The sequence below is a fragment of the Methylorubrum rhodesianum genome, from assembly GCF_014199985.1.
In the GTDB taxonomy this organism is placed as follows: Bacteria; Pseudomonadota; Alphaproteobacteria; order Rhizobiales; family Beijerinckiaceae; genus Methylobacterium; species Methylobacterium rhodesianum.
In genome coordinates this window covers 170,019-226,588 of record NZ_JACHOS010000004.1, presented here as the reverse complement: position 1 = coordinate 226,588, position 56,570 = coordinate 170,019, and the positions used below count along the sequence as shown (strand labels likewise).

Here is a 56,570-nt window from a genome sequence, read left to right as displayed (position 1 = left end):
AGCGCGTCGAGCAGCAGGTGATCTTCTGCCATACCGGCGCCAAGCAGGCCCTGCTCAACCACGTCCTGCGTGATCCGAAGATCGAGCGCGTGCTCGTCTTCACCCGCACCAAGCACGGTGCGGACCGGGTCGTGCGCGGCCTCGACAAGGTCGGCATCGTCGGTGCGGCGATCCACGGCAACAAGAGCCAGCCGCAGCGCGAGCGGGCGCTCGCCGCCTTCCGCGACGGCTCGTGCCGCGTCCTGGTGGCGACCGACATCGCCGCTCGCGGCATCGACGTCGAGGGAGTCACCCACGTCGTCAATTACGACCTGCCGAATGTGCCGGAGAGCTACGTCCACCGCATCGGCCGCACGGCCCGCGCCGGTGCGGAGGGTCAGGCGATCTCGTTCTGCAACGACGAGGAGCGCGCCTATCTCCGCGACATCGAGCGGACCACGCGCCAGAAGGTGCCGGTCGCCGGCTTCCCCGAGGGCTTCGTCCCGCCGAGCCGGCAGGAGGCGCAGGACACCGCCGCCGAGGAGGCACGTCGCCCGCCGCGCCAGCCGCAGGGTCGCCCCGGTCATCGCCAGGGACGTCCGGGCGGCGGTCGCGGCCAGGGTGGCGAGGGCCGTGGCGAGCCGCGCGCTCACGAGGCGCGCGGCGGCCGTCCGGGCGGACAGCCGGGACACCGTCAGGACCAGCGCTCGGGTGCTCCGCGTCCTGAAGGTCAGCGGCAGGACCAGCGCCGCCCCGAGCGGGCCGGTGAGGGTCGTCCTCAGGGCGCTCGCCCGCAGGGTGCGCGTCCCCAGGGCGGCCGCCCGAACGACGGCCGCCGCGACGGACGCCCCGCGCGCTCCGGCGGCGGCGAAGGCGGGCGGGCCATCGGCTGGCTCGATCGCGCGCCGCGTTCCTGATCGCCTGAGCGGCTGAAGCGATCCTTTCGGCGCGGGATGCGTTCTATCCCGCGCCGTGCTCGTTCGAAGCGCGGCCCGAGAGGAGACAGGCGGGATGCGCTACGAACTCTATCGTGACGCGGGCGGGCAGTGGCGCTGGCGGCTGCGCGTTCAGAACGGCAACGTGATCGCCGATTCCGGCGAGGGCTACGTACGCCGCGAGGATTGCGAGCGTGGCATCGCGCTTGTGAAGAAGAGCGGCGAAGCCTCTATCGTGGACATGACGACGAAGATCGCCTGATACGCTTCGACCGTTCCGGCGGCGTGAAGTGATCGACCCGCGCGGCGTGCATTTCCCACGCAACCGATCCCGACCTTCGCGCGTTCACGCTCCCGCGGCGCGCCGGCTCCGGCGCGACCGATCGCGTTTGCCGCAGAGGGAATGCACACTTGCTCAAGAAACTTCTCATCGCCGCGCTGATGGTCCTGGGCCTCGCCGCGGTCGCGCCGCAGGGTGCCTCGGCCGCTCCGGTCGGTCCGTCGGCCGCGCTGGTGACCGAAACCGCTCCCGCCACCGTCGAGAAGGCGCAGTATTACTATCGCCGCGGTTGGGGGCCGCGCCCCTATTACGGTCGCCGCTTCTACGGCCCGCGCCCGTTCTACCGTCGCCCCTACTATCGTCGTCCGTACTACGGTCCGCGCCGCTTCTACGGTCCGCGCCGCTTCTACTACTGAGGTCCTCGAACCGTTCGGGGACGCCATCCGGCATCCCCACGGCGGACCGTTCGACGAGAAGCCCGGAGCGTCGCCGCTTCGGGCTTTTTCGTGTTCCGCGCCTGGCGAGCTGGGCGCCGTCGGACGCCTTCCGAAAGGTCCTTCACGAATGTAGGATGGCATTCAAGTGAGTGGGTCCGCTTGAGACGGGCCGCTCCGGAGGACGTCCCATGATCGATCTCGTGACGCGGCAGCGGCGCGCGATTGCGGCCGCTCGCACTCTGTCCTGGCAGGATATTCCCCTGGAGCTGTTCGTCTGCGCCGCGGCGATCTTCCTCGCCGCCGGACTTGAGCTTCTCGGCCTGATGCCCTGACGGGCCAGTTTCCCGCCTCTGGCGCAGGGCCTGTAGCCGTGCTTGGCTGTTGGCTGATCCATCGTCGAATCGATGGCAGGGGGGATCGATGACGCAGGCGATCGATGTGGGCGACGTTCATCCGATCGGCGACCTGACGGTGCGTACCATCGCCATGCCCGCCGACACCAATGCCAATGGCGATATCTTCGGTGGCTGGGTGCTGTCGCAGATGGATCAGGCCGGCGGCATTGCCGGGGTCGAGCGGGCGCAGGGGCGAGTTGTGACCGTGGCCGTCGATGCGATGACCTTCATCCGGCCCGTGAGGGTCGGAGACGTATTGTGCGTCTACACCCGGATCGGGCATGTCGGGCGCACCTCGATGAAGATCCATCTTGAGGCTTGGGCCCGGCGCTTCCAGACGCAGTTGCGCGAGAAGGTGACCGAGGCGACCTTCACCTTCGTCGCCATCGACGAGGTGGGCCGACCGCGCCCGATTCCGGCCGAGGGCTGAAGGCGCGGCGCATTGGCGCTTCCCGGCCCGACGGTCTAGAACCGCACACGACTGTCTCAACCTGCCGAGTCCGCATGCCCGCCACGCCCCGCGCCGCGATCATCCCGGTCACCCCGTTCCAGCAGAATTGTACCCTGATTTGGGACGACGCCACCAAGGTCGGCGCTGTGGTCGATCCCGGAGGTGATCTGGATCGGATCGAGGCCGCGATCCACTCGCAGGGCGTCAAGGTCGAGAAGATCCTGCTGACGCATGGCCATATCGACCATGCCGGCGGCGCCGCCGAGCTGAAGGAGCGGCTCGGCGTTCCTGTCGAGGGGCCGCACGAGGCGGACAGGTTCCTGCTCGACTCCCTGCCCGAGACCGGCGCGAGTTACGGCCTCGACGGTGCCCGAGCGATCACGCCGGATCGCTGGCTCGCCGAGGGCGATACCGTCACCATCGGCGGCCTCACCTTCGATATCTGGCACGCCCCCGGACACTCTCCCGGCAGCGTCGTGTTTATGAGCCGCGACGCCCGCTTCGCCCTGGTCGGCGATGTGGTGTTCCAAGGCTCGATCGGCCGCACCGACCTGCCCGGCGGCAACCACGAGCAACTGCTTCGGATGATCCGGGAGAAGGTGCTTCCGCTCGGAGACGACGTCGCCTTCATCCCCGGTCACGGGCCGACGGGAACGCTTGGACAGGAGCGGATGACCAACCCCTTCCTGCAAGGGTAACCGCGGCGGGTTCTCTCGCGTGGTCTGCTCCACGGCCGTGGCCGAGGTCTCGCAGGTCGTTACCCGATCGCGATGATGCGGGGAGGCGACGGGATGCCCTCTGGTTCAAGTGAGCATGAGTGACACTTCCAACCGGTTCTTTGTTTCGCGCGCCCGAACTTCGGCCGGGCGTCGATTGTGCCGGCATCGATGATGGGACCGACATTGCGCAATCGGTCTTCGACGGAGCGAAACGCGAAGTCCGCCTGGGCCCGATCGCTTGCCGGCCGGGCCGACACACCCGATTCGACGATGCGTGGGAACGCCGGAAGGAGGGCGGTTCGATCACCGGCTATGGGCGCCGCAAACAGCCCTTACGCGGCGTTAACGCGACGGGGCCACAATGCGCGAGAGTGGCGCTTTCCCGACGCAGAAAACGATGCAAAATCAGGGGGGAACGCCTATATGAGATTAAGACGGAGATAGCAGGCACGCCCGGTCCGTCCGGGCTCGAAAAAGGGCTTCCGAGCCGCCTGCCCGAGGAATTTCATGGCTGACTCCCCGAACACCGAACACGCCGACAGCTACGGCGCGGAATCGATCCGCGTGCTGAAGGGCCTGGATGCCGTCCGCAAGCGGCCGGGCATGTATATCGGCGATACCGACGACGGCTCCGGCCTCCACCACATGATCTACGAGGTGGTGGACAACGCCATCGACGAGGCGCTCGCCGGCCACGCCGACCTCGTGACCGTGACGCTGAATCCCGACGGCTCCTGCACGGTCTCGGACAACGGCCGTGGAATCCCCACCGACATCCATAAGGAAGAGGGGGTTTCGGCGGCCGAGGTCATCATGACCCAGCTCCACGCCGGCGGTAAGTTCGACCAGAACTCCTACAAGGTCTCGGGCGGCCTTCACGGCGTCGGCGTGTCGGTCGTCAACGCGCTCTCCACAAGCCTGAAGCTCCGGATCTGGCGCGGCGGCAAGGAGCACCGCATGGAGTTCCGCCACGGCGACGCCGTGGCGCCTCTGGAGGTGGTCGGTCCCGCGGGCGACCGGCGCGGCACCGAAGTGACGTTCCTGCCGAGCCCCGAAACCTTCACGATGACCGAGTTCGATTTCGCGACGCTGGAGAAGCGCCTGCGCGAACTCGCCTTCCTGAACTCGGGCGTGCGCATCGTGCTCACCGACGCACGGCACGCCGAGCACAAGCGTGAAGAACTCTGCTACGAGGGCGGCGTCGAGGCGTTCGTGCGCTATCTCGACCGCTCGCGCAAACCCGTCGAAGGCATGACGAAGCCCGTGACGGTGCTCGGTGAGCGCGACGGCATCCGCGTCGAGGTGGCGTTCTGGTGGAACGACTCGTTCAACGAGACGGTCCTGCCCTTCACCAACAACATCCCGCAGCGCGACGGCGGCACGCACATGGCGGGCTTCCGCGCTGCCCTGACGCGCCAGATGACGGGCTATGCCGAATCCTCGGGCATCGCCAAGAAGGAGAAGGTCTCGCTCACCGGCGATGATTGCCGCGAGGGCCTGACCGCCGTCATTTCCGTCCAGGTCCCGGACCCGAAATTCTCCTCGCAGACGAAGGACAAACTCGTTTCCTCCGAGGTCCGTCCAGCGGTCGAGAACATTCTCAACGAAGGGCTTTCGCGCTGGCTGGAGGAGAACCCCGCTCAGGCCAAATCCGTGATGGCCAAGGTGGTGCTCGCGGCGGCGGCCCGCGAGGCGGCGCGCAAGGCCCGTGAGACCATCACCCGCAAGGGCGCGCTCGACATCGCCTCGCTCCCGGGAAAGCTCGCCGATTGCCAGGAGCGCGATCCCACGAAGTGCGAGTTGCTGCTTGTGGAGGGCGATTCCGCCGGCGGTTCGGCCAAGCAGGGCCGTGACCGCACCTTTCAGGCCGTGTTGCCCTTGCGTGGGAAGATCCTCAACGTCGAGCGCGTGCGTGCCGACCGGATGCTGTCCTCGGCCGAGATCGGTACGCTGATCACCGCGCTCGGTGCCGGCATCGGCCGTTCCTCGACCGATCGCGAGGGGTTCAACCCGGACAAGCTGCGCTACCACCGCATCATCATCATGACCGATGCGGATGTCGACGGCTCGCATATCCGTACGCTGCTGCTGACATTCTTCTTCCGACAGATGCCGGAGATCATCGAGCGCGGTCACCTCTACATCGCCCAGCCGCCGCTCTACAAAGCCGAGCGCGGCCGGCGTGCCCTCTACCTCAAGGACGAGCGCGCGCTGGAGGATTACCTGATCGATCAGGGCGTCGAGGGAGCCGTGCTTCGGCTGGCCTCGGGCACGGAGTTCGGCGGCGCCCAGCTGAAGACGCTGGTCGAGGAGGCGAGGGCCTTCCGCGGCATCCTGCACGGGTTGCACACCCGCTACGACCGTGGGGTGGTCGAGCAGGCGGTTCTTGCCGGCGCCTTCGCCAAGGATGTCGCCGAAAATACCGGCGAAGCGGAGGTTCTGGCCGACCGCACCGCCAAGCGCCTCGATCGCATCGCCGACGAGATCGAGAAGGGCTGGACCGGCGCGGCCTCGGAAGGCGGTTACGCTTTCAGCCGGACGCTCCGCAGCGTGAAGCAGGTCGCGACCCTCGACGCGTCGCTGCTCGCCTCTCAGGAGGCGCGCCGGCTCGCCGAACGGGCCGAGGCTCTGCGCGAAATCTACGAGGAGCCGGTGACGCTCGCCCGAAAAGGGGATGAGACCGAACTCTACGGTCCCGTCGGCCTGTTCGAGGCGGTGATGGCGTTCGGCCGCAAGGGTCTGCAGCTGCAGCGCTACAAGGGGCTGGGCGAAATGACCGCGCAGCAGCTCTGGGAGACGACGCTCGATCGCGACGTTCGCTCGCTGCTGCAGGTGAAGGTCAAGGACTCCACCGATGCCGACGATCTGTTCGTCAAGCTGATGGGCGACGTGGTCGAGCCGCGCCGCGAGTTCATCCAAGAGAACGCGTTGAGCGTGGCCAATCTCGACGTCTGATCGTCACGACGTGTAATTTCTCAGTAAAGTTTGACCCTATGGAAGGGTAACTTGACCGGATTTACTGAGAAGTTCGACCCTCGCGGCTCTGGGGGAAAGTGATTAGGCTGCCTTTCAAAGCGAATAGGCTGACCTATGAAAGCGATTAAGTGTTCTTCCCGGGCATCCTGGTGCGTTCAACAGGCAGCTGGCGTTCGAGACCGAGGGCGAAAAGAGCGCGCGCCATCCGTGGCGCTCGTTATAGCACGGGACAGGCGCAAGTGCCTACTTCCGACGTGAAAGCCAACGCCAGCTTGAGATCTCACCTGGTTCGGGAGATCCACGGACAGTCGGCTGTCTTTGCTTAAAGGTAATCTGGTGCTTACGCGCAGGGAAAATAGCAAAGCTTGGTGAATAACGGCGCGGCCGCGGCATCCCCCCGGATGCACCGCGCCCCGCCAACTACGCCCACCGGGAGGCACGTCGGCCGGAAATCGGCCTCTCGGCTTCACCCGTCGCCGAGCATTTCTCAACGAGCCAGGCTCGCTCTTGAACGGCGGGTCGCGCCCGTCCGTCGGATCGTTGATGATCCCGAAGTCCTCGCCAGGTTCATAGAACACTCGACCGCAATCGAGGTCAGGTGCGAATGGCCCGCCTTCGGTCAGGAAGTACGCATCACCGTCGTGTCTGACGTAGAGGGGGACTCATCCCTCCGCTCCGTCACCATAAATACGCCCCTGCGGTTCCCGTGGCCGTTTCAGGCGTAGAAGCTGCTCGTGTCCACCTTCAGCCGTAGGATGACCGGCCCCGCGGGGGAGAGGCTGCCCTCGAACCGTCCTGGAAAGGTCTCCGATACCGTAAGGCCGTCCGCGCCGTTCCCGTAATTCAGGGTGCAATGGACGTTGATCGGGCCCTCGAAGCTGCCGGCACGCACCTTGATCTCGTCGGCGAAGACCTCGACGGAGTCGACGTGCGTGTGCGCCGACAGCGCGCCCAGGTCCCCCCAGGCTTCGGTCCCGGTCAGGTCGATCTCTCGCACGGCCGTTGCGACGGCCTGGAGGACAGCCGCATCCGTGCTTGCTGCGTCAGGGCCCGGCATGCAACCTCCTCAGAACACGGCGGCGCCAATGCCGAGACGCTGCCGATACTGCCAGCTCAGCGAGAGACATACGCCCTCAAGGCTAGCCCAGATATGGGCCGCATCGATGCCGAGGCTGAAGAGCTTGCGCTGGAAGCGCGACCGGACCCCTCGCGGTATGACGAAGCTGTTTTCAGCCAGTCCGCTCGGCATCCAGGGTTCGCTGGGCCTGGGATGGACGGAGAACAACCCGCGCTGGCTCGCGATCCTCGGGGCCGTCGTGGTCGGGAGCAGGAACCCCACGCGGTCGATCTCGAACGGGCCCGGTCCGCCCTCCGGATTTATGACGAGCGTGTCGTCCACCGGATAGGCGTAGATCACGGCATCGGCGTCCAAGGGGTCGCTGGAGACCGCGAAGAAGCACGCGACGAGTGGGTTGGTCGTCCAGTCCAGGAGGCGCGTCGGCAGCCCGAAATGCTGCCCCAGGGCCAACCAGTCCCAATCGGTCGCCCCCGGCAGCGAGACGTGCAACCGTGCCTCGCGCTTGAAGGCGCGGAACAGGTGCTCCTCGAACAGCGGGTCGTGGTTCGGCGTGCGGCCCGCGCTCGGCACACATAGGAATTCGCGGGACGCGCAGCCCCGAAAGACCCAGCGCGAGTGCATGCGCCGGTCCAGGAAGTCCTGGAAGGATTGCCAGGTCTCCTGCGCCGACTTGAGACGCTCCACGGTGTCCGCGGCCGAAGCTGGGCCACGCGGCTGGACCGGCTCCGCCGAGACGCCACGGAGCGGTTTGGGAGGGGGTCGGGTCGGAGGTCTCATCGACGATGTCCGGTCGGGTCAGCGCATTCCGGCCAGGTGCGCGCGGTACAGGGCGGTCGTGAAGTCGCGGGCGATCTCGCACGACATGCCCGCGTGCACCGCGAGGTCCGTCGCAGCCACCGCTTCCGCCAGGACGACCACCGGAACCCCGACGGCCCGGGCGTGCCCGATGACGGCGCTCGTTCCCGGGTCGCCGCCATCCGCAAGCGCGAGGACAGCCGTGCAGGCCCTCAGTCCGGCGAGCGCGGGACCGGCGCTCGCGGCAAGCCGCTCGCCGTACTCATGGAACGGCGAGAACACCTCGCTCCCGAGATCAAGAAGCCACCACCGTGCCTGGTCGAGGAGCCAACGTTGAGGCAGCGTCGCCGCCGGTCCCGAAAGAAAGACCCGCCCCCCATGCGCCGTGTCCGGCTGCGGCACGAGAGCGCTCAAGGCATGCGGCGCCGGGAGAGGCAGGCGATGACCGTCGTTGAAATGGGCGACGCTGCGCGATGCCAGGTCGGCGGCCTCGACGGGGTCGAGCCGGCGCTCGCCCCAGTAGTGCGCGAAGGCGGCGCAGAACACGTCGCCGGAGCCGATCTTGAACCACGTGTCCGATATGTAGGCCGGAACCAGCCGCGGCTTCGTGTCACCGACATAGACGCTGGCGCCGCCGATGGCGTGGCGGGCGACAACGACCGAGGCGCCCTCATCGGCCATGATGCGTGTCGCCACATCCATCGCCTCCTGCGACGAATCCGCCGCAGCGAGCATGTAGTCCCTCACCACGTATGCCAGCTCGCCCGCCCGCGACCCTGACGCCGAGAAGGCCGCCTCGGGACTGTCCGACTGCGGGTCGTGGACGGCCCGGCCGGCCACGACCGTGGCCGGCCCCTCCAGCATCCCGAAGCTCAGCACGACCTCCCCGGAGACCGTGATGCGGGGCAGACCGGCCGACGCCTTGGGCACGGGCTCCTTGCTCAGGGGATGGTAGTACTCGAAGACGAGTTCCTTCTCGATCTCGACCACTTCGGCACGGACGCCGAACGACGCCATGGTCGCGCGTACGTCCGCCGCCCAACCCGAGTAGGCGTAGGTGTGCAGCACGGAGCCGGGCGCGAGCCCGCTCACGGCCACGGCGGCCCGGCCACCGGAACCGTAAATCCGGTCCCATTCCGGGTAAGCGCAGACCTCCCGGTAACTGCCGCCCACGATGATCATGGGTCGGTCCTCGACACCGTCACCACGCACCGCGTCGACGAGACCTCCTCGACATGGGCGACGAAGGGCACCTCCCGCGCGAGGCAGTCGAGAAGCCGCGTCAGACCCGGGAACGCGGCGAGGGCGCCCACCACGGCGCCCTCGCCGTTCCGGCAGATCGCGCCGACCGCGGCCCCCTCGTGGACAAGCTCGATCCGCAGGTCGTCGCCCTCGCGTACCCGGTCCGCCGCCTCACGACGCACCCCTATCAGGTCGACGGTGAGGTGGAGGTCGCAACCGTCGCCGGACTGCTGCAATCGCCGCGGAGCCCGCCCTCGCCGGCCCGGGGGTCCTCCCGACATGACTCAACCTCCCGTCGCCGCGGACGCCCGGGCCGCGGTGCCGGCGCGGGCCCGGCCGCCATCGATGCGCGCCAGCGTTTCCTGGTGCTTCTCGCAGCCACGGCACCGACCGCAGGCGTATTCCATGACATGGCAGGAGAAGGTGGCACCCAGGAGTGAACGGGGGATCCCCGACCGCCTGACAAGCTCCAGGGCCGAAAGGTGGCGCGCGGGGGCCATGACCCGGACGCCTCCCTCCTGCAGGTGCATCAGCCGGTCGACGGTCCGCAGGAAGGGAGCGCGACCGTCGGCATGAACATCCGTCCTGATCGCCCCGAGCAGGATCTCGGTCAGTCCCTCGGCCACGAACCGCATGCCGGCGAGCGTCACCAGCATCTGGTTGCGGTAAGGCCACCACTCGGGCGCGCGCGCCAGATCCGAGGCCGCGCGCCCCGCGAGCGGGCCAAGGCCAAGGGCCGACAGGTCGACCCGCGCGATCTCGTGGCGAAGTCCCAGCTCGCGCGCGACCGAGTCCGCCGCGGCGATCTCGCCCTTGGCCGGCCTCTGTCCGTAATCGACCGTGAGGCAGACGTCCGGCCTCTGCCAGGCGGCGATGGCCGCCGAGTCGAGGCCGCCCGAGAGCAGGAGCGCCCTCATTCCATGGCGGCCCAGGCCGCCTGGTAGAGCGCGGATGTGAGGTCGCGAGCGACCCGGCAGCCGGTGCCGACGAGCATCGTCAGGTTCGGGTCGTCGAGGCGCTCGGCAAGGACGACGACGGGCTTGCCGCGGGCGCGCGCGTACCCGACCTCGAACAGGGTGCCCGGATCGGCGCCGTCGAGCAGCGCGAGCAGCGCGGCGCAGCGGTCCAGGCCTTCGAGATCGGCAGCCGCGGTTTCCTGGGCCGGACGGCCCGTACCGACCTCGTGCAAGGGGGAGAACACCGGCGCGCCCAGTGCCTGGAGCCGTTCGAGCGCCTCCTCGACGAGCCAACGCTGCGCGAGATCGAAGAAGGGTCCCGCCAGGTAGATCAGGCCCGGACGCCGGCCAGCGGGCAGGGCAGACTGGGACGCGAGCTCGGCGGCGGGGGGCAGGGGCAGCGCGTGGTAGTCGACGAAGTGCGCGACGCTGCGTGAGGCCAGGTCCGCGGCGTCGACGGCGTCCAGCCCGCGCTCGCCCCAATGGTGCGCGAAGGCCGCGCTGAACACGTCGCCCGACCCGATCTTGAACACGCGCTCCGAGCGGTATGCCGGGATGTCGGCCGGCATGCCCCCGACCCGGAACACGCGCGCGCCCTCGCACCCGCGCTTGACGACGACGATCTCGGCGTCGTGCGCGGCGAGAAGCGCGGTGCCCACGTCGTCGCCCGCCGCGCCGGTCGCGGCCTCTGCCTCGCCCTGGTTCAGCACGACGGCGAGCCGCTCGGCCCGGGAGCCATTAGCGCGGAAGGGGCTCGCCGCATGGCCGGTCTGCGGATCGTGGACGGCGCGCCGCGCGGAGACGACGGCGTCGCCTTCCACGAAGCCGAACCGAAGCACCACGTCGCCGGACACGGTCAGGACAGGTTGCGCAGCGGGTACGGCCGGTTCGAGCAACGCGGGCGAGAGGGGATGGAAGTAGGAGAACGAGATTCTCTCGTCGATGGGTTGGACGGTCGCGCCCACACCGAACGCGTGCATCGAGCTCCGGACGTCCGAGACCCACCCCCGGTGGGCATAGGTATGGAGTTCGGTTCCGGGCGAGAGCCGGCCGACCGATGCGGCGGCCCGCCCTCCGGACCCGAAGAGGCGCCTCCAACGCGGGACGGCACAAACTTCCAGGTAGCAGCCGCCGGCGACGATCAACGCGTCACCCGCTCGACCAAGACGCGACAGCGGGTGCGATCGACCTCGATGACGCGGGCCTCGTACAGATGTCCGGCGCGCAGGCAGCCGAGGAGTTGGTCCAAGCCCTCCATGCCCGCGAGCGAGCCGACGATGTCGGCCGCGGGCCGCGTGCGGCACACGGCCGTCTCGAAGGGATCCTCCCGGTGCAAGGTCACGTCGAGGACGTCCCGCTCGCGGACCGTCACCACCGCAGGGGCCCGCACCCCCGTCAGGTCGGTGTCGTAGCGCAGGTTGCAAGGGTCCGCGCCCCCACCGAGCCCTGCCCCACCGCCCTGGCCCTCCCGCCCCGAAGGCGACACGGGTGACGACGTACCCGGCCCCAGACGCGGGCCCCTGCGTGTGCTGGACTTGCTACCGCCTGACATCGCGATCCCTGGGCGCGAACCTAGACGACAGTGGCCTCTTTTCCCGGCCGCCGTCAAACAGGGCCCCGGCCGATATTCCTCATCGCCCGCCACATCACCGCGTCGAGCAGGGACGGCCTGGCGCCGAGCGCCCCGCAGAACTCCAGGAAGCGCCGCTCCAGCGCCTCGTAGTCGCGCGGCACCCGCATCGACCGGTCGAAGAGGCCGATCAGGAGACCGGCCCGGATGATGTGGATATCCAGGATCGCAACCTCGTCGCTGCCCAGCCAGTTGCGCGTGATCCAGGATGCGGTCTTCGGCCCGATGCCCGGAATCCGCATGAGGTGGCGCCGGAATGCCAAGGCGTCGTCGGTCGGCGGCGGGTCATCCTCGATCATCCCCAACGCGACCGCGAGCCGGCGGGCCCGCTGGTGCGGGAACCGGTAGCGGACCGGGCGGCCGCCGAGCAGGACCGGCTGCAGCAGGAGAGCTTCGAGATCCCCCTCGGCCGGGCGGCGTCCCGGCACGAACACGCCGGCCTCCATCAACCGGTCGTGAACCGCATGGTTGACCTCAGCCGTGATGCCGTAGCCGCCGAGCAGGCAAAACCCGACCTCCTCCTGCAGGGACCCGTCGCGGTTGACGAACCCGTCGGACTGCTCGCTGGCGCGGCTGACCATGTCCGCCCAGAACGCGGCACTCGGCACCCACTCGGGCCGCCCCCAGCGCACCCCGGGCACGATCTCGGCATCTGGATCAGGCGGCGAACGCCGTGCAGCCGTCGGGCCGCCGTCCGCTTCGAGCAGCATAGTCGTGATTCCCCTTGACGCCGTCCCCGAATATTCATTTTCATTCAAAGCATGAGGGGACGCAAGATCGGATCAGGCGGCGAGCGCGCCGCCATCGCGGCGGCGCTGGAACGAGCCCGGCGCGAGGACGGCCTGAGCCAGGAGGCGCTCGCCCGCACGCTGGGCTCCAGCCAGGCCAACATTTCCAAGCTCTTGCGCGGTCAGCAGAGGCCCCGCCCGGAGCTAGAGGCGTCGATACGGTCCTATCTCGCCGCGCGGCCCGCGGGCGTCGCCCACCCGTCGGAAGCGTGGACGCGGCGTCTCCTCGCGGCCTGTGAACGCTCGCCGGCCTTCCGCGACGTGATCGACGCGGCGCTGCTGCTTGTGAATGAAAATGAATACTCTGACCGAGCTTGACGGCGATCCAGGGCTTTTGGCGTTCACGACGGACCACGCTCCAGGGTCGTCCGGTGCGGTCAACGGCCGTTTGCGGGCGGCCGTGCCTGGTCTGCAGCCGGGCGGCGAGCGCCGACGTGTCGGCCTCCGGCGCGGCTCCGAGCACGCGGCGTTACGCACCTATGCCGCCCCGGGAAAGCGGCGCCGGCCCGGCTGCTGAACCGGCTTCGGGCCAGTGCGAGAGGAACGCCGCCAGAGCTTCGGCGCAGAGCCGTGCAGGCCGCGTTTCGGCGTCGGTCCCCGGCCCTCCGGTCCACCGGGGCTCGCGGCCGGCACGAAGCCATACCCGGCCCACACGCGGCCGACGACGTCCGCACGAACGGTCGCTTGCCGGGCCCGACCGCCGTCACGCCGGCGACGGAAGTGCGCCGGCCACGCGTCTGCGCCTTCCACTTCCGCGCCTCGATCCGCCCCAGGCTCTCGGGCAGCGTCGTTCGCTGGCCGGTCGAGAGCGCGAGCGTGGTGGTGGCACCACGCCGCTCAGGGCAGGGGGCCGGTTCCCGGGTCGGGCACGGCCGACCGCGTCATGAAGAACCGCTCCTTTCCCTCCGCCCACGCGAAGCCGACGCGCGCCAGTTCGGCAACCGGTGGGCCACCGTCGTCCGCGGCGAACCTCAGGGTCACCCCCAACGCGTCTGCGGCCTCGACGAGCCAGTCCGCGAATTCTTCCGGAAGCCGGCCACCGGCGCGGCAGGCGATCACGAGCTGGTCCTCCGCATAGGCATCGAGCACGAAGCCGTCGCCACCGTCCCGTTGCAGGATGTGGCGCATCAGGCGGAAGGAGGCGGTGTCGAGTTCCGGCGGAACATGAGCGTCGAGACACGCGTCCACCTCGGCCCAGGTGGGCTGGTCGACCCGGTGGCCCGGTCCGACGAGATCCTCCGCCCTGTGCCGCATCGAGCCGACCTGAAGGTCGAAGCAGGTGGCGACCGCAAACCGGACCCCGTGCCGCGTCAGGACCGCCCGAGCCCGCCCGCACAGGTCGCCGCTGCGGTCGACGGCGATCTCCGTGACCTCCAGCCCGGGATGGCGCCGCAGCACGGTTTCCAGCGCCGCTCCGAAGCCGCCCCAGATATCGCCCTGCAGCCCGTCGAGCAGGCGACGGCGCCAGGGTGGCCCCGCCAAGCCCCGCTTCCTCGGACCGCCGACCGGGGGTGACCGCAGGACCGGCGCGGCTCGGGCGAACGCGGCGCTCCGGACCGCTCCGAGCTCCGCCTCGAAGACGGCGTCCGCCAGGCGCAGCACGAGGGGCGCGAGCGCCTTCCTCGCCGCTTTGCGGAACTCATGGGCGGCCGACCGCACCTGACGGGCACGCGTGTCGTCGCGTGCGCCCGAATTGTACCCGACCGCTCGCGAGCGGCCCGCACCCTGGGCGAAGGTCCGGGCTTCGAGGGCCTCGACCGCGCGCATCAGGATCGGGAGCGCTTCCAGGAAGCGGACGGCGCCGTCGAGGTGCTCCCGCGCCGTGGTGTGCTCCGGGACCTCGCCCGCGATCTGTCTCACCGCCGCGAGGAGGCCGGAGACGTCCCGTGGGTCCCGCAGTTGCGGCAGGGCGGAGGAGGCGGCGCGATGGAGTGGGTTGCGCGTCCTCGCGAGCGGCACGACGACCCCGTCGAGCCACGTTTGCCTGAGGTGCTTGCGCAACCCGACGTCCAGGCCATGCAGCTTGGACCGCAGGATGCCTCCCGCTCGGCTGGCGGTGAGAAGGTTGTCCAGCAACACGTTCAGGATCATGCCCGATTCGGGCGGACAAACCGCGACGACGGCCCGCATCGCCCGCCGGATTTCCCCTTCCGGGACGGAGGGCATGCCGGCGGCAGAAGCGTCGGGCGCGTTCGAGGCATACGGGACGTGGCCGGAAGGAGACATGCGAGCACCGGAGGGTTGGGACGGAGCCGCGCCGCCGGGGATCGGGCACCCCAGCGGGGCCCGCCGGGACCGCCGCTTGCGAGTGGCGCCGGCCCGAATCGACAGAGTGCTGCTCCGCCCGGGAGCACGCGTTGATCGTCCGGGCGGTCGTGAAAGGGACAAGCTGCGACCCGCCACCCCGATCTTCGGCCAGGAGTCCGCGAGGGGAGAGGCGCGTGCCAAGCCAGACCTGGCCCGGGCAGCCACAGGATTGCGCAGCTCTCAGGCCCAGCCCCAGTCCGGCGAAGCTCGGGGAGGGCGGTGACGTGGACCGGGAGTCGACCGGGGTCTGAACCCTCCGCGTGTCTCACAGCCGCCCGGAACCCGCGACCTGTATCAGGGCTCTGCTTGGGGGGGAGCCCACGGTCGAGCATGGCGCGGCGCCCGGCGGGTTCGTCGGCCAGCTGGCCCTCCGAAGCACGCACCGGTCGGCCACCGGCCCGCGCCTCCTCCTTGTCGGGCGAGCGGAAGCCGGCGGGTCCTTCCGGGCCCGCGGCGTAAGCGAGGAGGGTACCTGGGCCGGAGGCTGGGTGGCGGATTGCGCGGGCCGGCTCGCGCCGACTTGGTCGGAGGGGCCCGAGCCGCGACCGATGTTGACCGGACCCGTACCCCGCCTGGCGGAGGTGTCATGGCTCGGCGAAGGCGCCCAGGTCACGGACCGTGACCCGTGCCCGGGCCGCCCAAGGCGGGCACGTGCATCTCGACGAGCAGACGAGGCGCCGGGCGTTTCGCATCATCGACCGGCCGGGGGCTGGGACGGGCCCGGCGGGGCCGCGGTCGCGCCGGTGGCGGGCGGTGCATGGCTGCCACGAGGAGGGCGACGCTCGTGCACGCCTTCTCACGGCCCTGGTTTCCTCGACATTGACGCCTTCAGGCAGCTCGCCGGTTGCGTCATGCGAGCGGCCTGCCCCCGACGGCTGGCGCCCCGAGGCGAGGGCATGCCGCGGCCCCGTATCCGGGGGCCGCGGAGCAGGGACACCGGCCCCTGAATCGGGGGCGCTTGGCTCTCCGGGTCGGACGCTCGGGCCCGACGAGCGCCGGCGGGTCCAGGGCCCTGCCGGGCCTAGCGGCGGCCGGCCGCCATCCGGCCAACCAGGTTCCGGCCGGCCTTGCCCCGCAACGTCCAGGCGTGGGCCCGTGACGCTCCCGGCGGGACGGCGGGCGGCGCGGTCCGCACCGCGTCCACGTCACGACCGCGCGGGGACGCGTAGCAGGCGGCGATCCAGGCATGCACCGCGCCGACGAGCGCCGCCATGGTGACGGCGCTTCGCCCTTGACCGTCGCGACAGGACCCGGACCGGCCCAACAGGGCGTTGAGGTGCGCTTGTCCCGGCAGTGCACGTGCGGGCCGGTGCAGGACCTGGATCCCCATCCGCCACGCGGCCTCGTGGAAGCCCGTGTCATGGTACCCGACGGCGTGGTCCACCACGATGACTTCCGGCACGCCCAGGCACGGCCAGACGGCACCGAGCCCGCCTGCCGTGCCCGAGCCGTCACCGAACAGCCCGAGGACATCGACCGGCCGGCGCCGCGCCGCGTCGAGGGCCGCGGCGACGACCAGGCCCGTGCTCTCGTCGCGGGCCAGCGTCATGTGGACGACATCGAGGCCGAGGTCCGCGACGCGAACGGCGAGGGCTGCCTGGCTGATGCCTACGCACGCCAGCGCACGCGGGGAGGGGGCGCTCACGGGCACGCACCGGCCGTGCGCGTCCGGCGGCACCTGGCGGCACGATGCTGCCCGGGCGGCATCGTCGAGGGAGGGGGAGGAGGTGGTCGTTTCCTGGTCACGGATCTTCATCGGGGAACTCCGGCATGACGGCCGCAAGGGCGGCCCGTCGCTGGACAAGGGGGCTCCCCCGGCCGGAGCCGAGGGAGGGGAGCGCACCGCGGTGCGGACGCTCAGCGGTCGGCGTCGTCGGCGTCGGAGGGGCCCCGCCCGTCGAAGTCGGCGGCCCGGCGGCCCAGGGCACGCGCGACGTCGCCGTCCCACCGGTCGAAGTCGGGGTCGAGGAAGGCGGCGGTGACGGGGTCGTCGTCGGCGCCGGTGAGGCCACCGAAATCCAGGTCGTCCATGGGTCTTGTCCTCTCGCAGGCGAAGGGACCGGGCCCGCATGCCGTGAGGGCGGCGGGTCCTCGGCGATGGTCGCCAACGGGATCCAGGACGGGCGCAACGAGACGCTTGCGCAGGCGCGCAGGTGCGGCTAGGGTACGACTGTCGATCCGCGGGGCCTGGCAGCCTCCCGGAGGAACCCGTTGGCCTTGGCTGGCCGATCCCGAACCCTAGGGTGCGGGATGCCTGACACTCGCGGCAGCTGCGACACTGAGAGGCGAGTTCAGGGTAAAGCGCGCGGCCCATGGGCCGCGCGTTTCTTTTTGCCCGTCCGAGACCTGGGGTCCCGGGTCGGCCCGAACCAAGGGCGGGCCGCGAGCGCGCCCCTGCCTGACCGGGCGGTCAGCCGCCGGAGCGTTCGGGCAACGGGTCCAGGCCTGCTTGAGGTGATCGGCCGCCACGCGCGCCTCCATCATCCACGGTGAATGGTACCATGTTCCGGCGAGTTTTTACACCCGCGGTGTAGGTTGCCTGGACGACTTTGCCGGGTTGGTTAAGGTTCAGGCACCCGCCGGCCCGGATGTCTCCGACCGCCGTCATCTTGCGCCTACTTCCGCCCGGGGCAGCGGGTACCATCGGCGAGCGAGCTCGTCGTGGCGGACCAGGCCGAGGCGCTTCAAACGCGTTTTCGCCTTCTCGGACGCGTCCTTGCTCATCTGGGCGTCTCGGACGGCATCGTTCAGCTCGGTTCCGGACAGGCCGGCCTCGCCGGCCCGCTCCAGCGCCTCCACGATGACCGTGGCCGCGCGACCGAGGACCACGGAGGACGCTCCCGCGCGCTCGGGCCTCCCTGGCGGGGGCGGGGATGCCGGCGCCGCGGGCAGGGGCATCGGGACGGTCTCGGTCTCCGCCTTTGCCAGAAGCTCCTCCATGCGCTCCTTCTGGAGGTAGAGGAGCGCCAGCCGCGACGCGGTGGCGCGCAGGGACCTGTTCTGCTCCTCGACGAGCTTCTCGATATCCTCCTCGATGCGCCTGACCGCGGAGCGAAGGTCGTTGAACATGTGAGCTCCCCTTGCCCGCAGCGCAGCAGCCCCGGACGAAGCTGCCGGCCAGGGCTTACATGGCCATGGCCATACCTACGGCACCTGGCGGCCGACGGCAAGCATTTCCGGCCATGGCCGCCCGGGGAACGCCGGTAAGGTTAAGAAAGCCTTTCGCCCTATGCTTGTGCCCCATCGGACTGTCCCGGCCGCGGCTCGCCGCGTTGCCCGGACGGATCCTGGGCCTGACACGGTCACGGTCTCCGGGGCAGGGCCGCCGAAGTCCAGGGCCAGGCGCCGGGGGCGGGGCTTCCGCGATGCCCTCCGCCGTTGGCGACACCTGGCGGAACGGGAGAAACGGCACCGGTTATTCCGGCATGGCCATTGCACGGGCCAGCCATGGCCATGCCGCGCCGATCCTCGTCTGACGCCAAGAGATCCTGCGGACCCGCACCGTCGGCTCAACCGCGAGGCTCGCCGGCGGGCCGGAGCCGTGCGGTCCCGGCGGCGGCTTCCGCAAGTCGCGCCTCGCGATGCCTACAAGCGAGGCCGGGTCCGGGGTGCGCCCCGGATCGCGCGATCCCATCGCCCCGGCCTGCGCGGCGTGCCGGCGACCTGCCCAGGGCCGGTGCAGCGGACAATCGCGCCGGGATGCCGACCTCGGAACGCCCCGTAGGCATGCCTTAACAATTCACGGTCATTCGTCATTTGAGGTTGATGCCCCCATCCGACGTTCTCCAGCGCCGCCCTCAGGCGGCGAGGAGCGTCCCGGGACGACGCACGGCCCGACGGCCCACGTTGGCGCCCCCGAGGGGCTGACCCCCCTCGCTCGCGGCCTTCACCGCGAGACCCCGGTCGCGGATCACCCCGGCCGAGTTAACGTCGCGATGCTCGTTCAGCCCGCACGGGCAGACGTGGCGGCGCAGGGACAGCGGCTTTGGCACAACCGCCCCGCACTGCCGGCATTCCTGCGACGTCCCCCTGGCGTCGACGCAGATCAACTCGCCACCGGCCCTGGTAGCCTTGTAGCGGACGAACTGCACGAGCTTGCCCCATCCCGCATCCAGGATGGACCTGTTCAACCCTCTCTTCTGGCGGACGTTCGCTCCGGGCTCATCGACCGTCCCGGCGGCCGAGCGGGTCATGTTCCGGATGCGCAGGTCCTCCAGCATGACGAGCGAGTGCTCGCGCGTCAGCCGCGCCGAGACGCGGTGCAGGTACTGGTCCCGCGTGTTCGCCACCGCCTGCAACTGACGCGCCAGCCGAGCCTTGATCTTGCGCCGCCGGTTCGAGCCCTTGCGGCAGCGGGCGAGGGCCCGGCGGGAGACGCGGATCTCGCGCTCGCGACGCGAGGACGGGCGGACGTTCGGGATGCGCTCGCCGGTGGACAGCGTCAGCAGCGCCTCGACGCCCAGGTCGCCGCCCACCGCCTCGCCCGCAGGCGGCGTGGTCGCCACGACTTCGCTCGTCTTGACGGTAATGCAGACGAACCAGTGCCGGCCCTTGCGCGTGAACGTCACGCCCAGGATCTTCGCGTCGGACGGCAGCGGCCGGTCGTGGTTGAGGCGGATCGGGCGGCCGAAGCCCTTGAGCCGGATGCGGTCGCCCTCGTGCCGCAGGCCGGTGGCTTCCAGCAGGCCGAAAGAGCTCCAGCGGGACGCAGGCTTGAACCGCGGGAAGCCAGGCTTGAGCCCCCGCTTCACCCGTCCGAAGAAGCCGGTGAATGCGTCCTCGACGCGCTTGAGCGTCCAACGGCCCATGGTGACCGGATCGGCGCCGTGGCCTTCCGGGTCGTCGGCGCGGATGACGGTGAGGCTCTTCTGCTGGTCGAGGCGGGTGAAGGCCTTGCGCCCGAGCCGCCAGGCGTCGCGGCGCTCCTACAGGGCGGCGTTGTAGAGCAGGCGCTGACGCTCCAGCGCCTCGGCGAGGAGGCGGTGCTGGGCGGCGGTCGGCTGAGCTTCTGCTGGTACGTCAGGATCACGCGACCAGAGTAGAACGGAGTGGGAACGCGTCAAGCCCGCCCGAAGGTCGATCAACCCCAAACGACGAAGAACCGGAAGTTCCCGCTCGACCGGATCAAGATCGACCGCTCCTTCGTCGAGGCGGTGGACGAGCCGGGCACGGCGGCCATCGTTGGGGCCATCGCCGGCCTGGGGGCCTCCCTCGGCGCCGCGGTCACGGCCGAGGGCGTCGAGACGGAGCGGCAGCTCGGGGCGCTGCGGCTGTCCGGCTGCGGCGAGGCGCAGGGCTACCTGTTCGGCAAGCCCGCGCCCGCGGCCGAGGCCGCCGCGTTCCTGCGCCGGGGGGCCGGAACGAGGGCCGCATGACCCGGGCAGCCCCTTCGGGCCGCGGCGGGCGGCACAGGGCAGGAAGCGGGCCGCCCTAGCCCGCGCCGCGGGCGATCCGGCGGACGCCGCGCCGCGACCTTGGCGGTAGGCGACACGGCCGCTTAAGATTCCCCGCGGTACGCTCGATTCGGCGAACGTCCGTCACGTTCGTCGCCGCCGTCGCAGGGCCGGATACCCGCGCGGCGCATCGCGGTTACCGAGACGGCGGAGCCGCGCCGGAGGCGGTCGGAGGCGCCCATGGAGGCTTGGTCGACCACGGCGTTCGACGAGACCTCGCAGGCGGACCTGTTCGCGGCCTCGCCGGTCGCGGGCGGCCGCCCGCCGGTGGTGCGGTGCTGGCTGGCCTTCGACCGGGGCGGCGACGACGTCGGCGTCGCGCTGACCCTGTCCGACCGCCGCCACCTCATAGCGGATGCGTCGACCGGGTACGCCATCGTCGGCGACGACGATTTGGTCCTGCTGCCGGATCGGTCGCGCGACGAGCTGATCTGCCTCGGGCCACCCTGGCTGCTGCCCGCGCTGCCCACCGGCTTCCGGGCCCGCGGCCTCGCCCACTGGTCCAAGCTTCTGCGGGACACGTCGCTGGCGACGTTCCGCCCGTCGCCGGAGGCCAACGCCTGCATCGCGTTCGATATCAGGCCCGGTCCGCCGCTCGGTTGGTCGGCGCTGCACGGCGACCTGCGCGACGGGACCGTGGGCCGCCACCCGGATCGACCGGCCCCCGACGGCGTGGCCTTCCGCGGCGCGCGGGACGCGCGGCTCGTCGACGGCCTGCTTCACTTCGAGCGCGGCCGGCAGCTTGCGGAGGCGGGGAACGGCTCCGAGGCGCGCCTGGAGCGGGCGAAACGGCATCTCCGGCGCGCCGCGCAGCATTTCGCCGCCGGGCGGCAGCTCGGATGGGGCGAGGTGGCCGAACGATACCTGTCCAGGTTGGAAAGCCAGCTCTTCCGCATGAGGCAGATGGATCTGCCCGCCCTGCTTCCGCCGCGGCAAGCCGATGCGCTGTGCCTGCCGCGCCTCGGCCTGGGCGTTCACCGCCTGATGGCCGTTCCGCTGCCGCCGTTGGCGCTGACGCGGGGGGCCGTTCCCGCGGCGGCGGGGCGGGGCGCGCGCGAGCGCCGCGAGGCGCTCTGCTTCGTCCCGCTGCATCGGCCGACGCTCCGGCGTCTCCTGCCGGGCACGCGACCCGACGCCCTGCGCGGTCAGGTCGTCTTCGGGCCGCCGGGCACGGGGACGGCGACGACCGCCGTGCGGCTCGGCAAGGGGGCGAGCGTCGCCGTCTCGGCCATCCTCGACGGCGAGGTCCACCAGCTCCTGGGCATCGCGAGCCGTGAGCGCGCTGCCGAGACGGTGACCGTGTTCGCCGATGGCAACGGCGTCGTGGTCTCGCCCGGGGTCAAGCAGGGCAGGGTAGGGCACCCGCTGACCTTCAAGGCGACCGCCCGGGAAGGCGGGAGGCACGCGCTTCGATTCACGTTCTTGACTCGCGACCGCATCGTTTCGAAGATCCAGAGAACGGTCGAGGTTTACGAGGACAACGGTCAGGATGGCTCGTCGGCATGGCGGTCGCCGAAAGCGGGATGAGATCGCAGCCGGCGCGTTCCGAATGCGCATCGCCACGTCCACGAGCGACCACTCGCCCGCGAGGACCGAAGTCAGCGTCTTCGGGGCGGGGCAGCTCGACAGCCTGCGCTTCCACGGAGGCCCGCTGCGCGGTGCGCTGGCCGACGCCGTCCGCGCGTTCGCCGAGGGCCTGGCCGAGTTCGCCGGGCGCACCTGGGCACCCGAGGCCCAGGACCCGGCGTCGGCGGCGAGGCTGCAATCCTTCCAGAACGCCGCCGTGAGCCTCTTCAGCAACCTCTTCCGCCATACGGATCCCGAGAAGGGGGCCAAGGTCCGTGCCGACCTGGACTTCTACCTCGATCACCCGAACCTCAGGTCGATCACGTTCGACAGCGACCTGGCCGGCATCCCGCTCGACGCCCTGCACTACGGGCGCGTGGGCTCGGGGTTCGACGTCGAGCGCTTCCTCGGCAGCCGGGCCCCGCTGATCCACGCGCCGAGGCCTGATAAGGAAGAGAGGGAGGCGGACGACGCCGCGCCATCCGTCGGCCTGCTCGGGTCCACGCGCGTCACCTCCGTGTCCCGACGCGACGAGGCCAGCATCTTCGCCGTCTTCGAGGACCTTGGCGCCGCCTGCACGACGCGGGAGGACACGCCCCTGCTCGGCCTGGACAGGGAGCCGATGGCCGTGGCCGACCTCGCGTCCCTGTTCCGCGCGCTGGGCCAGCTCAGGTCGGTCTGGCACGTCACCAGCCACATGGAAAGCTTCGCGGGCCAGCACTACTTCGTGCTCGACAACGGGCTGGAGGTCCGGCCCGACTTCTTCAGCCCGCACCAGAAGGAGGCCCGTCCCTTGGTCGGGGAGCCTCTCGTGTTCCTGAACATCTGCGCATCGGCGGCCCCCGGGGTCATCGCCGACAGCAACTTCCCGGACAACCTGCACCTCATGCAGGCGGGCGGCGTGATCGCGACCCACTGCCTCGTCAACGAACGCTTCGCCACGGAATTCGCGCGCCGGTTCTACCGGCACGCATTCTCCCGCGCGCCCGGGGTGCGGGGCGAGCGCCTGACGGTCGCGGAGAGCCTGCATCAAGCGCGACGCGACAGCCTCCACCGGGACGGATCCGTCGCCAGCCTCTGCTATTCCTTCCATGCCCTGGACGATTTCGCCCTGCCCGGGGCCATCGAGGGCGAGGTCGCCACGGCGCGCGGGGAAGCTCTGCATGGAGCGGCATAAGAGGGGCGGCACCGGGACGGCGGCAGCCGAGCCCGCGGTGTGGGCCGTCCTGCGGACCGGCGGGAAGCAGTACGTCGTCCGCACCGGCGACCGGCTGAACGTCGCCCGCTCGGACTACCTGGCGGCCACGGTCCGCGACGCGGACGGACGCCGCTTCCACGCGTTCGACGACATCCTCATGCTCGGCTCGGGCGAGGGCACCGTCGTCGGCAGCCCGAACGTGCCGAACGCGCGGGTCATCGCGGAACTGCTGCCCGAGAAGCGGGGACCGAAGACAGTCTCGTTCAAGAAGCGGCGGCGCCAGAACTCCCGGCGGATGCGAGGCCACCGCCAGGTCCTGCAGCCCGTGCTGATCGTCTCGGTGGAGCCAGGCGACGGGCCCTTTGGCGAGATGGCTTGGCGGAGCGTCGACCGGTCCGGACCGGCGGAGCGTGGCAGGTTGGCGGGTGCCGCCGTTCCCGACCTCCTCGCGAGCCTCCGGTGGGGTGGGCCCGGGCAGGCCGTCGAGACGCTGCGGGAGGTGGCGACAAGGTCCTGGTCCGACGTGGCGGAACGGGAGCGCCGGGAAGTGGAGAGGTCCCTCGAACCGCTCCTGACCGCACCGGACGCACGTCTGCGCGCCGCCTCGGCGCTCGCCCTGGCGACCGTCACGGGCGTCCCGGCGGGCGGGGCCACGCCGGATGCCGTGGCCGATGCCTTGACCCGGTATTTCGCGCGCACCGGACGTCGCCACTTCGCCGAGGTGGCCCTTCGGGCCGACGCCGCACGCGGCACCGGCCCGGACGGCCTCGCGCATTACCGAGCGACGGTTTCCCTGAGGGACCGGCTCGACCTGCCGTCCGGCAACGCGACGGTGCGGCTCGGGCAGGGCATCCCGGTCGCGGCGCATGTCGAGGTCAACGTCTCCGGTCCAGGGATCGACCTCGGGTCGCGGCGCGTGATCGCCCGCGGCGAGAAGCCGGCGGGAACGGTGCGCGAGGCGGTCGTCTGTTTCGGGAACGACCACAGCGTCGGGGACAGCGCGATCCTCGACGTCGTGGTGGACGGTCGGCGGATCGAGCGCCGCTTCCTTTCTCTGTCGCGGCTCGCCATCACGCGCGACCCGCCCGCCCTGCCCGGGTCCGCGAGCTGGCCGGCGGCCTACGCCGGCGGCCTGATCCCGATGCCCAACCCTCCGGCCCAGGGGTCGGCCAGCAGCCTGTAATCCCGCGCATCCGCCTCGGCGGTGCCGCCGTCCCGCGGCCCGCCGCCGAGGACGTCGATCCTGGTATGGGCGAGGCGCAGCCGCAACCCGGGTCCGTCGTCGCGGCGCACGAGCTCCATCAGGCGGACGCCGAAGGCCAGGGCCGTGTCCCCGGCCACCTTGACCAGCCCGCCCGCCTCCTTGCGCACCTTGTGGCCCAGGCCGAGCTTGGCCGCCTCCGCCACCACCGCCTCGGCGTCGATCACGCGGCCCTTGTCGTCCGTCCAGGACATCTCGATCTCCGGGCAGCGGTACACGTCCACGACGGCGAAGATCCGCACGGCCTCAGCGCCTTCGACGAAGGAAAGGTCCGGGGCGTTCGGCCCCAGCGCCCGGCCGAGCGCGGCGAAGTCGATGCCGTCGCGCGTGGCCTTGGAGAACCGCAGGAACAACTTGCGCCCGCCGCTCGCCTCCGCCTTGGCCGAGATGCTCGGCAGGGTCGCGCCCGGCCAGAACCGCTCCAGGAAGGACGCGAAGATACCCCCCTCGACCCGGCCCTCCTGGCTGTCCGAGAACGTGGCGTCGACGTCCGCGAGGCGCGCGTCGCGCGCCACCTCCGGAAGAACCAGGCCAGGCACGAGGTTCTGGAGCGCGACGGGCCCGAACGCGTCCGGCACCGCACCGCTCCCCGCCAGCAGGAGCGCTTGGCCGGGCTGCAGGTCCTCCCGTGGCACCTTGAGCAGGTTGATCCGGTGCTTGTCGAACAGCAGCCGCAGCAGCGCATCCTGGATGTCGGGTCGGAAGACCGGATCGGTCATGGCTGGGTCCTGTCTCGTCTTGGTCGACCGGCCGGACCCTATCACGCGGCGCCGACCCGGACAGCGCCGCGCACGCCCCGGGCCGAATCCGGGACGCGCGACATAGCGCCCCCGCACGGGTCCGGTTCCTGCGTCCCGCCCGCTCGGGCGCCGGAGCCACGCGCTCGCCCGCCCGCCGCGCGCCTCGCCAGCCGCCCGTCCCGCCCGCGCGGACAAGGAGACCCATGGCGGACGCCCGCATCCGAGGCGTCCGCGGCGGCAGCCGACGGGATCGACCCTGCGCAAGCGTCCATCGACGCACCGGGACCTGCAGCCGGGGCCCCGCGTCGCGCTCCGGTGCGGATCGCCCCTCAACCCCGTGGCGCTCGCTGCGCCGGCCCGGACCGGCCGCCGCTACGGCCCCGGGGTACCGCGTGGGCCTTGATCGCCCATGTAACGGCCCGTCCAGGCCGTGGAGGTCAGGATCTGCCTGCCGACGACGCCGCACGCCCCCGCGACCGCGATGGCCACCAGGATGCGCAGGAACGTTCTCCGCGCGGCCGCCCGAACCCCTGGCCGGACGCGGCGCCTTCGTCCCGCGTTCCTGGATGTCCAGGCATGGCGTTCCGCGCGCATGCGAACTCTCCGGTCTCGCGGATACACGCCCGGGAACGCGGGAGGCCGCGCGCCCGGGGGGAACGGTACCCGCCTCTCAGCGGGGCGGGTCGAAGGAGTAGGGGAAGCTCAGCGAGTGCTGAAGGCCGGCCGTGACCCGGAAGTCCTGCCGGCGGTCGCCGCCGAAGCCGACGCCGACGGCCCCGACCAGGAGCGTCTGCGGCGTCACGATGTAGCGGGCGCCGATCTCGGCGAGGTTCACCGCGCGGCCGCGCTCCCGGTCCGTCTCGCGGTAGACGTCCGCCACCAACACGACGTCGTTCGACACCGGCTGGCTGTAGGCGACGCCGACCCGGTAACGGTCGCGCCGCTCCGCGTCCCGTCCGGTTATCGGGTCGTAGTTGTGGAACCAGGACGCGTTGAAGTGGATCTGGCGCGGCACGTACGAGTACGGCGAGAGCCCCTCCGGATCGGGCGTGCCGAGGGATTTGGTGGCCAGGAACTTGAGCTCGGTCTCGGTGCCGCCGGCCATCCGCCCGTAGGGCGTGTTGACGCCGAAGGCGACCGCCATCGCGGGCAGGACCAGGTCCTCCTGGTTGACGTTGTAGAAGCCTTGCGCCCGGAACGCGCCCTGGTCCGTATCGCTCGCCGTCCCGACACGGTACGGCGCCTCGACCGAGAGCTGGAAGTTCTTGAAGGCGCCCCATTCCAGCCGCGGCACGGCCATCAGGCTGCTGAGGTCGCGCGGGTCGTTCCGGATGCGGTTGTACTGGAAGTAGGACTGCACTTCGAGGCCGTTCTCCTTGATCGGATAGGCATCCTCGATGGTGATGGGCAGGCCCTCCTCCAGGTTGGAGTGGTCGGCGGCGAGCGCCGGGCCGGCGCAGAGGGCGAGGAGGGCCGCGAGGGCGCCGCGCGTGGTCATCGACATCGGGCGGCTCCTCAGCGGACGGCAACGCGGACCGGGCCGAGGCTCGGCTCGACGGACATGTCGATGGAGGGCACGTCGGGGATATGGGCGGCCTTGGCCTTCCAGGCGGAGAGCATGTGCTCGACCATCATGGCCGGGGTCTCGCCGGGCTCGGTGGCGCCCGGCATCATCCGCATGCCGGGGGCGACCTGCATCAGGGCGTCGCGGAGCGAGCCGGGCACCTCGCCGGGCTCGATCCCGAGCCGGCCGTTCATCATCATCTGCCGCATGACTGCGGCCCGTTGCGCCTTCGAGAGGCCGCCCGGGTACATCATCGGCAGCATCTCCATGAGCATGTCCATCATGATCATGCCCATGGCGCCCTGAGGCGCGCGCACCCAGGCCGGGTAGGTGCGCGGATCGTAACTGGGGTGGGGCTCGCGGAACTTGCGGGCGTAGGCCTCGTCGCCGGGCTGGTAGCCCATGGCGTCGATGACCCGGTACATCTCGGCCCGCTTCTCCTCGACCGTCCAGCCCTTGTAGGCCAGGATCGAGTAGGCGATGCCGTGGAGCATGTGCAGGTTGTCGAAGATGTTCGCGCTCTCGGGACTCATCCGCGCGTAGCGCGGCATGATCTCCCGCGAGAGGACCATCCGGCCCGGCCGGTCCGGGAGGACGTCCCGGTACAGGGTGTCCTGCACGGCCCGGATAGCGACCTCCTGGTCGCGGTTGCCCGCGATCATCTGGGCCTCGTAGACAGCCGGGTGCCACCAGTGGGCGACGTAGAACAGACTCTGGTCGAGCGGGTAGAAGTTCCGGAAGTAGTTGAAATAGGGCTTCATCATGATGCCCGCCCGCCGCATCGTCAGCTCAAGCGGCGCGACGCTGCGGGGCACGCCCGGGGTCTGCATGGCGAGGTAGTATTCGACCGCGCGGTCGGTCCAAACCTTCTTCTCGGCCCACGGGATCTCGCGGAACGCCATCACGTCGTAAGTCTGCTCGTGATGCATGTGCGTCCAGTCGATGGTCCGGAACAGCGTGTGCATCGCCCGGTCGACGTAGGACGAGTAGTACGGCATCTCCGGCTCGGTGGCCGGCGGGTCGCGCAGCCATCCCTGCGCTTCCTTGTCGAAGCGGGCGTCGACCGCGGCGTGGTCCTCGAACCGGGTGAGTTGCAGCAGGTCGTGCTGCTTCGAGTGGAAGAAGTGCATCCCGGCACCGATGCGGTACGCTTGGTTGTGCCGGTAGAAGAACGCGAGGTTGTACGGGCCCTTGAGGAAGCCGACCTCGTTACGCTGTTCGAGCGCGAATGCCCGACCGACGCCGCTCGACAGGGTTGCCGTCGCGGCCAACGCCCCGGCGGCGCATGCGAGAAAGCCCCGTCGCGACGTGTCGGTCATCCGAACCTCCCAAGATACCCCCTATGGGTAATGGGACCGGCGCCGGCGCGTCAAAGCCAACGTGCCGATAATCCCTGGAGGAGGACAAGATCTCGCCGCGTGTTGCCGGGAGGCGACAATCGATGCGGCCAGGGGGCTGAAGGCTCGCCCCACGAGGAACGAGGCGGCGAGGTCGGAGGTGACCAGCCAAGACCGAGCGGCGAGGCGGGTGCGGGGGCCGCGGCGGGACCGAGGGGCGCAGGCCACCCCGCCACCGCGGCGGGTGCGACGCCTTCCCCTTGCCGGGAGGCGGGGACGACGACCACGAACGAGGCGCCCTCGCGCGAGGCGCCTGGCGGAGGTCAGACGATCCGGGCGATGAGGCTGCCGACCTCATCCGCGAGCCGCTGCCGCTCGGCCTCCGAAAGGTTGCCGGCGAGGGACGATTGCACCAGCGCGTGCATGTGGTCGCGAACCATGTCGGACTGCACGCGCCGGAGCGCCGCAATCACCGCATCGATCTGATGCGCGACGTCGACGCAGTAGCGCCCGGTCTCGATCATCTGCTGCACGCCGCGCACCTGCCCCTCGATGCGGCGGAGCCGCGGAAGCTGCTGCTTGTGGTCGACCGGGACGCCCCCGTGGTCCACTTCGGAACCTGACATGTTGCCGTGCACCTCTGGTGGGGAGGCCGAGCGACGGCCCGCAACCCGGAACCATACCCCAAAAGGGTATGTTGATTCATCGCGAGCCCCCGAGCTCCGCCTGAGCTTGCGGGCCGCTCCTCATAGTAAGGCTTGACCCCACCCCCAACAATGCGAGCCGCCAAATGCATCAGATGAGCCCGGACATGCAGTCCTGCATCGACGAGTGCCTGCGCTGCTATCAGACCTGCCTCGGCATGGCCTCGAACCACTGCCTCCCGGCCGGCGGCAAGCACGTCGAGCCCGAGCATTTCCGGCTGATGCTGGCCTGCGCCGAGATCTGCCGGACCTCGGCGCACTTCATGCTGCTCGGCACCGCGCACCACAAGCACACCTGCGCCGAGTGCGCCGACGTCTGCGAGGACTGCGCCCGCAGCTGCGAGCAGGTCGGCGACATGCAAGCCTGCGTCGAGCAGTGCCGCCGCTGCGCCGAGAGCTGCCGGAAGATGGCCGCCTGAACGCGGCGACCTCGCCGGTGCGGCGTTTGCGAGGGGGCCCAAGCCGCGCGCTCGCTGCCCTTCGTGCCGGCGCCGCGTCCGCCCCAGCGTGGCGGTGCCGCAGCCGGCATGGGTCACCCCGATGTCAGGCATGCCCGCCGCCGAGCGCGACGGGGCGAGCGCTGCCCGCCGCGCAGCGTCATCCGCCGTGCCAGCCGGCCCCGCGGCGGCCGGCGCGCGCCGACCGATCCGCTTGGCGCACCTGGCCTGAGAGGTCGAATCCCGTCAGACCTCACGCCGTCCCGACGGGCCCAAGCGGCGGCACCGCGTCTGGCTGCGCTGGCCTGGCGAGCGGCCAACGACAGGCCGATCCCAGGCGTGGTGGGAAGCGAAGGCCGCGTCCCCGGTCGCTCGACCCCGTCGTCCGGCGGCTGCCGGCCTCGCCTGCGCGTCAATGCCGTCAGGCGTGTTCCGCGCGTCGCCGGTTATCGGGACGACCCGCGGGGGACCGGGGCGCGGTGCCGGCGAGGTCATCGAGGATCGGGCAATCCGGACGGTCGTCGCCCGAGCAATGCTCGGCGAGATGGCTGAGGGTCCGGACCATGGCCTGCATCTCGGCGATGCGCGCTTCGAGGTCGCGCACATGCCGCGTTGCCACGGCCTTCACCTCGGAGCTGGCCCGCCGCTTGTCGTGCCAAAGGCCAAGCAGGGCGGCGACCTCGTCCAGGGGAAACCCCAGGCTGCGGGCGCGCCGCACGAAGCGGAGCGCGTGCACGTCCTCGTCACCGTAGAGCCTGTAACCCGCCTCGGAGCGCGCCGCCGGCCGGATCAGGCCGATGCTTTCGTAGTAGCGGATCATCTTGGCCGAGACCCCCGAGGCCTTGGCCGCCTCACCGATGTTCATGGCTTTGCCCTCCGCTGGACGGGTGACCGGGGCCGGGCCTTCGCAACCGCCTCCGGGTCTAGGACGCGGCGCCGCCGCGGTCGAGCCCGCGCCGGCCGGGGCCGTCCCCGACCGTGGCCCCGGGGCGGCGCCTAGGAAGCGGCAGCCTTCGTGGCCTGGAGCATCGGCGCGAACGCCCGCAAGCGGAGAGCGTTCAGGACGACGCTGACGCTGGAGAAGGCCATGGCGAGGCCGGCGAACAGCGGCGACATCAGGATGCCGAAGGCCGGATAGAGTGCACCGGCGGCGACCGGGATCAGCACGGCGTTGTAGGCGAAGGCCCAGAACAGGTTCTGGCGGATGTTGCGGATGGTCGCCCGCGACAGCGCGACGGCGTTCGCGACGTTCCGCAGGTCGCCGGACATCAGCACGACGTCCGCGCTTTCCACCGCGATGTCCGTTCCGGTGCCGATGGCCAACCCCACGTCGGCCTGCGCGAGCGCGGGGGCGTCGTTGATGCCGTCGCCGACGAAGGCCACGGGAACGGTCCCATCCGCCTGAAGCCGGCGCACGACGTCGGCCTTGTCGGTCGGCAGCACCTCCGCCTCGACCGCGTCGATGCCGAGACGGCGCGCGACGGCCTCGGCGGTGCGACGGTTGTCGCCGGTGACCATCACCACCCGCGCATCGAGGCGCCGCAGGGCCGCGATGGCCTCGGGCGTGCTCTCCTTGATCGGGTCGGCGACCGCGACCAGGGCCGCCAGGACACCATCCACGGCAACGTACAGGGGGGTCCGACCGTCGTCGGCCAGCCGCTCGGCCGCGCCGGAAAGGGCGGAGAGGTCGAGGCCGCGCCGCCGCATGAGGCGGTCGGCGCCGGCCTCGACGCGGCGTCCCTCGACCATGGCGCGTGCCCCGAACCCGGGGATCGCCTCGAACCCGACGGCCTCCGCCAGTCGGACCCCGCGCCGCTGCGCGGCCGCGACGATGGCCGCCGCGACGGGATGTTCCGAGCGCGCCTCCATCGAGGCCAGGAGCCGCAGCACGGTGTCCTCGTCGAAGCCAGGCAGGACTGCGATGTCGGTCAGCTCGGGCGTGCCCTTGGTCAGCGTCCCGGTCTTGTCGAGCGCGATCACCCGGGCGTCCCGCAGCGCCTGGAGCGCCTCCCCGCGTCGGAACAGGATGCCGAACTCGGCCGCCTTGCCGGTTCCGACCATGATCGAGGTCGGCGTCGCGAGGCCCATCGCGCAGGGGCAGGCGATGATCAGCACCGCGACCGCGTTGGCGAGCGCGAAGGCCAGGGCGGGAGACGGGCCGAAGGCGAGCCAGATCCCGAGCGTGACGGCCGCGGCGCCGAGCACGGCGGGCACGAACCAAGTCGTCACCCGGTCGACGAGGGCCTGGATCGGCAGCTTCGACCCTTGCGCCGCCTCGACGGTGCGCACGATCTGCGCCAGCAACGTGTCGGACCCGACCTTGGTGGCCCGGAAGCGGAAGCTGCCGGTGCCGTTCACGGTGCCGCCGATGACCTCGTCGCCGGTTGCCTTGCGCGCGGGGACGGGCTCGCCGGTGACCATCGCCTCGTCGACGTAGGAGGCGCCGTCGAGCACGGTACCGTCGACGGGCAGGCGCTCGCCGGGCCGCACGGCGACGACGTCGCCGGGACGGACCCCCTCGACGTCGACCTCCGTCTCGACCCCGTCGCGCACGACCCGGGCCGTCCGCGCCTGGAGCGTCAGCAGGTGCCGGATCGCGTCGCTCGTGCGGCCCCTTGCCCTGGCCTCGAACCATCGTCCCAGCAGGATGAGCGTCACGATCACGGCGCCCGCCTCGAAGTAGGTGTAGGCCGTGCCGGCGGGCAGGAGCCAGGGCGCTAGCGCCGCGACGACCGAGAAGCCGTAGGCCGCGCTGGTCCCGAGCATCACCAGGCTGTTCATATCGGGCGCGCCGCGCAGGAGGGCCGGGATGCCCTTGGCGTAGAAGCGCAAGCCGGGCCCGAACTGGATGAGGCTGGCGAAGACGAGGGACAGGAGCGTGAGCATGCCCTGACCGAGGGTTCTCGTCAGAGCCTCGTGCAGGCTGCCGGAGAGGTGCGCGCTCATCTCGAAGACGAGCAGCGGTGCGGTGGCGAGCGCGGCCAGAAGCACCGAGCGGCGCAAAGCCGCAATCTCCGCCTCGCGCTCCGCCCGTTCGCGGTCGCCGGCCGCCGCGGCGTCGCGCACCGGCTCGGCCTCGTAGCCCGCCGCGGCGACCGCCGCGACGATGCGTTGGGCCATGCCGGCCCCGCCGAGGTGGCGCACCGACGCGCGCTGCGTGGCGAGGTTCACGGTGGCGTCACGAACGCCCGGGACCTGGCCGAGCGCCCGCTCGACACGGCCGACGCAGGACGCGCAGGTCATGCCGGAAACGCGCAGCTCCGTCACGACCTCGACGGGTTCGTAGCCCGCCCCGCGAACCGCGTCGGCGACCGCGATGTCGCTCGCGCCCGCGGCCAGGACGCCGCTGACGCGTCCGGTGGCGAGGTTCACGTTGGCCGCTTGCACCCCCGCCACCGCGCGGACCGCCGTCTCGACGCGCCCTACGCACGAGGCGCAGCTCATTCCCCGGACCGGAAATTCGAACCTCGTCCCGCTCCCCCTGGCTCCTTCGGCAGTCGCTTGTGCGGCCATCCTTGTCTCCCTCGAACGTCGATGGCTCCGGAGATGGGGCTTCCTACAATGGGAAGGTCAAGGGGCCTTCGAGGCGGGCCTTCCGGTGCGGGCGATCTCGTGGTCCCGCAGAGAATCCGTTCGAATGCCAGGGATGGCCCTTGACCTTCCCACCATGGGAACGACCATTTGCGTGGGGATCCCAACCGAGGAGGTTCCCAAATGTGCTGCTGCACGAACAATCTCACCGCTCGCCCGGCTTCCGCTTCCGGTTCGGCGCGGCCCGACGCGGTCGTGCTGCGGGTCGACGGCATGACCTGCGGCCATTGCGTGCGGGCGGTCACCGCCGCCATCGCGCGCGATCTGCCCGGCGCGGTGGCGAGCGTGGACTTGGCCACGAAGACGCTCACGGTCAGCGGGACGACGGACGCGGTCGCCGTCGCCAGGGCGGTCGTGTCGGCCGGCTACACGCCCGTACAGGCCGGGTGAGTCTCATGGCCGAGCGAGACGCGGCCGGTGCCGGAGCCGGGCGCCCCGGCTCCGGGGGCGCCGCGATGGGGCCGGTGACCCCGGCCTCGCCGACCGCGACCTCGCTCGGCGCGCTCCTCACGCTCGGGGCCCCCGCACATTCCGAACCTGGATGCGCATCACCCGATCCGGGACCGCGTGGCCGGGTTCGGGGCCGTCGGACTGACGGCGTCACCCGGCCGGCCCCTCGGCACGGGCCACGGGACCACCCACCTGGGAGACCGCTTCCCGGATCACGGGACGGCAACGGCGTGGTGGCTTCCGGTTCGACGCCTCATCGCTCACGGCGCGCCATCCCGCTTCCTGACGGCCACGCTGGGCTTCGGCGAAAGGTGTCCGCGGCCTGAGGACCGCTCGTCGATCCGGTACGAGCGGCCGATGATGAACCCTCCTGCGCGACCTGGGGCAGGGGGCGTTAGCGGCACGGTCGAGGGATCGGGAGGGGGCCTCCCGATTGCGGGCGGACCTCGTTCACACGCCGTACGTCCTGGCCGAAGGCCGGATCGCGGCTTGGCAGGCCCTTCGGCCGCCTGCCGTGATGGCCGGCGCGCGGACGTTGCGCGGTTGCGACACCCTCCCAGGATCGCACGAGACCGCGCCGAACCAAGCCGGATCTTGTGGTGCCGGATACCCGGCCGGGGCATAAGTCCCCTGCAGCGCGGCCGAGCCTTGGGGCGATGACGAACGTGGACGACGCCTGGGTCGGCAAGCTCATCCGGCACTGGCGCGAGGATGCCGGTGCTTCCTACCGCACTTGGTTCCTCTGGGACGAGCGCATCAAGAACTTCCGGTCGATTCGACGCGGCATCCAGGCGGTCGTCGACGAGGTCAAGGCCGACACCTTCGGCAACGCCTACCGGGGCTCCTCGCTGGAGACGGTGGTCCATTCCATCGCCGAGCAGCGCCAGGTCTTCAAAGGTGCCGACCACGCCTTCCTCTGGAAGCCGAAGCTGCGCATCCCTGACATCTACGAGGATCGCGCCAACCAGGTCGCGTTCGGGCGCTTCCTCGAAACCTGCCTCTGCTGCAACGCCGAGGCGCACGTGGTGTCCGCGATACAAGCGCTTGACCAGGCCCGCATCAAGGGCTTGGGGCCGGCCGCGGCCAACCTGCTCTATTTCCTGCACCCAACCTGGGTTCCGCCGTTCAACACGGCCATCGTGAAGGGCTACAACGCCCTGACGGGCGCCAACGTGAAGCTCGGCAAGTGGGACGAGTATCTCGCCATGCGGCGCGGCATCCTCGACCTCAACAAGACCCATCGCTCGCTGCTGTCGAACGACTTCGGTGCCGTCGCCGGCTTCCTCTTCGACGTGGGATCGGGTCGGTATCCGCTGCCGGAGCGCGACACCTCCGCCGCGCTGGAGCTCTGGCGCGAGAACCTCGAACGCGTGCGGGTGGAGGCGACCGGCGCCGCGTCAAAGGCGGAGCAGGCCGCCCGCGAAGCCGACCACACCCACACCGAGGTTCAGGGTTGGCTGCGCGACCTCGGCCTCGCGCTCGGCTTCGACGTCTGGATCGCCTCGAACGACGGCAACCGGCCCTACGGCGCGGGCCGGCTCTCCGACGGATGCCTGCAACGCCTGCCCGGGCGGCTGGCCGCGACCGCCTCGGCCGAGACCGTCCGCCTCATCGACGTGATCTGGATCGACAAGGCCAGCCAGGACCTGGCCGCAGCCTTCGAGGTCGAGCATACGACGAGCATCTACTCCGGCATCGTCCGCATGCTGGATCTGGCCCTCGGGGCCGAGGGCGGGACCGCCCGGAACTTCTTCCTCGTCGCTCCCGACAATCGGGAGGACGACGTCCGGGCACAGTTCGCCCGGCCAGCCTTCTCGCGGGTGGCCGAGCTGGATCTCCGCTACCTGCCCTACAGCGAGCTGCGCGGTCACCGCGAGAGCATCGCCCGTTTCGGGAGCGGCCTGAAAGGCGTGCTCGCCATCGCGCGTCCCGTCGGCCAGATCCGTTAGCGAGGCCGGCCCTGCCGACGGGCGACGGCCGGCTTCGCGGCAACCGGCGCGGCCGGACGGCGGTCAGGCCCTGCCCTGGCGCCGGACTGCCGACCGGCCCTTACCCGGGCAGGGTACGCTCCCCGGAGCGCGCAGGCACGACCGGGCGCCGCCGCTACCGGTAACGACGCTTACCCAGGCCAACGGCGCGGACACTGCGGCAATGCGTCTCGAATTGCTTGCAGACCGGAAACCACGAGCCCGCAAGCGCGGTTTGGGTCATGTGTACCCCATGGGGGTACAGACCGAAGTGCCCGCCTCCGGCCCGGCACGTCGGCTTCCCTCCATCGGCACAAGGACCCGCCAGATGACGCACAAACCGCAGCATCGGAGCTCCCTCGACGGTGCGCCGGACACCCAGCTGAGCTTCGGCGAGCACCGCTTGTTTATCGGTGGATCGGGCTCGGACATCCAGCCGGGGACGGAACGGCTGGACACCGCCTTCGGGCGCGGCGGCGCCGACTACCTGGCGGGCCGCGGCGAGAACGACGACCTGCTCGGGGGCAACGGTCGCGACGTCCTGGTCGGCAACGGCGGCATGGACCACCTCGACGGCGGCAGGGGGGCCGACGTGCTCGTCGGCGGCGACGCGGCCGACGGCCTCCGGGGAGAGGACGGGCGCGACTACCTCGACGAAGGGGTCGGCCACGGCGACCTTGAGGGCGGGGCCGGCGACGACATCCTGGTGGGCGGGCCCGGCGGCGACGCCTTCGTCATCAGCGCCGACAGCGGCGACGACGTGATCCGGGACTTCCAGGGCGGCCCGGGCATCCTCGACCACTTGGCGGTGCGCGGCCTTAACGCCGAGGACCTGCGTTTCGAGGACACCGACGCGGGCGTGCGGATCAGCTGGGACGTCGCCGAAGGCCGGGGCTCGGTCCTGCTGGAAGGCTTCGATAAGTCGCGACTCGCCCAGGACGACTTCATGTTCACGGACGACCGCCAGGTCATCCGCCCGACCGGCGCCGACGCGGAGACCGTCACCGCCGACAAGTTCATCAAGGACGAGGGCGGCAACCTGTCCGCCCCCGGCACGGGCAGCGAGACGACCGCCGAGGACGCCTTCCGCTTCGACGAGTTCAACGTGAAGGTCGGCACGGCGGGCCGAGATGCCTTCGCGGGTACGGGCGACCGCGACTTCTACTATGGCCAGGATGGCGCCGACCGTCTTTCCGGCGCGGCAGGGGACGATGACCTATCCGGGGATGCCGGGCGCGACGTCCTCGACGGCGGCGCGGGGCAGGACCACCTCATGGGCGGCCGCGGCGCCGATCAGCTCTACGGCGGGGACCAGGCCGACAACCTGATGGGCGAGGACGGCAACGACGTGCTCTACGCCGGGGCCGGCCACGACATGCTGGACGGCGGCCGGGGCGACGACGTGCTGAACGGCGGCGACGGGGCGGACGCCTTCATCGTGGGGCCGGACACCGGCAACGACATCGTTTCGGGCGGCTTCGATGCGGGCCCCGGCGCATTCGACCACATCGCCTTCCGCGACATCACCCCGGACGAGGTGACGGTCGCCGACGTCTCGGGCGGCGTCCTGGTGAGCTGGCAGACGGATCAGGGAGACGGCTCGATCCTCCTCCAGGGCCTGACGAGGAGCCAGATGGCCCAGGACGACTTCATGTGGAACGCCGACGACGCGACGCGGGGCGCCTTCATCAACGACCCGGCGATCACCGGCGACGGCTCCAGGCTGATCTTCCAGGAGACCGCGACGGCCTCCGCCAGCCCGGAGCACGACTACATGCTCGCCTGACCGGGTGCGGCCCCGCGCCCATGCGCGGGGCCGAGCGGCCGGGCGCCTCGTGCCGCCCGGCCGGCACCTGAAGGCCGCCGCGCCCTCGCGCGCGAGCCCCGTCGCATGAGGCAGAACGACATGCAGCCAACCGCGCTCGCGAACAACGCCGCGGCGGCCAAGGATGACGAACCGTCTTCCACGATGGCCGAGGTGCGTCCCGGCATCGGGGGCGCGCTCCTCGGCGTCGGCTTGCTGAGCGCCCTGGTGAATCTCCTCTATCTCACCGGCTCCCTGTTCATGCTGGAGGTGTACGACCGGGTGCTGCCGAGCCGCAGCGTGCCCACGCTGCTCGGGCTCGCCGCCATCGTTCTCGTCCTCTACGGCTTCCAGGGCCTGTTCGACGTGCTGCGCAACCGCCTCCTCGTCCGGATCGGCGCGTCCGTGGACCGGGCGTTCGGGCGCCGGACCTACGACGCCGTGGTGCAGGCCCCGCTCGTCGCCGCGCGTCACGGCGACGGACTGCAGCCGCTGCGCGATCTCGACCAGGTCCGCACCTTCCTGTCGAGCCCGGGGCCGGCCGCCCTGTTCGACCTGCCCTGGATCCCGCTCTACCTGCTGCTCTGCTTCGCCTTCCACCCCTGGATCGGCGCGGCGGTGCTGGGGGGCGCGCTGCTTCTCGTCTCCATCACCCTCGTCACGGATCTCCTGACCCGCCGCCCGTCGCGGGCGGCGGCAGCAGCGGCCGGCCAGCGCTACGCCCTGGCGGAGGCCGGCCGGCGCAACGCCGAGGTGCTGCGCGCCATGGGCATGACCCCGCGCACGGGCGACCTCTGGGCCGAGGCGAGCGAGCGCCACCTCGTGGCCCAGCGGCGCGTGTCGGACGTCGCCGGCGGGTTCGGCGCCATGGCCAAGGTGCTGCGGCTCACCCTGCAATCCCTGGTGCTCGGCGTCGGCGCCTACCTCGTGATCGAGGGCGAGGCGACGGGCGGCATCATGATCGCGAGCTCGATCCTGGTCGCCCGGGCCCTGGCGCCGGTCGAGCTGGCGGTGGCACACTGGAAGTCGCTCGTGGCGGCCCGGCAGGGCTGGGGACGCCTCAAGGCCTTCCTCGCCGCGTTCCCGAACGAGCGGTTGAGCGTCGCCCTGTCGGCCCCCTGCGAGAGCGTCCGGGTCGAGGCCCTGACGGTCACCGCCCCCGGGCTCGAACATGCCCTCGTCGACGACGCCACCTTCGCGCTGCGGGCCGGCGAGGGGCTCGGCGTCATCGGTGCCAGCGGCTCCGGCAAGTCCTCGCTCATCCGTGCCCTGGTCGGGATCTGGGGGCCGGTCCGCGGCTGCGTCCGGCTCGACGGCGCCACCCTCGACCGGTGGCCGCCGGATGTGCTCGGCCGGCACATCGGCTACCTGCCGCAGGACGTCGAACTCTTCGCCGGCACGGTGGCGCAGAACATCGCGCGCTTCGACCCGGACGCGGCCTCCGCGGCCATCGTCGCCGCCGCACGCGCCGCCGGCGTCCACGACCTCGTGTGCGCCTTGCCGAAGGGCTACGATACGCCCATCGGCGAAGGTGGGGCCGCCCTGTCGGGAGGCCAGCGCCAGCGCATCGCGCTGGCGCGCGCCCTCTACGGCGCGCCGTTCCTCGTCGTCCTCGACGAGCCGAACTCCAACCTCGACGCGGAGGGTGAGGACGCCCTGAACCGCGCGATCCGGGACGTGCGTGCCCGCGGCGGGACCGTGGTCATCGTCGCCCACCGTCCGAGCGCCCTCGCGGCGGTCAACCGGTTGCTGTTCATGGCGGAGGGCCGGGTCCGCGCCTTCGGGCCCAAGCATGAGGTCCTGTCCGCCCTGAAGCGCCCGACCGCGGCCGCGAGCGCCTGGCTGCCGAGGGGCGACGGCAAGGAGCGCCCGCCACCCGAGAGAGCGGTGCCGCTGCGCGTGGTCGCCGCCACGGAAGGGACCCTATCGGAAGGAGCGCGGGCGTGAGCGCGCAGCGCCCCTGGGACATCCGCCGCTCCGTTCGGCGCCACCTCGTCCTGAGCCTGGCGGCCGCGGCCCTGCTCACCGTCGGCCTCGGGGGGTGGGCGGCCACCACCGAGCTCGCCGGCGCCGTCGTGGCACCGGGGACGCTCGTCGTCGATTCCTTCGTCAAGAAGGTGCAGCACCCCACCGGGGGCGTGGTGGGCGAGGTGCGGGTCCGGGACGGCGACCTCGTGCGCGCCGGCCAGGTCGTCATGCGGCTGGACGAGACCGTGACCCGCGCCAACCTCGCCGTCGTCGACAAGAGCCTGGCCGAGCTGACCGCGCGCCAGGGCCGCCTGGAGGCGGAACGCGACGGCGCCCCCCGGATCTCGTTCGCGGCCGTCCTCAGGGGCCGCGCCCAGAGCGACCCGGAAGCGGGGAAGGTCATCGCAGGCGAGACCCGGCTGTTCGAGCTGCGCCGGGACGCCCGCGCGGGCCAGAAGGCGCAGCTGAAGGAGAGGACCGGCCAGCTCCGGGAGGAGATCCAGGGCCTGACGGGCCAGATCGCCGGCAAGCGGCGCGAGACCGAGTTGATCAACCGCGAGCTCGAAGGCGTGCGCGACCTCTGGCGCAAGAACCTGGTCCCCATCCAGCGCGTGACCGCCCTGGAGCGCGACGCCGCCCGCCTGGAGGGCGAGCACGGGCAGCTCGTCGCCTCCGTCGCGCAGGCGAAGGGCAAGATCTCCGAGACCGAGCTCCAGGTGATCCAGGTCGACCAGGACCTGCGTAGCGAGGTGGCAAAGGAGTTGAGCGAGGTTCAGGCCAAGATCGCCGAGCTCGTCGAGAAGCGGGTCGCGGCCGAGGACCAGCTCAAGCGCATCGACATCCGGGCCCCGCAGGACGGCATGGTCCACCAACTGGCCGTCCACACCATCGGCGGGGTCGTCAGCCCGGGCGAGTCCATCATGCTGATCGTCCCGAGGTCGGACACGCTCGTGATCGAGGCGAAGGTCGCCCCGAAGGACATCGACCAGGTCCGGCTCGGACAACACGCCGTGCTGCGCCTGACCGCGTTCAACCAGCGGACCACCCCGGAGATCGAGGGCACGGTCAGCCTCGTGGCCGCCGACCAGATCACGGACGAGAAGACGGGCACGAGCTTCTTCAAGGTCCATGTCAGGCCGGACGCGGACCAGGTCGCGCGGCTCAAGGGGATCAAGCTCGTGCCGGGCATGCCGGCCGAGGTCTTCATCCGGACAGGCGAGCGGACGGTGCTCTCCTACCTGACAAAGCCCCTCAACGACCAGGTTCGGCGGGCGTTCAAGGAAGATTGAGGCAGGCCGGCCGGGGCGCGCCCCGTCGGTCGCGACAACGGTTCCGGGCGGATGGGCGGTGCGGTCCTGCGGCCGAGGCCCGGCGAGCGAGGGCCGCCATGGGAGGGGAGGAGCGAGGATGGAACCGCTGCCGGGGTCGACCGTGAGCGACTACGCGTTCGTGGCGCTGGTGCTGCTGATGGGCGCCGGCCTCGCGCTGCTGGCCGCGGCCGCATTCGTGCGGGTCCCGAGGCGGACGACCCGTGCCCCCCAGGCCTGGGCGCAGTTCCGCTTCGGCTACGCCGTCTACGCGCTGATCTTCCTCGCCTTCGATATGGAGATGATCTTCATGTATCCCTGGGCGGTCGTCTTCGCCGACGTCGGCGTGACCGCCTTCCTGGACATGCTGGTCTTCATCGCGCTCCTCTCGGCGGGCATCGCCTACGCCTGGGGCATGGGCGGGCTCCGATGGGAATGATCGCGAGCGCCGCGGCGGTGCTGGCCGCGCTCCTCGGAGGCGCCGCCCTGACCCTTGCGGTCGAGCGCCTCGTCGCGCGCCGGGGCCTGGAGGCCGGGCCGGCGCGCGCCGTCGGCCTCGGGCGCGGCCTGGACCTGCCCAATGCCGACCGCTGGCTGCTGCCGGCCGGCCCGGCGGTGGCGCTCGGCGGGGTCGCGCTCGCCGTGGTGGTCATCCCGTTCGGGCCCGGGCTGATCGGCCGGGATCTCGGCGTCGGCCTCTTCTACGTCATCGTCGTCGTCGACTTCGTCGTACTCGGCCTGGCGCTCGCCGGCTGGGGCGCGAACACGCCCGAGGCCGTGGAAGCCTGCTACCGCATCGTGGCCCAACTCGTCGCCTACGTCGTGCCGCTCGGCCTGGCCTATGTCGGCGTGGTCATGATGGCAGGCTCCCTGTCGACCGTCGCCGTCGTCGCGGCGCAACGAGACCTGTGGTTCGTGGTCCTGCAACCCATGGGCTTCCTCCTCTACCTCGTCACCGGGCTGATGCAGTCCTACCGCGCCCCGTTCCTGGAGCCGTTCGCGGATTCCATCGGCGGTGGCGTGCTCGGCGCGGCGGGAGGCTGGTCCGCCCTCCTGTGGCGGGTCGCGCTCGCCGGGGTGCTCTTCGTCGTCGCGGCGGTCGGAGCGGTGCTCTATCTCGGCGGCCCCTCGGGCCCCTGGCTGCCGGGCTGGGCCTGGATGCTGGCGAAGACCTACGCCCTGATGGCGCTGATGCTGGGGCTCGGGCGCTGCGTCCGGCCGTTCTCGACGGCCGGGATGCTGGCGCTGTCCTGGAAGGCCCTGATCCCGGCGGGTCTCGTCAACGTGCTCCTCGTCGGCGGCCTGATCCTTCTCGGCGTGGGACCGCGGGCATGACCGCGGCCTTCGAGCTCACCGCCTTCGCGACCTGCGCCTTCGTCGCGGTCGCGGGCGCGCTCGGCATGACCACGACCATGAGCATGTTCCGCTCGGGCATCTTCCTGATGGCCTCCTTCATCGGGGTCGCCGGCCTGTTCATCCTCCTGTCCGCCGACCTGATCGGGCTGCTCCAGGTCATGATGTATATCGGCGGCTTCCTCGTCATGATCCTGTTCATGGTCCTGGTCATGCACGACCCGGGCGGGGCGATGATGGCCGGCATGGACCTGGCCCCGCTGGAGCGCTGGTCCAGCTTGGGGCTCGTCCCGCGCCGGCCCGCGGAGGCCGGGCCGGACGGCCACCGGCAGGGCGAGGCCGGCGACCGAACCGCGGCCACGGGACACGGCGAGGGCCACTCCGGCACCCACCCGCCCCGGCCCGGCGGCGAGGCGCGCGGCGACCATGCCGAGGCGCACGACGGGGCGGCGAAAGCCATGCCGCACGAGGCCCAGGGCGGGCACGGCGAGCGCGCGGCCCACCCACACGGGCAGGCTGCCCACGGGCACGACCACGCGCCTGGGGGCGGCCACGGCGGCATGGACATGGGTGGCATGGACATGTCGATGGTGACGCCCGTGCGCCCCGTCGCGGCCTGGCTCGCCCTCGGCGTCGGGGCCGTGCTCGTCGGGATGCTGGTCCTGCGGCCGGCCTGGCCGGTGATGCCCGACGCGGTGCCGGACGCGGATTCGGCACGCCGGGTCGGACATCTCCTCATGGAGAAGTACATGGTCGCCTTCGAGGGCGCCGGCTTCCTGATCCTGATCGGCATCTTCGGCGCCCTGCTGCTCGCCCGGCCCTCCACCTACCCGGACGACGCCTCGCGCGCCGCCAAGGTCGCGGTCGACGCCGAGCCCGAGCCGATCCGGAACGACCGCCTCGCGCCACGCGCGACCCTGAACGGGGTGGCGGAGCCCGCGCCCGACCACGGCGCCCACCGCCGGCATGGGGGACATATCGGATGACGGTACCGCTGACCGCCTACCTCGTCGTAGGCGCGCTCCTGTTCGCCATCGGCCTCTACACCGTGGTCGCCCAGCGCTCGGCGGTCATGATCCTGATGGGCGTCGAGGTGCTCCTCAACGCCATCGGCCTGAACGTCGTCGCGTTCTGGCGGTTCACCGCGCCGGGCGACTACTCCGCGCAGATCCTCGCCATCCTGGTCGTCACGGTGGGCGCCGTCGAGATGGCCATCGGGCTCGCCCTCGTCCTGCTGCTGTACCGGCAGCGCCGGACGGCCGAGGTCGACGCCTACGCCGACCTCAAGCGATGACCGCCCTACTCGCCGTCCCGCTCCTGCCGCTCGTGGCGGCCGCGGCCGCCCTCGGCCTCGGCCGCCGCCTGCCCCGGGGCGGCGGCGAGCTCGTCGTCGGCGCCGTCGCCCTGGCGCTCGCCGGCCTCGCGTCGCTGCCGTCCGATGCCGCCCTGTCGGCGACCTGGTTCGAGAGCGGCGGCTATCGGCTCACCGTCGGGCTCGCGGCGACGCCGCTCACGCGGTTCGTCGCGGCGGTGGTCGCGGGCGTCGCGGTCTGCGTCGGCCTCTACGGCCTCGGCTACATGGCCGGGCGCGACGACCGGCCCCGCTTCTTCGCCGAGCTCGGCCTGTTCGTCGGCGCGATGCTGACGCTCGTGCTATCGAGCTCCCTCGCGCTCCTGTTCGCGGCCTGGGAAGTGGTCGGGCTGGCCTCGTTCCTCCTGATCGGCTTCGACCATGCCGAGCCTGGCGCCGCCGCGGCCGCCGCCAAGGCGTTCCTGATGACCCGGATCGGCGACGTCGGCCTCCTGCTCGGCTGGCTCCTGGCGCTCGCCGCCGTCGGGACCACGGACGTCGACGCGCTCGTCGGAGCCGTCGAGGGCGGGCGGATCGGCCCCGGCACGGTCACCGCGATGGCCCTCCTCATGCTGGCCGGCGCGGTCGGCAAGAGCGCCCAGCTACCGCTTTCCGCCTGGCTCCCCGACGCGATGGTCGGGCCGACCCCGGTCTCGGCCCTGCTGCACTCCGCCACGATGGTGGCCGCCGGCGTGTTCCTCGTGCTGCGCCTGTACCCGGTCTTCGCGGCGTCGCCCGGCGCGCTCGACACCCTCTTCTGGATCGGGGCCGCGACGGCGCTCGCCGCCGGCCTCATCGCCACCGCCGAGGCGGACCTGAAGCGGGTGCTCGCCTGGTCCACCTGCTCGCAGCTCGGCGAGATGATGGTGGCCCTCGGACTGGGCGGCCCGGGCGCGGCCGCCTTCCACCTCGCGGCGCACGCCGCCTTCAAATCGACCCTGTTCCTCGCCGCGGGCATCGTGCAGGAACGGGCGGGCACGCGCATCCTCGTCCGCCTCGGGGGGCTGGCTCGCGCGCTGCCGTTCGCCGGCGCCGCCTTCCTGGTCGCGGCCCTGTCGTTGGCCGGCGTGCCGCCCCTGTCCGGGTTCCGGAGCGAGGAGGCAATCCTCGCGGTGGCGTCGCGGCACGGCCCCGGGACGGGGGCCCTGGTCGTCCTGCTCGTCCTCCTCGGCGGAATCTACATCGGCCGTGCGGGGGCCGCGACCTTCCTCGGGCGCCGACGCGGCGCGGTCGGCCCGTCAGGACCCGACTGGGCGATGCGCGCCGGCCTGGGTCTGCTCGCGCTCGCCGCCGCCGGGCTCGGCTGGCTGTTGGCCGGACGGTTCGGCGCCGCTCTGCCCTTCGCCGCGCCCGAGACCGAGGCGGGGTGGCGCAGGCTCGGCGTCGCCGCCGGACTGCTCGGGCTCGGTCTCGGCGCGGCGCGGGGGTGGAGTGGCGCGCCCGCGCTCGGCGCGCTCCCCGCGCGGCTCGCCGCCGGGCTGGAAGCCGTCACCGAGGCCCCGGCGCGCCGGACGCTGTGGCTCGCCCGGACGGTCCCGGCCGTCGAGGGGGCGCTCGATGCCGGGGCCCGCGCCGTGGCCGGGTGGGCCTGGCGGTCCGCCGGGTGGGCGGGGCGGGTGGAGGAAGGGGGCTTCGGGCGCGGCGGCGACCGCCTCGCCGCCGGGCTCGCCGCCGGGGGCGAGCGGCTCCGCGCCCTGCAGGCCGGGCGCCTCTACCTCTACACGCTCGGCCTGTTCGCCTGGACCGCGGCGGCGCTCGCCGCCGGCGCCCTGATGCTGTGGCCCTGAGGGGACTGGACCCGATGCTCACCGCGACCATCCTCCTGCCGCTCCTCACGGGCCTCGCCGTGCTGGCGCTGCCACGTCACCGTCCGGACCTCGTCCGCCGCGTCGCCCTCGGCGGTTCCGTGCTGACGCTGGGCGCGGCGCTCATCCTCTGGGCCGGCTTCGATCCGGACGACGGCGGCCTGCAATGGCGGATGTCGCTCCCATGGATCCCGTCGCTCGGGGCGCGCTACGACGTCGGCGTCGGCGGCCTCTCCCTGGCGCTGATCCTGCTCACGGCCCTCCTGCTCACGGTGGTGATGGTCTACGTGCTGGGCGAGCACGACCGGGCGCACGCCCACGCCTTCCTCTTCCTCCTGCTCGCGACCGGGCTGATCGGGCTGTTCGCGGCGCAGGACCTGCTGCTGTTCTACCTGTTCTTCGAGGTCGGCCTGGTGCCGATGTACTTCATCGTCGGCATCTGGGGCGGGGAGCGGCGGCGGTACGCGGCGCTCAAGTTCTTCCTCTACACCCGCGCCGGCAGCCTCGCCATGCTGCTCGGCTTCCTCGCCCTCTACCTCGCCATGGAGCCCCACACCTTCTCGCTGCCGGCCATCGTCCAGGCGCGGCCGCTGGACCGGACCCCGCTCGCGGGCGGCCTCGTCTTCCTGGCCCTCCTCCTCGGGTTCGGGGTGAAGCTCCCGGTGGTGCCGCTGCACAACTGGTTGCCCGACGCGCATGTCGAGGCGCCGACCGAGGGCAGCGTCGTGCTGGCCGGTCTCCAGCTCAAGATGGGCGGCTACGGCATGCTCGCCGTGCTGCTGCCGACCCTGCCGGACACGGTCGCACGGTTCGGCTGGCTCCTGGTTGCCCTGGCCCTGGCATCGCTCCTCTACGGGGCCCTGGCGGCGCTGGCGCAGTCCGACATGAAGCGGCTCGTCGCCTACACCTCCGTCAACCACATGGGCTTCGTCACGCTCGGCGTCGCGGTGGCGGCGCTGGCCGGCAACGAGGGCGTGCGCCGGCTGGCGCTGAACGGCGCCGCCGTGCAGATGGTCAGCCACGGCTTCCTGACCGGCGGCATGTTCCTGCTGGTGGGCATGCTCCAGCACCGCGCCGGCACGCGGGAACTCGCCCGCTTCGGCGGCCTGATCGGCGCGATGCCGGCCTTCAGCGGGCTGTTCGGCCTGCTCGCCTTCGGCTCGCTCGGACTCCCGGGCCTGTCCGGCTTCATCGCGGAGTTCCAGGCCATCGGCGCCGCCCTGCAGCTCTCCGCCTGGGTCGCCGCGCTCGCGGTCCTCGCGCTCGTCGTGACGACCGCGGTCTACCTCCGGCTGTTGACGGGCCTGCTGATGGGTCGGGCGCCGCCCGACATGCCGGCGCTGCCGCCCCTCACGGCGGCCGAGGCGGGCGCGGCGGGGGCGCTCGCGGCACTGGCGGTCGGCATCGGCGTCCTGCCGGCCGTCCTCGTCGCGCTGCTCGACGGCACGACCGCAGCCCTGGCGCACCTTCCATGACCGGCGGGCAGGCGATGGGCGGCTGCATGGATCTCGGCGCCGTCGCGCCCGAGATGGTCCTGGCGGGGAGCGCCCTCGCGCTGGTCCCGGTTGCCGGCTGGGTCCGGGGCCGGTGGCGCCGCCTGCCCGCCGCCGTCGCGCTCCTCGCCCTGCTCGTCGCGATGGGCCTGACCGCGCCGATGCTGACGGCCCCGCCGCGCGAGGCCTTCTGCGGCACCTACGCCGTCGACCCGTTCCGGGGCTTCTACCAGTTGGTCATCGAGGCCGGCGCCCTGGTGAGCCTGCTCGCGCTCGGGTCCCACTTCCGCGGGAGCGAGCAGGAACCGCACCACCCGGTCGCGCTGCTCATGGCGACCGTGGGCGGCATGGGGCTCACGGCGGCCACGGATCTCGGCCTCATCATCCTGTTCCTGCAGATGGTGAGCTTCCCGTCCTACCTGCTCGTCCTGCTCGTGCGGAGCGACGGACCGGCCCAGGAGGCGACGCTCAAGTACTTCCTCTACGGCGCCGCCGCGCTGGCGGTGATGGCCTACGGCCTCACCTTCCTGTTCGGCCTCACCGGCAGCCTGAACCTGCGGGCCATCGGGGCGGGGCTGGCCGGCGCCGACCGGGCCTGGGTGGCGCTGGCCTTCGGCCTGGTCCTCGTCGGCTACGGCTTCGAGATGACGCTGGTGCCGTTCCACGTCTGGGCCCCGGACGTGTTCCAGGGCGGGACGGCCCCCGCCTCGGGCTTCGTCTCCGTCGTGCCGAAGGTGGCCGCCTTCGCCGGCCTCCTCCGCTTCCTGCTGGCGGCGATGCCGGACGGCCTCGCCGCCTGGCCGACCGTGCTCGCGCTCCTGGCCGCCGCGACGATGACCTTCGGCAACTTGGTGGCCCTCCGCCAGGCGAGCCTGAAGCGCCTGCTGGCCTATTCGAGCATCGCCCAGGCCGGCTACGTGCTGATGGGGGTTGCGGCGGCCGGGCAGGCCCCCGAGGCCCTGCCGGCCATAGGCTATTACCTCGCGGCCTATCTCCTGATGAACCTCTCGGCGTTCGCGGTGGTCGCGCAGGTCGAGCGCATGACCGGGAGCGACGCCCTCGCCGCGATCCGCGGCCTCGGACGGCGGGCGCCGGGGCCGGCGGCGGCGCTGGCGCTTGCCCTCCTGTCGCTCGCGGGCGTCCCGCCGTTGGCGGGCTTCGCCGGCAAGGTCTTCCTGCTCGTGGCCGCCATCGAGGGCGGCTTCGCGTGGCTGGCCGTGGTGGCCGCCGCCAACATGGCGGTGGCGCTGTTCTACTACGCGGCCATCATCGCGGAGACGTACTTCAGGGATCCGGACCGTGCCGAGGGGCCGGCATCCGGCGCCGGCTACGCATGGGCACTTGGCTTGTGCACGGCAGGGACGCTGGGCCTCGGCATCGCGCCGGGCCTCGGGCGCGGGCTGGCACAGCTCGGCGCGACGCTGCTGCGGTAGGAGCGGCCGCGCCGGGTGCGTGCCGGAAGGTGAGGGTGGTGCCCGGCCATGCGGGATGGCGTCGTCGCGCGGGGCCGGACGCCTGCTCGCGAGGCTCCGGCGCTCGCCGGCTTCGCTCAGGCCGCCCGAACGGTCCGGTCGCGCGCCGACCTCTCCGTCGCGCGATCCCCAGGCCCGGCCGGCCCGAGGGCCTTGGTGACCTCCTCGAAGCGCGCGCTCGCGTCGGACCAGTCCTGGGCGAAGTCGAACAGCTCGCGCATGGCCGGGGCGATCTCCTTGTAGGCGGCCAGGGCTGCGACGAGCGCGCCGAGCGAGAGCTGACCCTGCACGACGAGGTAGCCGCCGATCGAGAAGAAGAAGAACGGGGTGAGGTTCGAGGTGTAGTTGTAGAGGCCCTTGAGGCGGCCCTTCAGGTCGTTGATCTCGATGCGCACCCCCTCAAGCTTCCGGGCCTGAAGCATCTGCCGGCTCAGGTCGGAGGGCTCGCACGCCGCGCGGCCGGCTTGTCGCGCGTCCGCGGGAGCGGTGAGGAGCGCCCCCAGCTCCCGCGTGGCATGGACCCTTTGGCGGACCTTCGCGTTCAACCGCCCCTGCAACCGCGGCAGGATAGACAGCTGGACCGGCAGCATGATCAGGGCCGCCAGCGCCAGGGCGGCGTTCTGCAGGAGGAGGAAGACGATGCTGGTCACGAGCGTGCCGCCTTGGACGAGTGGCACGACCACCAGGCTGCCGCCGAAATAGCCGATGGGCTCGACCTCCTGGACCGCGACGGCGGCCAGCGTGGCCCGCCGTTCGGGGGAGCGCTCGCCGCGCGCGCGGCGGACGATGGCGAGGCGGAGGCGGCGCACGAGGCGCTCGTTCACGCGCCCCCGGACCCGATTGACCGCGTACTTGGCGAGGCCGCTGAGCGTGAGCACGGCCAGGTAGCTGGCACACAGCGCGAACAGCAGCTCGACGCGACCCAGCTGGACGCCGAGGAAGGCCATCTTCGGGTGACCGTCGCCCGTATCGTCGGCGAGGGCGTGGTTGATGATGTGCTTGGGGATCTCAAGGAGCAGCCAGGCCGCCGGCAGCGTCAGGACGGAGAGGAGCACGAGACGGAACTGCAGCCGCGAGGTCGCACGCACGACGTAGGATTCCAGCCGCGCCGCCACTGCCGGGCGGGCGCCTGGCCGTCCCGCCGCGTCCAGGGACGCGGCGGGCGGCGGAAGCGCCGCCGTCCCGCGGGTGCGATGCCGCCGGGCGGCGGCCCAGCGCAGGCCCGACCGGATGGCGAGCCAAGCGGTCCAGGCAGGTGCCACGACGAGGACCAGGACCGTGACGAGGTCGATCCACCAGTGGGTGTGGGGGTGGTCGAGGCCCAACGTCCGATGGATCAGGTCGTGGATGATCGGCGGGGTCAGCAACGGGTACTCCTGGCGACAAGGCTCCGGCGTTTGTCCGGGCGGAAGGGCGCGGCGCGGCTTGCCGTGAGCCCGACGACCTCCGAATGGGCTTCGGAGGTCCGGCCCTGCCGGGAGCGCCCGCGGGCGCTCCCGGCAGAACGAAGGCCGATCTCGTCGGCGCCCCTCTCGCGGCCCGTCCGCAGGCCTGGCGTAACGGCCAAGCTCGGGACGGCACAGGCGGCCGCGCACCGCAGCGCGGCCGTTCCCGGCCGGGCGATGTGGGAGACCGAGCGCCCTCAGCCCGGTCCGGAACCGCCAGGACCGACGACGAGCGTTCGTGCGTCGTCCGCGACGAGGCGGACGAAAGCCAACGTGTCGCGGCCGCGCTCGCCGGGCGTCGCGTAGAGGCATTCCGCCCCCGGTTCCCTGCGGATGCGCAGGGCCTCGTCGATGATGCGATGCCACTCCGGCTGGAAGGTGATCAACCCGTACAGGCCGGCGTCGCTCTTCGAAGGCACGACCCCGGTCGCGAGGACGTAATGGAGCCGGCACATGCCGAGGACGAACCGTTCGACCCCGTTCGCCGCGAGGAGCGTCGCGTCCGCCGTATCGGGTCCGAGTCCAGCGCGCCGGCGTTCGTCGACGCTGGCCAGGGCCCACCGTTCCAGGTGGGTCGTTCCACGCCAGAGCCCGGTGCCCGCGCAGAGCGGACCGCGGATGGTGACCGCGCTGGCCCTCAGGACGCTCCAGGTGAGCGGATGCCGGTCGTGGCATCCCGACGCGAAGAATCGCCCTTGCCGGACGCAGGGGCCGTTCGGGACGGCAAGCGGGCCGGCCCGCAGGTCGTCCCAGGTCAGGTAGACGCCGTCGAGCGCCGGGGCCGGCCAGCCGCGGGCGAGGCCGGCATGAGCCTCGGCGAGGGCGGCCACCTCGCCCCGGCCCGGGCGAGCCTGGGACACCGCCACGAAATTCACGTCGCTGAGCGGGGGCCGAAAGTCGCCCATGGCGACGGAACCGACGAGGTACAAAGCCTCGACGAAGTCAGGGACGACGGTATCGACCATGGCGAGGTAGGCGCCCGTGACGCCGAGTGCGAGCGGGTGCGTGGTCATGGTCTCCACGGGCTCATGCGATTGCTCGAAGGAGGGAGGGGGGCACGGCCCAGAATTCGCCCGCGCCGGGTTTCCGCCCTACGGGTCGGGCCGGGCCCGTCGGCGGAGGGCGGCGCGCAGGCCATGGCCCTGCCTCAGCCGATCCGCGTCGTGCGGAGGCGCAGGGCGTTCCCGATCACGCTCACCGACGAGAGCGCCATGGCGGCCGCCGCGATGACTGGCGAGAGCAGGATGCCGAGGAACGGGTAGAGCAGCCCGGCGGCGACCGGCACGCCCAGCGCGTTGTAGATGAAGGCGAAGAACAGGTTCTGGCGGATGTTGCGCATCGTCGCCCGGGACAGGCGCCGGGCCCTGACGATGCCGACCAGGTCCCCGCGGAGCAGCGTCACGCCCGCGCTCTCGATGGCCACGTCGGTGCCGCCGCCCATCGCGATGCCGACATCCGCTGCGGCGAGGGCCGGCGCGTCGTTGATCCCGTCGCCGGCCATCGCCACGACCGCGCCCTGGCCCTGGAGCGTCCTGACCACCTCCGCCTTCCGGTCGGGAAGGATCTCGGCCTCGACCTCGTCGATGCCGAGCGACCTGGCGACGAACTCGGCCGTGGTCCGGCTGTCGCCGGTCAACATGACGATGCGCAAGCCTTCCTCCCGCAGCCTTCGCAAGGCCTCGAACGTGCTCGTCTTGACGGGGTCCTGGATGGCGATGACGCCGGCCGGCTTCCCGCCCGCGGCGACGAGGACCGCCGTCGCGCCCCGGCTGCGCACCTCCTCGGCCCGCGCCTGGAGCAGCGTCACGTCCGTCCCCTGCTCCTCCAGGAAACGCCCGTTGCCGATGGCCACGCGCCGTCCCTCGACCGTGCCGAGCGCCCCCTTGCCGGTCGGGGCCTCGAAGTCGGACGCCACGGCTCCCGGGACGCCGCGCGCTTCCGCGGCCCGGACGATGGCGAGGGCCAGGGGATGCTCGCTCGCACGCTCGACCGCGGCGGCGAGGCGCAGCACCTCGGCGTCCGTGAAACCGGGGGCCGGCAACACGGCGGTGACCTTGGGCTTGCCCTCGGTCAGGGTCCCGGTCTTGTCGATGACGAGCGTGTCGACCTTCTCCAACCGCTCCAGGGCCTCGGCGTTCTTGACCAGCACCCCGTCCTGGGCGCCGCGACCGACCCCGACCATGATCGACATCGGCGTCGCCAGGCCGAGGGCGCAGGGGCAGGCGATGATGAGGACCGCGACCGCCGCGAGGAGGGCGTAGGTGAAGCGTGGCTCCGGCCCGAAGGCCATCCAGGCGACGAAGGCGAGGGCGGCGACGGAGATCACCACGGGGACGAACCAGGCCGCCGCATCGTCCACCAGGCGCTGGACGGGGGCGCGCGAGCGCTGGGCCTCGGCGACCATCGCGACGATGCGGGCCAGCGTGGTCTCGGACCCGACACGCGTCGCGCGCATGACGAAGCCCCCGGTCGTGTTCAGGCTCCCGCCCACCACGAGGGAGCCGGGCTCCTTCGAGACGGGAATCGGCTCGCCGCTGATCATCGCCTCGTCCACGGCCGAGCGCCCCTCCAGGACCTCGCCGTCGACCGGCACCTTCTCCCCGGGTCGGACGCGCAGGCGGTCCCCGACCGCCACCGCCGAGACGAGCACCTCCTCGTCGGCCCCTCCCATCCCGAGACGCAAGGCCTTCTGCGGGGCGAGGTCGAGCAGCGCCCGGATCGCGCCCGAGGTGCGCTCGCGGGCCCCGAGTTCCAGCACCTGCCCGAGCAGCACCAGGACGGTGATGACCGCCGCGGCCTCGAAGTAGGCCGGCACCGCCCCGTCATGGCCGCGCAGGCCTTCGGGGAAGAGCCCCGGCGCCACGGTCGCGGCGACGCTGTAGAGGTAGGCCGCGCCGGTCCCGAGGGCGATGAGGGTGAACATGTTGAGGCGGCGGTTCACCAGCGACTGCCAGCCCCGCTCGAAGAACGGCCACCCCGCCCAGAGGACGACCGGCGAGGCGAGCAGCAGCTGGACCCAGTTCGAGGTTTGCAGGCCGAGGCGGTCGACGAGGCCGGTCAGATGTCCCCCCATCTCCAGGGCGAAGACGGGCAGGGTCAGGAGGAGGCCGACCCAGAAGCGGCGGCTCATGTCCTTGAGCTCGGCGTTCTCGACCGGGCCGCTCGTCGGCGTGAGCGGCTCCAGCGCCATCCCGCAGATCGGGCAGCTGCCCGGTCGGTCGCGGCGGATCTCCGGGTGCATCGGACAGGTGTAGACCGCCCCGCCAGGGGCGTCCGGCGGCCCTTTGTCAGCCGCCAGGTAGCGTGCCGGCTCGGCCACGAACTTCGCGCGGCAGCCCGCCGAGCAGAAGTGGTAGGTCGCGTGCTCGTGCTCGGCATGGTGGGGCGTGGCCGCAGGGTCGACCCGCATGCCGCAGACGGGGTCCGTCGCGGTTTCCCCGGCCGCGCACGCCGCGCCGTGGCCGTGACGGTGCCCGTGGGGATGGTGCGCGTGGTGACCGTGGTCCATGGGTTCAGACCTCCAAGCTGCCGCCGCCCGCGGCGGGCAGGGCACGTGGTTTGACGGCGGGCGGGACCGGGCTGAGGCGGACGTTCACGTAGCTTGCTCCGACAGGTTCTCAGCCGCCGCCCATGATGCGGTCGATGCGCGCCCCGATGCCGCGGACACGGGCCGCATGCTCGGCCCACAGGCGCCGCGCGATTGCCGAACGGGGGTCGCTTTCCGTGAGGCGCGCCGCGGGAACCCCGCGGACGCTTCCCGGGAAGGAGGGTGGGGCGGTCCCGGCGAGGGAAGCGTCGGTCGCCGCGAGGCGGACCCGCACCCGCTGGCAGTAGGTGGCGGAGCGCGGGCTCATCCGCTCCTCGCCATGACCGGCCCTGTACTTCATCAGCGTGCGGCAGAGATCGCCCTGCGTGAGCTTCCAAGCTTGGGCGAGGTAGGCGACGCCGAAGCGGACGTTGGTCGCGGGATCGAGGAGGGCCCCGGCGGGACCCGTGTGACCGAGCATGGCCGCGGTTGTCGGCCGGACCTGCATCAGTCCGAGCTCGCCGACCCCGCCGACCGCGCCGGCATCGTACCCGCTCTCCACGTACGCGACGGCATCGGCGATGGCCGGGGGCACTCCGCGCGCTTCGGCCTCGCGCGCGAGCATCCGCCGATAGCCGGCCTGATCCGACGCCGTGCGAGCCGCATCGCCCGCGGATGACGGCGCGGCAGGGGCGGACGCGCCCGCGGGCGCGTCCCCGACGGCGACGGCCGGGGATGAAAGGAGGAGTGCCGCGCACGGGACCAGGAACAGCCGGGAGCGAGGCAGGACGAGGGCGCCCGGCACCCCACCTCGCACGCCGGCGGCCGCTTCCCCGGACAGGGACGCCGCCCTCATCAGGGACGATTGCCTCATCGCGGCTTCCGGAAGTGTGCGACCCCGAAGAGCGGCAGCTTCGTCTCGGCCATCGAGCGCATGCCGGTCGCGGTCATCCGTGGGTTCCCTTTGGGGGTTAGTCCGTGGGCGGGCGGGGTTTGGTTACAGGTGGGTCCCATCACCGCCCTCCCGTGTCGCGCTTGCCGCCCATGCCGGGCATGTTCATGCCGGGCATCCGGGAGTGGTCCATGCCCTCCATGCCGCCCGAGCCGGACCTCGGCGTCACGGCGCGGTTGAGCTCGCGCCAGTCCTTGGGATCGACCACGTCGTAGCGCGCCACGCCCGCGGTGACCGCGGAGTAGCGCGGCGCGCGCACGGCAGCGGCGGGGTTGGCCGGGGCAACCAGCCAGTCCGGCGCGGCGGTGGGCACGCAGGCCGCGAGCGGCAAGGCCGTGAGCGCCACGGCCGGCCTGAGGAAGGTGAGCATCGCTTCGGATCCCGAACGGGGGCTGGCGGCCGCGCTCGGGGGCGCGGACCGGCGGACAGGGAGGGGGGGGCGCGGGCGCGGCTGAGCCGGCCGGGCCGGGCGCGGCCTGCGAGGCAGGATCCTGGTCAGGGCGCGGCCAGGTGCGGCGGGCGGGGGCGGGCGGGCGTTTGGCCCGCCGCGGTCAGGCGCGCTGCCTGGGGGGCCGCTCGATGCGCAGGGGACGCGGCTGGGCGACGCCGTCCTCCTGGGCCAGGCCGATGGGCTCGGAGGGGCGCAGGGTCAGCGCCTCGCCCGACCAGGGCGCGTCCGGCACGGCCGCCTGGCAGGCCAGGGGGCAGCAGGTGGCCGCGCAGCCGGCCGGCCGCTTGTGGTGGCCGTGGCCGCCCGGGTGGTGCTGGCCGGCCGAGGCATGCCGCTGGCAGTCGGGGCCGTCCGCGCCGTCCGCCTGGACGCTCGCTGCCGCGGGCGCGTCGGCGGAGCCGGCTCCGTGCCGGTGGTGGGCATGCGGGTCGGCGGCGGCCTGGTCGGCGGCGGCGTGATCGGCCGCGGCGTGGCGCTGCATCGTGCACGGCGCCGCCGGGGCGATGGCCACGGCCATCGCCAGCACGGCAAGCAACATTGCGCGAAGAACTGCCAAGGACCCAGAGACCCTCTCGTACCCAGGCCAATCCTTGCACAGGCCGCCAATATCGGCAACGCACGAACACTTCTGCTGTCGGTGGAGCGTCCGAAGCCGTTTCCTGGCGATTTGAGGCTGCAAGCCAATCGCCCCTGCCGTGCACGCACCCCCATCCTGCCCGCGTGGTGGCCGCCGTTCCGGCTCGGGGGAGCCCGCCACCGGTGCGGGTGCCGCGCGGGACCGCGCGACCTCAGTACCGGCGCACCAGCGGCGCCTGCTCGGCTGGAGCGGTCGCGGCCCATGGTGCCCAGCGCAAGCCGAGCTTCACGTCGTGCGAATCGACGTTCTTGAAGGTCAGCGCCTCGCAAGACCCGCACTGGCCGGCATAGTTGTAGACCGTGCCGGTCTTTCCGTCTCCGAGATTGAGGTAGCGGTATGCGAGCTCGACCGTGAAGCTCGGGCTCACCTCGTAGCCGACACCCGCGTGCAACGCCCAAGCGAGGTTCGTCTTCGAGCCTGCCTTCGCGTAGGCGAGGCCCTGCGTGACGACGTTCGTGTCCTTGAAATTGTCGAGCGTGATCCGCACCGCGCCGACGCCGGCGCCCAGGAACGGCGTGAGGCCGTACCAATTGCCGAGATCGACGTAGCCGTTGAGAAGCACGGCCACTTCACGCTTCGACGCGGTGTACTCGTCGGTGCCGTACCCGAGCGGCAGGCTCGCGTCGCGGTAGCGCTCAAGCCCGGTGAACGCGGCGGCGCTGCGATACTCGCCCGTGACGTCGGCCCGGAACCACCGGCCGAAGCGGTAGCCGGCGCCGCCGCCCGCGAGCGGGGCGCCCGCGAAACCCAGATTGACCTTCTCGATCGTCCCGAGCGCGTCCAGGCTGTTGGAGAGCCGTTCCACGGATTGGTTGCTGAAACCGATGTCGCCGCGGAGGTAAAAGCCCGACACCTCGGCCTCCGGCGCGAGCGTTCCGCGCAGTTCCGGCATCGGCGCGGCCGGCGGCAGGTCAGCCGCGTGTGACGGTGCCGCGAACGTCGCGGAGATCAGGCCGCAGCCGAGCAGGCCGAGCGTTCGCGCCATTTCACCGATTCCAACCATCGTCCGGTCCCTCACCCGCAGTCCCCGTCAGCGAACCCTCCCACGGCACGGTTGATATCCCCTTAACGTACCCCATGGGGGTAACGATCGACGGGGCGCTGCCATCGTCGGCAAGAGCTGAGGCCTTCGTGGGTCTAGGCGTGCGCGCGGCGCCTTCAAGACGAGGTCATTCGGCCCGGACAGGCTCCGAACTTCACCCGATCCGGAGACTTCGCCGACCCGCTGCGCCGATTACCCCCTAGGGGTGTGCAACCGTTTCAGGCCGCTCGTGCGTTACTCGATCCCGGACGGGGGATCTCAACTGCAGGAAACGACCCGGGAGGGATACGCGATGCTCAAACGGGTTCTCTACGTCTCCGCACTCGCCCTGGTCTTGGTCCCGACCGGGGCAGGTGCCGTCGGCTTCCGGATGACACCGCCGCCCTACGGCGCGGCGTCCGATCACGGTTCGAGCGCCGGCCTCGCACCGACCGCCAAGACACTCCGGGTACATAATCGCCCGGTCTTCCTCGGCTGCGTCTACTCCTATCACGAGTGCGAGCATCTCGCCCACGACCGCGGCTTCTACAACCACTTCACGCGCCATGATCACGCCACCTGCCACCATGGCCCGTCGTACGCCTGCTTCGGCCAGTAGGAACCGAGGCGGCCCTCGCTTTCGCCGCGGGACGAGTGCGTAGACAGCTTCAGGGATGGCAGCACGTCGACCCAGGCGTCCGGTGCCGTTCGGCCCGGACGTACATCGGGTCAGCCGGTCCGGGCACGTC

At 71.7% G+C, this 56,570-nt stretch carries 53 protein-coding genes (1 of these 53 only partly in view); 27 read left to right on the top strand and 26 right to left on the bottom strand.

Features of this window, described 5'->3' with window-relative positions; genetic code table 11:
• The 7 genes from HNR01_RS07705 to gyrB all read left to right on the top strand — a co-directional run.
• On the top strand, positions 1-896 hold the 3' portion of the coding sequence (locus HNR01_RS07705) for a DEAD/DEAH box helicase (RefSeq protein WP_017485842.1). 652 nt of this gene lie to the left of the window's left edge; 896 of the gene's 1,548 nt are visible here — the last part of the coding sequence; its start codon lies beyond the left edge, outside the window; its stop codon occupies positions 894-896.
• Between the two features lie 94 nt (positions 897-990).
• Positions 991-1,176 carry a YegP family protein gene (locus HNR01_RS07700; RefSeq protein WP_017485843.1) on the top strand — a complete coding sequence of 62 codons (186 nt, stop codon included), beginning with the start codon at positions 991-993 and terminating at the stop codon, positions 1,174-1,176.
• Positions 1,177-1,325: 149 nt separating this feature from the next.
• The gene (locus HNR01_RS07695; RefSeq protein ID WP_153874046.1) at positions 1,326-1,610 is read left to right on the top strand and encodes a hypothetical protein; all 285 of its coding nucleotides are present in this window, start codon (positions 1,326-1,328) and stop codon (positions 1,608-1,610) included.
• Between the two features lie 209 nt (positions 1,611-1,819).
• Entirely contained in the window at positions 1,820-1,963 is a 144-nt protein-coding gene (locus tag HNR01_RS07690) for a hypothetical protein (RefSeq protein ID WP_017485845.1), read from the top strand.
• 88 nt (positions 1,964-2,051) lie between these two features.
• Entirely contained in the window at positions 2,052-2,456 is a 405-nt protein-coding gene (locus HNR01_RS07685; RefSeq protein WP_017485846.1) for an acyl-CoA thioesterase, read from the top strand.
• A gap of 74 nt (positions 2,457-2,530) precedes the next feature.
• Positions 2,531-3,175: an MBL fold metallo-hydrolase gene (locus HNR01_RS07680; RefSeq protein WP_183667277.1), complete on the top strand. Its 645-nt coding sequence runs from the start codon at positions 2,531-2,533 to the stop codon at positions 3,173-3,175.
• A 528-nt stretch (positions 3,176-3,703) separates the two neighbouring features.
• Positions 3,704-6,151, top strand: coding sequence for a DNA topoisomerase (ATP-hydrolyzing) subunit B (gyrB, locus tag HNR01_RS07675; RefSeq protein ID WP_153874044.1), 2,448 nt, complete (start codon positions 3,704-3,706; stop codon positions 6,149-6,151).
• Positions 6,152-6,887: 736 nt separating this feature from the next.
• On the opposite strand, the gene HNR01_RS07670 is transcribed toward gyrB, so the two are convergent.
• From HNR01_RS07670 to HNR01_RS07635, 8 genes are all read right to left on the bottom strand, one after another.
• On the bottom strand, positions 6,888-7,229 hold the full coding sequence (locus HNR01_RS07670; RefSeq protein WP_012454400.1) for a pPIWI-associating nuclease domain-containing protein: 342 nt from the start codon (positions 7,227-7,229) through the stop codon (positions 6,888-6,890).
• Between the two features lie 9 nt (positions 7,230-7,238).
• Positions 7,239-7,934, bottom strand: coding sequence for an FRG domain-containing protein (locus HNR01_RS07665; protein ID WP_238255312.1), 696 nt, complete (start codon positions 7,932-7,934; stop codon positions 7,239-7,241).
• A 111-nt stretch (positions 7,935-8,045) separates the two neighbouring features.
• Positions 8,046-9,227 (bottom strand): hypothetical protein, encoded by a 1,182-nt coding sequence (locus HNR01_RS07660; protein WP_142583508.1) that lies wholly within the window; start codon positions 9,225-9,227, stop codon positions 8,046-8,048.
• Positions 9,224-9,568 (bottom strand): hypothetical protein, encoded by a 345-nt coding sequence (locus HNR01_RS07655; RefSeq protein ID WP_012454403.1) that lies wholly within the window; start codon positions 9,566-9,568, stop codon positions 9,224-9,226. Before HNR01_RS07655 ends, HNR01_RS07660 begins: the two co-directional genes overlap by 4 nt.
• A 3-nt stretch (positions 9,569-9,571) precedes the next feature.
• A complete protein-coding gene (locus tag HNR01_RS07650) occupies positions 9,572-10,204 on the bottom strand; it encodes a 7-cyano-7-deazaguanine synthase (protein WP_012454404.1) in 633 nt (210 codons plus the stop codon).
• Positions 10,201-11,388, bottom strand: a complete 1,188-nt coding sequence (locus HNR01_RS07645) for a PfkB family carbohydrate kinase (RefSeq protein ID WP_012454405.1) — start codon at positions 11,386-11,388, stop codon at positions 10,201-10,203. Before HNR01_RS07645 ends, HNR01_RS07650 begins: the two co-directional genes overlap by 4 nt.
• Positions 11,385-11,729 carry a hypothetical protein gene (locus HNR01_RS07640; RefSeq protein ID WP_009866860.1) on the bottom strand — a complete coding sequence of 115 codons (345 nt, stop codon included), beginning with the start codon at positions 11,727-11,729 and terminating at the stop codon, positions 11,385-11,387. Before HNR01_RS07640 ends, HNR01_RS07645 begins: the two co-directional genes overlap by 4 nt.
• Positions 11,730-11,848: 119 nt before the next feature.
• Complete coding sequence (locus tag HNR01_RS07635) at positions 11,849-12,583, bottom strand: 8-oxoguanine DNA glycosylase (protein WP_009866859.1); 735 nt, start codon at positions 12,581-12,583, stop codon at positions 11,849-11,851.
• Positions 12,584-12,634: 51 nt separating this feature from the next.
• On the opposite strand from HNR01_RS07635, the gene HNR01_RS07630 reads away from it, so the two are divergent.
• Positions 12,635-12,979, top strand: a complete 345-nt coding sequence (locus tag HNR01_RS07630; protein ID WP_009866858.1) for a helix-turn-helix domain-containing protein — start codon at positions 12,635-12,637, stop codon at positions 12,977-12,979.
• Between the two features lie 519 nt (positions 12,980-13,498).
• On the opposite strand, the gene HNR01_RS07625 is transcribed toward HNR01_RS07630, so the two are convergent.
• The 5 genes from HNR01_RS07625 to HNR01_RS07605 all read right to left on the bottom strand — a co-directional run bounded on the left by HNR01_RS07625 (position 13,499) and on the right by HNR01_RS07605 (position 19,821).
• Entirely contained in the window at positions 13,499-14,752 is a 1,254-nt protein-coding gene (locus HNR01_RS07625; protein WP_158022282.1) for a hypothetical protein, read from the bottom strand.
• A 1,237-nt stretch (positions 14,753-15,989) separates the two neighbouring features.
• Positions 15,990-16,613, bottom strand: a complete 624-nt coding sequence (locus HNR01_RS07620; protein ID WP_131801296.1) for a hypothetical protein — start codon at positions 16,611-16,613, stop codon at positions 15,990-15,992.
• Between the two features lie 212 nt (positions 16,614-16,825).
• Positions 16,826-16,999 (bottom strand): hypothetical protein, encoded by a 174-nt coding sequence (locus HNR01_RS07615; protein WP_009866584.1) that lies wholly within the window; start codon positions 16,997-16,999, stop codon positions 16,826-16,828.
• A gap of 573 nt (positions 17,000-17,572) precedes the next feature.
• Positions 17,573-18,037, bottom strand: a complete 465-nt coding sequence (locus HNR01_RS07610; protein WP_009866583.1) for a hypothetical protein — start codon at positions 18,035-18,037, stop codon at positions 17,573-17,575.
• A gap of 728 nt (positions 18,038-18,765) precedes the next feature.
• Entirely contained in the window at positions 18,766-19,821 is a 1,056-nt protein-coding gene (locus HNR01_RS07605) for an RNA-guided endonuclease InsQ/TnpB family protein (protein WP_306438902.1), read from the bottom strand.
• Here HNR01_RS07605 and HNR01_RS07600 point away from each other — a divergent pair.
• From HNR01_RS07600 to rplU, 5 genes are all read left to right on the top strand, one after another.
• Positions 19,795-20,010, top strand: coding sequence for a hypothetical protein (locus HNR01_RS07600; RefSeq protein ID WP_052300043.1), 216 nt, complete (start codon positions 19,795-19,797; stop codon positions 20,008-20,010). The two genes, HNR01_RS07605 and HNR01_RS07600, sit on opposite strands and share 27 nt — an antisense overlap.
• 6 nt (positions 20,011-20,016) lie before the next feature.
• Entirely contained in the window at positions 20,017-20,343 is a 327-nt protein-coding gene (locus HNR01_RS07595) for an EAL domain-containing protein (protein WP_009864761.1), read from the top strand.
• 258 nt (positions 20,344-20,601) lie between these two features.
• Entirely contained in the window at positions 20,602-21,948 is a 1,347-nt protein-coding gene (locus HNR01_RS07590; protein ID WP_012454412.1) for a hypothetical protein, read from the top strand.
• Between the two features lie 22 nt (positions 21,949-21,970).
• On the top strand, positions 21,971-23,164 hold the full coding sequence (locus HNR01_RS07585) for a CHAT domain-containing protein (protein ID WP_142583512.1): 1,194 nt from the start codon (positions 21,971-21,973) through the stop codon (positions 23,162-23,164).
• On the top strand, positions 23,151-24,368 hold the full coding sequence (gene rplU / locus HNR01_RS07580; RefSeq protein ID WP_052300044.1) for a 50S ribosomal protein L21: 1,218 nt from the start codon (positions 23,151-23,153) through the stop codon (positions 24,366-24,368). The genes HNR01_RS07585 and rplU overlap by 14 nt, the downstream gene beginning before the upstream one ends.
• Here the strand turns inward: rplU and HNR01_RS07575 are convergent.
• The 4 genes from HNR01_RS07575 to HNR01_RS07560 form a co-directional block, all read right to left on the bottom strand.
• A complete protein-coding gene (locus tag HNR01_RS07575; protein WP_012454415.1) occupies positions 24,305-25,165 on the bottom strand; it encodes a hypothetical protein in 861 nt (286 codons plus the stop codon). The genes rplU and HNR01_RS07575 overlap by 64 nt on opposite strands.
• A gap of 691 nt (positions 25,166-25,856) precedes the next feature.
• Positions 25,857-26,690: a hypothetical protein gene (locus HNR01_RS07570; protein WP_183667276.1), complete on the bottom strand. Its 834-nt coding sequence runs from the start codon at positions 26,688-26,690 to the stop codon at positions 25,857-25,859.
• Positions 26,691-26,701: 11 nt separating this feature from the next.
• Complete coding sequence (locus HNR01_RS07565; protein WP_012454417.1) at positions 26,702-28,069, bottom strand: hypothetical protein; 1,368 nt, start codon at positions 28,067-28,069, stop codon at positions 26,702-26,704.
• A gap of 341 nt (positions 28,070-28,410) precedes the next feature.
• Positions 28,411-28,713, bottom strand: a complete 303-nt coding sequence (locus HNR01_RS07560) for a metal-sensitive transcriptional regulator (RefSeq protein ID WP_012454418.1) — start codon at positions 28,711-28,713, stop codon at positions 28,411-28,413.
• Between the two features lie 164 nt (positions 28,714-28,877).
• Here HNR01_RS07560 and HNR01_RS07555 point away from each other — a divergent pair, with 164 nt between their 5' ends.
• Entirely contained in the window at positions 28,878-29,210 is a 333-nt protein-coding gene (locus HNR01_RS07555) for a four-helix bundle copper-binding protein (protein ID WP_142585592.1), read from the top strand.
• A 439-nt stretch (positions 29,211-29,649) separates the two neighbouring features.
• Here the strand turns inward: HNR01_RS07555 and cueR are convergent, their stop codons facing one another.
• The gene (gene cueR, locus HNR01_RS07550) at positions 29,650-30,093 is read right to left on the bottom strand and encodes a Cu(I)-responsive transcriptional regulator (protein WP_153874043.1); all 444 of its coding nucleotides are present in this window, start codon (positions 30,091-30,093) and stop codon (positions 29,650-29,652) included.
• 131 nt (positions 30,094-30,224) lie between these two features.
• Positions 30,225-32,741, bottom strand: coding sequence for a heavy metal translocating P-type ATPase (locus tag HNR01_RS07545; protein WP_183667275.1), 2,517 nt, complete (start codon positions 32,739-32,741; stop codon positions 30,225-30,227).
• Between the two features lie 201 nt (positions 32,742-32,942).
• Between HNR01_RS07545 and HNR01_RS07540 the strand changes: the two genes are divergently transcribed.
• The 12 genes from HNR01_RS07540 to HNR01_RS27875 all read left to right on the top strand — a co-directional run bounded on the left by HNR01_RS07540 (position 32,943) and on the right by HNR01_RS27875 (position 47,750).
• Positions 32,943-33,209 (top strand): heavy-metal-associated domain-containing protein, encoded by a 267-nt coding sequence (locus HNR01_RS07540; protein WP_009866539.1) that lies wholly within the window; start codon positions 32,943-32,945, stop codon positions 33,207-33,209.
• 716 nt (positions 33,210-33,925) lie between these two features.
• A complete protein-coding gene (locus HNR01_RS07535) occupies positions 33,926-35,218 on the top strand; it encodes a type II restriction enzyme NmeDI-related protein (RefSeq protein WP_183667274.1) in 1,293 nt (430 codons plus the stop codon).
• 346 nt (positions 35,219-35,564) lie between these two features.
• Positions 35,565-37,022 (top strand): calcium-binding protein, encoded by a 1,458-nt coding sequence (locus HNR01_RS07530; RefSeq protein ID WP_183667273.1) that lies wholly within the window; start codon positions 35,565-35,567, stop codon positions 37,020-37,022.
• A gap of 120 nt (positions 37,023-37,142) precedes the next feature.
• Positions 37,143-38,987, top strand: a complete 1,845-nt coding sequence (locus tag HNR01_RS07525) for a type I secretion system permease/ATPase (RefSeq protein WP_183667342.1) — start codon at positions 37,143-37,145, stop codon at positions 38,985-38,987.
• Positions 38,984-40,297: an HlyD family type I secretion periplasmic adaptor subunit gene (locus tag HNR01_RS07520; RefSeq protein ID WP_183667272.1), complete on the top strand. Its 1,314-nt coding sequence runs from the start codon at positions 38,984-38,986 to the stop codon at positions 40,295-40,297. Before HNR01_RS07525 ends, HNR01_RS07520 begins: the two co-directional genes overlap by 4 nt.
• Positions 40,298-40,415: 118 nt before the next feature.
• The gene (locus HNR01_RS07515; RefSeq protein WP_183667271.1) at positions 40,416-40,754 is read left to right on the top strand and encodes an NADH-quinone oxidoreductase subunit A; all 339 of its coding nucleotides are present in this window, start codon (positions 40,416-40,418) and stop codon (positions 40,752-40,754) included.
• On the top strand, positions 40,751-41,650 hold the full coding sequence (locus HNR01_RS07510) for a complex I subunit 1 family protein (RefSeq protein ID WP_238255875.1): 900 nt from the start codon (positions 40,751-40,753) through the stop codon (positions 41,648-41,650). Before HNR01_RS07515 ends, HNR01_RS07510 begins: the two co-directional genes overlap by 4 nt.
• The gene (locus HNR01_RS07505) at positions 41,647-42,654 is read left to right on the top strand and encodes an NADH-quinone oxidoreductase subunit J family protein (RefSeq protein WP_183667269.1); all 1,008 of its coding nucleotides are present in this window, start codon (positions 41,647-41,649) and stop codon (positions 42,652-42,654) included. The genes HNR01_RS07510 and HNR01_RS07505 overlap by 4 nt, the downstream gene beginning before the upstream one ends.
• Positions 42,651-42,962 (top strand): NADH-quinone oxidoreductase subunit NuoK, encoded by a 312-nt coding sequence (gene nuoK / locus HNR01_RS07500; protein ID WP_009865163.1) that lies wholly within the window; start codon positions 42,651-42,653, stop codon positions 42,960-42,962. Before HNR01_RS07505 ends, nuoK begins: the two co-directional genes overlap by 4 nt.
• Positions 42,959-44,806 (top strand): NADH-quinone oxidoreductase subunit 5 family protein, encoded by a 1,848-nt coding sequence (locus HNR01_RS07495; RefSeq protein ID WP_183667268.1) that lies wholly within the window; start codon positions 42,959-42,961, stop codon positions 44,804-44,806. The genes nuoK and HNR01_RS07495 overlap by 4 nt, the downstream gene beginning before the upstream one ends.
• Before the next feature lie 14 nt (positions 44,807-44,820).
• Positions 44,821-46,299, top strand: coding sequence for a complex I subunit 4 family protein (locus HNR01_RS07490; protein WP_183667267.1), 1,479 nt, complete (start codon positions 44,821-44,823; stop codon positions 46,297-46,299).
• Positions 46,296-47,750, top strand: coding sequence for an NADH-quinone oxidoreductase subunit N (locus HNR01_RS27875; RefSeq protein WP_156454034.1), 1,455 nt, complete (start codon positions 46,296-46,298; stop codon positions 47,748-47,750). Before HNR01_RS07490 ends, HNR01_RS27875 begins: the two co-directional genes overlap by 4 nt.
• A 116-nt stretch (positions 47,751-47,866) precedes the next feature.
• Here the strand turns inward: HNR01_RS27875 and HNR01_RS07480 are convergent, their stop codons facing one another.
• From HNR01_RS07480 to HNR01_RS07450, 7 genes are all read right to left on the bottom strand, one after another.
• A complete protein-coding gene (locus HNR01_RS07480; protein ID WP_183667266.1) occupies positions 47,867-49,156 on the bottom strand; it encodes an ABC transporter ATP-binding protein in 1,290 nt (429 codons plus the stop codon).
• Positions 49,157-49,431: 275 nt separating this feature from the next.
• Positions 49,432-50,247: an aminoglycoside adenylyltransferase domain-containing protein gene (locus HNR01_RS07475; protein WP_183667265.1), complete on the bottom strand. Its 816-nt coding sequence runs from the start codon at positions 50,245-50,247 to the stop codon at positions 49,432-49,434.
• Between the two features lie 134 nt (positions 50,248-50,381).
• Positions 50,382-52,742, bottom strand: a complete 2,361-nt coding sequence (locus HNR01_RS07470; protein ID WP_183667264.1) for a heavy metal translocating P-type ATPase — start codon at positions 52,740-52,742, stop codon at positions 50,382-50,384.
• A gap of 109 nt (positions 52,743-52,851) precedes the next feature.
• On the bottom strand, positions 52,852-53,355 hold the full coding sequence (locus HNR01_RS28135; RefSeq protein ID WP_376770934.1) for a transglycosylase SLT domain-containing protein: 504 nt from the start codon (positions 53,353-53,355) through the stop codon (positions 52,852-52,854).
• Between the two features lie 418 nt (positions 53,356-53,773).
• On the bottom strand, positions 53,774-54,082 hold the full coding sequence (locus HNR01_RS07460; RefSeq protein WP_183667262.1) for a hypothetical protein: 309 nt from the start codon (positions 54,080-54,082) through the stop codon (positions 53,774-53,776).
• Positions 54,083-54,263: 181 nt separating this feature from the next.
• The gene (locus HNR01_RS07455) at positions 54,264-54,701 is read right to left on the bottom strand and encodes a hypothetical protein (RefSeq protein ID WP_183667261.1); all 438 of its coding nucleotides are present in this window, start codon (positions 54,699-54,701) and stop codon (positions 54,264-54,266) included.
• A gap of 250 nt (positions 54,702-54,951) precedes the next feature.
• Positions 54,952-55,785 carry an outer membrane protein gene (locus HNR01_RS07450; protein WP_238257918.1) on the bottom strand — a complete coding sequence of 278 codons (834 nt, stop codon included), beginning with the start codon at positions 55,783-55,785 and terminating at the stop codon, positions 54,952-54,954.
• 349 nt (positions 55,786-56,134) lie between these two features.
• On the opposite strand from HNR01_RS07450, the gene HNR01_RS07445 reads away from it, so the two are divergent.
• Positions 56,135-56,440, top strand: coding sequence for a hypothetical protein (locus HNR01_RS07445; RefSeq protein ID WP_009866369.1), 306 nt, complete (start codon positions 56,135-56,137; stop codon positions 56,438-56,440).
• The last annotated feature ends 130 nt before the right edge of the window (positions 56,441-56,570 follow it).

Coding starts and splice junctions, on each gene's coding strand:
- cueR (WP_153874043.1), bottom strand. CDS start 30,093: ATGAACATCGGTGAGGCGGCCAAGGCCTCGGGGGTCTCGGCCAAGATG.
- HNR01_RS07575 (WP_012454415.1), bottom strand. CDS start 25,165: ATGACCGATCCGGTCTTCCGACCCGACATCCAGGATGCGCTGCTGCGG.
- rplU (WP_052300044.1), top strand. CDS start 23,151: ATGGAGCGGCATAAGAGGGGCGGCACCGGGACGGCGGCAGCCGAGCCC.
- HNR01_RS07610 (WP_009866583.1), bottom strand. CDS start 18,037: ATGTTCAACGACCTTCGCTCCGCGGTCAGGCGCATCGAGGAGGATATC.
- HNR01_RS07660 (WP_142583508.1), bottom strand. CDS start 9,227: ATGATCATCGTGGGCGGCAGTTACCGGGAGGTCTGCGCTTACCCGGAA.
- HNR01_RS07570 (WP_183667276.1), bottom strand. CDS start 26,690: ATGTCGATGACCACGCGCGGCGCCCTCGCGGCCCTCCTCGCCCTCTGC.
- HNR01_RS07445 (WP_009866369.1), top strand. CDS start 56,135: ATGCTCAAACGGGTTCTCTACGTCTCCGCACTCGCCCTGGTCTTGGTC.
- HNR01_RS07690 (WP_017485845.1), top strand. CDS start 1,820: ATGATCGATCTCGTGACGCGGCAGCGGCGCGCGATTGCGGCCGCTCGC.
- HNR01_RS07460 (WP_183667262.1), bottom strand. CDS start 54,082: ATGCTCACCTTCCTCAGGCCGGCCGTGGCGCTCACGGCCTTGCCGCTC.
- HNR01_RS07630 (WP_009866858.1), top strand. CDS start 12,635: ATGAGGGGACGCAAGATCGGATCAGGCGGCGAGCGCGCCGCCATCGCG.
- HNR01_RS07475 (WP_183667265.1), bottom strand. CDS start 50,247: ATGACCACGCACCCGCTCGCACTCGGCGTCACGGGCGCCTACCTCGCC.
- HNR01_RS07545 (WP_183667275.1), bottom strand. CDS start 32,741: ATGGCCGCACAAGCGACTGCCGAAGGAGCCAGGGGGAGCGGGACGAGG.
- HNR01_RS07590 (WP_012454412.1), top strand. CDS start 20,602: ATGGAGGCTTGGTCGACCACGGCGTTCGACGAGACCTCGCAGGCGGAC.
- HNR01_RS07530 (WP_183667273.1), top strand. CDS start 35,565: ATGACGCACAAACCGCAGCATCGGAGCTCCCTCGACGGTGCGCCGGAC.
- HNR01_RS07585 (WP_142583512.1), top strand. CDS start 21,971: ATGCGCATCGCCACGTCCACGAGCGACCACTCGCCCGCGAGGACCGAA.
- HNR01_RS07450 (WP_238257918.1), bottom strand. CDS start 55,785: ATGGCGCGAACGCTCGGCCTGCTCGGCTGCGGCCTGATCTCCGCGACG.
- HNR01_RS07625 (WP_158022282.1), bottom strand. CDS start 14,752: ATGATCCTGAACGTGTTGCTGGACAACCTTCTCACCGCCAGCCGAGCG.
- HNR01_RS07555 (WP_142585592.1), top strand. CDS start 28,878: ATGCATCAGATGAGCCCGGACATGCAGTCCTGCATCGACGAGTGCCTG.
- HNR01_RS07505 (WP_183667269.1), top strand. CDS start 41,647: ATGACCGCGGCCTTCGAGCTCACCGCCTTCGCGACCTGCGCCTTCGTC.
- HNR01_RS07535 (WP_183667274.1), top strand. CDS start 33,926: ATGACGAACGTGGACGACGCCTGGGTCGGCAAGCTCATCCGGCACTGG.
- HNR01_RS07670 (WP_012454400.1), bottom strand. CDS start 7,229: ATGCCGGGCCCTGACGCAGCAAGCACGGATGCGGCTGTCCTCCAGGCC.
- HNR01_RS07565 (WP_012454417.1), bottom strand. CDS start 28,069: ATGACCGACACGTCGCGACGGGGCTTTCTCGCATGCGCCGCCGGGGCG.
- HNR01_RS07650 (WP_012454404.1), bottom strand. CDS start 10,204: ATGAGGGCGCTCCTGCTCTCGGGCGGCCTCGACTCGGCGGCCATCGCC.
- HNR01_RS07515 (WP_183667271.1), top strand. CDS start 40,416: ATGGAACCGCTGCCGGGGTCGACCGTGAGCGACTACGCGTTCGTGGCG.
- HNR01_RS07560 (WP_012454418.1), bottom strand. CDS start 28,713: ATGTCAGGTTCCGAAGTGGACCACGGGGGCGTCCCGGTCGACCACAAG.
- HNR01_RS07540 (WP_009866539.1), top strand. CDS start 32,943: ATGTGCTGCTGCACGAACAATCTCACCGCTCGCCCGGCTTCCGCTTCC.
- HNR01_RS07470 (WP_183667264.1), bottom strand. CDS start 52,742: ATGGACCACGGTCACCACGCGCACCATCCCCACGGGCACCGTCACGGC.
- gyrB (WP_153874044.1), top strand. CDS start 3,704: ATGGCTGACTCCCCGAACACCGAACACGCCGACAGCTACGGCGCGGAA.
- nuoK (WP_009865163.1), top strand. CDS start 42,651: ATGACGGTACCGCTGACCGCCTACCTCGTCGTAGGCGCGCTCCTGTTC.
- HNR01_RS27875 (WP_156454034.1), top strand. CDS start 46,296: ATGACCGGCGGGCAGGCGATGGGCGGCTGCATGGATCTCGGCGCCGTC.
- HNR01_RS07615 (WP_009866584.1), bottom strand. CDS start 16,999: ATGGACGACCTGGATTTCGGTGGCCTCACCGGCGCCGACGACGACCCC.
- HNR01_RS07700 (WP_017485843.1), top strand. CDS start 991: ATGCGCTACGAACTCTATCGTGACGCGGGCGGGCAGTGGCGCTGGCGG.
- HNR01_RS07685 (WP_017485846.1), top strand. CDS start 2,052: ATGACGCAGGCGATCGATGTGGGCGACGTTCATCCGATCGGCGACCTG.
- HNR01_RS07455 (WP_183667261.1), bottom strand. CDS start 54,701: ATGTTGCTTGCCGTGCTGGCGATGGCCGTGGCCATCGCCCCGGCGGCG.
- HNR01_RS07635 (WP_009866859.1), bottom strand. CDS start 12,583: ATGCTGCTCGAAGCGGACGGCGGCCCGACGGCTGCACGGCGTTCGCCG.
- HNR01_RS07510 (WP_238255875.1), top strand. CDS start 40,751: ATGATCGCGAGCGCCGCGGCGGTGCTGGCCGCGCTCCTCGGAGGCGCC.
- HNR01_RS07655 (WP_012454403.1), bottom strand. CDS start 9,568: ATGTCGGGAGGACCCCCGGGCCGGCGAGGGCGGGCTCCGCGGCGATTG.
- HNR01_RS07525 (WP_183667342.1), top strand. CDS start 37,143: ATGCAGCCAACCGCGCTCGCGAACAACGCCGCGGCGGCCAAGGATGAC.
- HNR01_RS07495 (WP_183667268.1), top strand. CDS start 42,959: ATGACCGCCCTACTCGCCGTCCCGCTCCTGCCGCTCGTGGCGGCCGCG.
- HNR01_RS07680 (WP_183667277.1), top strand. CDS start 2,531: ATGCCCGCCACGCCCCGCGCCGCGATCATCCCGGTCACCCCGTTCCAG.
- HNR01_RS07490 (WP_183667267.1), top strand. CDS start 44,821: ATGCTCACCGCGACCATCCTCCTGCCGCTCCTCACGGGCCTCGCCGTG.